The sequence below is a fragment of the Nocardia sp. NPDC057227 genome (genome assembly GCF_042669725.1).
GTDB classification, from domain to species: domain Bacteria; phylum Actinomycetota; class Actinomycetes; order Mycobacteriales; family Mycobacteriaceae; genus Nocardia; species Nocardia asteroides_A.
Genome location: NZ_JBHUXA010000022.1, coordinates 57,124 through 114,215 on the forward strand (window position 1 = coordinate 57,124; position 57,092 = coordinate 114,215).

46 protein-coding genes and 1 tRNA gene (2 of these 47 only partly in view) are annotated in these 57,092 nt (G+C 71.0%); 18 read left to right on the forward strand and 29 right to left on the reverse strand.

Annotated elements, in window-relative coordinates; translation table 11 throughout:
• The 10 genes from ACFUJ1_RS26030 to ACFUJ1_RS26075 all read right to left on the reverse strand — a co-directional run.
• Positions 1-593, reverse strand: partial view of a VWA domain-containing protein gene (locus ACFUJ1_RS26030; RefSeq protein WP_378649652.1) — the 5' end (the start) only. 622 nt of this gene lie to the left of the window's left edge; only the first 593 of its 1,215 coding nucleotides appear in the window; its start codon is at positions 591-593; its stop codon lies beyond the left edge, outside the window.
• A 37-nt stretch (positions 594-630) separates the two neighbouring features.
• On the reverse strand, positions 631-1,326 hold the full coding sequence (locus ACFUJ1_RS26035) for an ESX secretion-associated protein EspG (protein ID WP_378649653.1): 696 nt from the start codon (positions 1,324-1,326) through the stop codon (positions 631-633).
• Positions 1,323-2,123: an ESX secretion-associated protein EspG gene (locus ACFUJ1_RS26040; RefSeq protein WP_378649654.1), complete on the reverse strand. Its 801-nt coding sequence runs from the start codon at positions 2,121-2,123 to the stop codon at positions 1,323-1,325. Before ACFUJ1_RS26040 ends, ACFUJ1_RS26035 begins: the two co-directional genes overlap by 4 nt.
• Entirely contained in the window at positions 2,120-4,735 is a 2,616-nt protein-coding gene (locus ACFUJ1_RS26045) for a hypothetical protein (RefSeq protein ID WP_378649656.1), read from the reverse strand. Before ACFUJ1_RS26045 ends, ACFUJ1_RS26040 begins: the two co-directional genes overlap by 4 nt.
• Before the next feature lie 44 nt (positions 4,736-4,779).
• Positions 4,780-5,571 carry an ESX secretion-associated protein EspG gene (locus ACFUJ1_RS26050; RefSeq protein ID WP_378649658.1) on the reverse strand — a complete coding sequence of 264 codons (792 nt, stop codon included), beginning with the start codon at positions 5,569-5,571 and terminating at the stop codon, positions 4,780-4,782.
• Complete coding sequence (locus tag ACFUJ1_RS26055; RefSeq protein WP_378649659.1) at positions 5,568-8,156, reverse strand: hypothetical protein; 2,589 nt, start codon at positions 8,154-8,156, stop codon at positions 5,568-5,570. The genes ACFUJ1_RS26050 and ACFUJ1_RS26055 overlap by 4 nt, the downstream gene beginning before the upstream one ends.
• A gap of 46 nt (positions 8,157-8,202) precedes the next feature.
• Positions 8,203-8,682, reverse strand: a complete 480-nt coding sequence (locus ACFUJ1_RS26060; RefSeq protein ID WP_378649661.1) for a YbaB/EbfC family nucleoid-associated protein — start codon at positions 8,680-8,682, stop codon at positions 8,203-8,205.
• Between the two features lie 147 nt (positions 8,683-8,829).
• Positions 8,830-9,153 (reverse strand): hypothetical protein, encoded by a 324-nt coding sequence (locus tag ACFUJ1_RS26065; protein ID WP_378649663.1) that lies wholly within the window; start codon positions 9,151-9,153, stop codon positions 8,830-8,832.
• Positions 9,154-9,375: 222 nt separating this feature from the next.
• On the reverse strand, positions 9,376-12,912 hold the full coding sequence (locus ACFUJ1_RS26070; protein ID WP_378649665.1) for a hypothetical protein: 3,537 nt from the start codon (positions 12,910-12,912) through the stop codon (positions 9,376-9,378).
• 128 nt (positions 12,913-13,040) lie between these two features.
• Positions 13,041-20,687 carry a toxin glutamine deamidase domain-containing protein gene (locus ACFUJ1_RS26075; RefSeq protein ID WP_378649667.1) on the reverse strand — a complete coding sequence of 2,549 codons (7,647 nt, stop codon included), beginning with the start codon at positions 20,685-20,687 and terminating at the stop codon, positions 13,041-13,043.
• A 274-nt stretch (positions 20,688-20,961) separates the two neighbouring features.
• Here ACFUJ1_RS26075 and ACFUJ1_RS26080 point away from each other — a divergent pair, with 274 nt between their 5' ends.
• Entirely contained in the window at positions 20,962-21,510 is a 549-nt protein-coding gene (locus tag ACFUJ1_RS26080; protein ID WP_378649669.1) for a hypothetical protein, read from the forward strand.
• A gap of 4 nt (positions 21,511-21,514) precedes the next feature.
• Here ACFUJ1_RS26080 and narI read toward each other — a convergent pair whose 3' ends face one another.
• From narI to ACFUJ1_RS26100, 4 genes are read right to left on the reverse strand one after another with little or no spacing between them, the layout of a single operon-like run.
• Complete coding sequence (gene narI, locus ACFUJ1_RS26085; protein ID WP_378649671.1) at positions 21,515-22,243, reverse strand: respiratory nitrate reductase subunit gamma; 729 nt, start codon at positions 22,241-22,243, stop codon at positions 21,515-21,517.
• Positions 22,240-22,836, reverse strand: a complete 597-nt coding sequence (narJ, locus tag ACFUJ1_RS26090; protein ID WP_378649673.1) for a nitrate reductase molybdenum cofactor assembly chaperone — start codon at positions 22,834-22,836, stop codon at positions 22,240-22,242. The genes narI and narJ overlap by 4 nt, the downstream gene beginning before the upstream one ends.
• Positions 22,833-24,425: a nitrate reductase subunit beta gene (narH, locus tag ACFUJ1_RS26095; RefSeq protein WP_378649675.1), complete on the reverse strand. Its 1,593-nt coding sequence runs from the start codon at positions 24,423-24,425 to the stop codon at positions 22,833-22,835. Before narH ends, narJ begins: the two co-directional genes overlap by 4 nt.
• Positions 24,425-28,060, reverse strand: coding sequence for a nitrate reductase subunit alpha (locus tag ACFUJ1_RS26100; RefSeq protein WP_378649676.1), 3,636 nt, complete (start codon positions 28,058-28,060; stop codon positions 24,425-24,427). The genes narH and ACFUJ1_RS26100 overlap by 1 nt, the downstream gene beginning before the upstream one ends.
• Positions 28,061-28,163: 103 nt before the next feature.
• Here ACFUJ1_RS26100 and ACFUJ1_RS26105 point away from each other — a divergent pair, with 103 nt between their 5' ends.
• A complete protein-coding gene (locus ACFUJ1_RS26105) occupies positions 28,164-29,066 on the forward strand; it encodes a tellurite resistance/C4-dicarboxylate transporter family protein (RefSeq protein ID WP_378649678.1) in 903 nt (300 codons plus the stop codon).
• 95 nt (positions 29,067-29,161) lie between these two features.
• Positions 29,162-29,923: a class I SAM-dependent methyltransferase gene (locus ACFUJ1_RS26110; RefSeq protein ID WP_378649680.1), complete on the forward strand. Its 762-nt coding sequence runs from the start codon at positions 29,162-29,164 to the stop codon at positions 29,921-29,923.
• 5 nt (positions 29,924-29,928) lie between these two features.
• Here ACFUJ1_RS26110 and ACFUJ1_RS26115 read toward each other — a convergent pair whose 3' ends face one another.
• Both ACFUJ1_RS26115 and ACFUJ1_RS26120 read right to left on the reverse strand, forming a co-directional pair.
• Positions 29,929-30,738, reverse strand: a complete 810-nt coding sequence (locus ACFUJ1_RS26115; protein WP_378649682.1) for a pentapeptide repeat-containing protein — start codon at positions 30,736-30,738, stop codon at positions 29,929-29,931.
• Between the two features lie 1,018 nt (positions 30,739-31,756).
• Positions 31,757-31,830: transfer RNA gene (locus ACFUJ1_RS26120), tRNA-Ile, on the reverse strand.
• 113 nt (positions 31,831-31,943) lie between these two features.
• Between ACFUJ1_RS26120 and ACFUJ1_RS26125 the strand changes: the two genes are divergently transcribed.
• A complete protein-coding gene (locus tag ACFUJ1_RS26125; protein WP_378649684.1) occupies positions 31,944-32,381 on the forward strand; it encodes a nitroreductase/quinone reductase family protein in 438 nt (145 codons plus the stop codon).
• Between the two features lie 45 nt (positions 32,382-32,426).
• On the opposite strand, the gene ACFUJ1_RS26130 is transcribed toward ACFUJ1_RS26125, so the two are convergent.
• A complete protein-coding gene (locus tag ACFUJ1_RS26130; RefSeq protein WP_378649685.1) occupies positions 32,427-32,576 on the reverse strand; it encodes a hypothetical protein in 150 nt (49 codons plus the stop codon).
• 298 nt (positions 32,577-32,874) lie between these two features.
• Entirely contained in the window at positions 32,875-33,201 is a 327-nt protein-coding gene (locus ACFUJ1_RS26135) for a hypothetical protein (RefSeq protein ID WP_378649687.1), read from the reverse strand.
• A 67-nt stretch (positions 33,202-33,268) separates the two neighbouring features.
• Here ACFUJ1_RS26135 and ACFUJ1_RS26140 point away from each other — a divergent pair, with 67 nt between their 5' ends.
• The gene (locus ACFUJ1_RS26140) at positions 33,269-33,784 is read left to right on the forward strand and encodes a hypothetical protein (protein ID WP_378649688.1); all 516 of its coding nucleotides are present in this window, start codon (positions 33,269-33,271) and stop codon (positions 33,782-33,784) included.
• A 4-nt stretch (positions 33,785-33,788) separates the two neighbouring features.
• On the opposite strand, the gene ACFUJ1_RS26145 is transcribed toward ACFUJ1_RS26140, so the two are convergent.
• Both ACFUJ1_RS26145 and ACFUJ1_RS26150 read right to left on the reverse strand, forming a co-directional pair.
• Complete coding sequence (locus ACFUJ1_RS26145) at positions 33,789-34,883, reverse strand: PDR/VanB family oxidoreductase (protein WP_378649689.1); 1,095 nt, start codon at positions 34,881-34,883, stop codon at positions 33,789-33,791.
• Positions 34,880-35,773, reverse strand: coding sequence for a metal-dependent hydrolase (locus tag ACFUJ1_RS26150; RefSeq protein ID WP_378649690.1), 894 nt, complete (start codon positions 35,771-35,773; stop codon positions 34,880-34,882). Before ACFUJ1_RS26150 ends, ACFUJ1_RS26145 begins: the two co-directional genes overlap by 4 nt.
• A gap of 118 nt (positions 35,774-35,891) precedes the next feature.
• Between ACFUJ1_RS26150 and ACFUJ1_RS26155 the strand changes: the two genes are divergently transcribed.
• Positions 35,892-36,629, forward strand: a complete 738-nt coding sequence (locus tag ACFUJ1_RS26155; RefSeq protein ID WP_378649691.1) for a glucose 1-dehydrogenase — start codon at positions 35,892-35,894, stop codon at positions 36,627-36,629.
• 1 nt (position 36,630) lies between these two features.
• Here ACFUJ1_RS26155 and ACFUJ1_RS26160 read toward each other — a convergent pair whose 3' ends face one another.
• The gene (locus ACFUJ1_RS26160) at positions 36,631-37,344 is read right to left on the reverse strand and encodes a LysE/ArgO family amino acid transporter (RefSeq protein WP_378649692.1); all 714 of its coding nucleotides are present in this window, start codon (positions 37,342-37,344) and stop codon (positions 36,631-36,633) included.
• A gap of 71 nt (positions 37,345-37,415) precedes the next feature.
• On the opposite strand from ACFUJ1_RS26160, the gene ACFUJ1_RS26165 reads away from it, so the two are divergent.
• Complete coding sequence (locus ACFUJ1_RS26165) at positions 37,416-38,300, forward strand: LysR family transcriptional regulator ArgP (protein WP_378649693.1); 885 nt, start codon at positions 37,416-37,418, stop codon at positions 38,298-38,300.
• A 57-nt stretch (positions 38,301-38,357) separates the two neighbouring features.
• On the opposite strand, the gene ACFUJ1_RS26170 is transcribed toward ACFUJ1_RS26165, so the two are convergent.
• Complete coding sequence (locus ACFUJ1_RS26170) at positions 38,358-39,890, reverse strand: aldehyde dehydrogenase family protein (RefSeq protein ID WP_378649694.1); 1,533 nt, start codon at positions 39,888-39,890, stop codon at positions 38,358-38,360.
• Between the two features lie 175 nt (positions 39,891-40,065).
• On the opposite strand from ACFUJ1_RS26170, the gene ACFUJ1_RS26175 reads away from it, so the two are divergent.
• From ACFUJ1_RS26175 to ACFUJ1_RS26195, 5 genes are read left to right on the forward strand one after another with little or no spacing between them, the layout of a single operon-like run.
• Complete coding sequence (locus tag ACFUJ1_RS26175) at positions 40,066-40,527, forward strand: Zn-ribbon domain-containing OB-fold protein (protein ID WP_233016609.1); 462 nt, start codon at positions 40,066-40,068, stop codon at positions 40,525-40,527.
• Positions 40,521-40,994, forward strand: a complete 474-nt coding sequence (locus ACFUJ1_RS26180) for a Zn-ribbon domain-containing OB-fold protein (protein ID WP_378649736.1) — start codon at positions 40,521-40,523, stop codon at positions 40,992-40,994. The genes ACFUJ1_RS26175 and ACFUJ1_RS26180 overlap by 7 nt, the downstream gene beginning before the upstream one ends.
• Complete coding sequence (locus ACFUJ1_RS26185; protein WP_378649695.1) at positions 40,987-42,057, forward strand: lipid-transfer protein; 1,071 nt, start codon at positions 40,987-40,989, stop codon at positions 42,055-42,057. The genes ACFUJ1_RS26180 and ACFUJ1_RS26185 overlap by 8 nt, the downstream gene beginning before the upstream one ends.
• Entirely contained in the window at positions 42,054-43,202 is a 1,149-nt protein-coding gene (locus ACFUJ1_RS26190; protein WP_378649696.1) for a thiolase domain-containing protein, read from the forward strand. Before ACFUJ1_RS26185 ends, ACFUJ1_RS26190 begins: the two co-directional genes overlap by 4 nt.
• A 14-nt stretch (positions 43,203-43,216) precedes the next feature.
• The gene (locus tag ACFUJ1_RS26195) at positions 43,217-44,413 is read left to right on the forward strand and encodes a beta-ketoacyl synthase N-terminal-like domain-containing protein (RefSeq protein ID WP_378649697.1); all 1,197 of its coding nucleotides are present in this window, start codon (positions 43,217-43,219) and stop codon (positions 44,411-44,413) included.
• A 37-nt stretch (positions 44,414-44,450) separates the two neighbouring features.
• Here the strand turns inward: ACFUJ1_RS26195 and ACFUJ1_RS26200 are convergent, their stop codons facing one another.
• Entirely contained in the window at positions 44,451-45,533 is a 1,083-nt protein-coding gene (locus tag ACFUJ1_RS26200) for a diacylglycerol kinase (protein ID WP_378649698.1), read from the reverse strand.
• An 85-nt stretch (positions 45,534-45,618) separates the two neighbouring features.
• Between ACFUJ1_RS26200 and ACFUJ1_RS26205 the strand changes: the two genes are divergently transcribed.
• Positions 45,619-46,359, forward strand: coding sequence for a glucose 1-dehydrogenase (locus ACFUJ1_RS26205; RefSeq protein WP_378649699.1), 741 nt, complete (start codon positions 45,619-45,621; stop codon positions 46,357-46,359).
• A gap of 84 nt (positions 46,360-46,443) precedes the next feature.
• Complete coding sequence (locus ACFUJ1_RS26210) at positions 46,444-47,103, forward strand: TetR/AcrR family transcriptional regulator (RefSeq protein ID WP_378649700.1); 660 nt, start codon at positions 46,444-46,446, stop codon at positions 47,101-47,103.
• Between the two features lie 102 nt (positions 47,104-47,205).
• Here ACFUJ1_RS26210 and ACFUJ1_RS26215 read toward each other — a convergent pair whose 3' ends face one another.
• Together ACFUJ1_RS26215 and ACFUJ1_RS26220 are read right to left on the reverse strand one after the other, a co-directional pair.
• Complete coding sequence (locus ACFUJ1_RS26215) at positions 47,206-48,798, reverse strand: AMP-binding protein (RefSeq protein WP_378649701.1); 1,593 nt, start codon at positions 48,796-48,798, stop codon at positions 47,206-47,208.
• 142 nt (positions 48,799-48,940) lie between these two features.
• Positions 48,941-51,517 (reverse strand): hypothetical protein, encoded by a 2,577-nt coding sequence (locus ACFUJ1_RS26220; RefSeq protein WP_378649702.1) that lies wholly within the window; start codon positions 51,515-51,517, stop codon positions 48,941-48,943.
• A 130-nt stretch (positions 51,518-51,647) separates the two neighbouring features.
• On the opposite strand from ACFUJ1_RS26220, the gene ACFUJ1_RS26225 reads away from it, so the two are divergent.
• Positions 51,648-52,736 (forward strand): phenylacetate--CoA ligase family protein, encoded by a 1,089-nt coding sequence (locus ACFUJ1_RS26225; RefSeq protein WP_378649703.1) that lies wholly within the window; start codon positions 51,648-51,650, stop codon positions 52,734-52,736.
• Between the two features lie 39 nt (positions 52,737-52,775).
• Here ACFUJ1_RS26225 and ACFUJ1_RS26230 read toward each other — a convergent pair whose 3' ends face one another.
• On the reverse strand, positions 52,776-54,038 hold the full coding sequence (locus ACFUJ1_RS26230; RefSeq protein WP_378649704.1) for a hypothetical protein: 1,263 nt from the start codon (positions 54,036-54,038) through the stop codon (positions 52,776-52,778).
• Positions 54,039-54,237: 199 nt separating this feature from the next.
• On the opposite strand from ACFUJ1_RS26230, the gene ACFUJ1_RS26235 reads away from it, so the two are divergent.
• Positions 54,238-54,510 (forward strand): LuxR C-terminal-related transcriptional regulator, encoded by a 273-nt coding sequence (locus ACFUJ1_RS26235; RefSeq protein WP_378649705.1) that lies wholly within the window; start codon positions 54,238-54,240, stop codon positions 54,508-54,510.
• A 9-nt stretch (positions 54,511-54,519) separates the two neighbouring features.
• Here the strand turns inward: ACFUJ1_RS26235 and ACFUJ1_RS26240 are convergent, their stop codons facing one another.
• Positions 54,520-54,912 carry a hypothetical protein gene (locus tag ACFUJ1_RS26240; protein ID WP_378649706.1) on the reverse strand — a complete coding sequence of 131 codons (393 nt, stop codon included), beginning with the start codon at positions 54,910-54,912 and terminating at the stop codon, positions 54,520-54,522.
• Positions 54,913-55,261: 349 nt separating this feature from the next.
• Between ACFUJ1_RS26240 and ACFUJ1_RS26245 the strand changes: the two genes are divergently transcribed.
• Entirely contained in the window at positions 55,262-55,561 is a 300-nt protein-coding gene (locus ACFUJ1_RS26245) for a DUF1540 domain-containing protein (protein ID WP_378649707.1), read from the forward strand.
• Between the two features lie 60 nt (positions 55,562-55,621).
• On the opposite strand, the gene ACFUJ1_RS26250 is transcribed toward ACFUJ1_RS26245, so the two are convergent.
• Positions 55,622-55,879 (reverse strand): hypothetical protein, encoded by a 258-nt coding sequence (locus ACFUJ1_RS26250; protein ID WP_378649708.1) that lies wholly within the window; start codon positions 55,877-55,879, stop codon positions 55,622-55,624.
• Positions 55,876-56,079: a hypothetical protein gene (locus ACFUJ1_RS26255; protein ID WP_378649709.1), complete on the reverse strand. Its 204-nt coding sequence runs from the start codon at positions 56,077-56,079 to the stop codon at positions 55,876-55,878. The genes ACFUJ1_RS26250 and ACFUJ1_RS26255 overlap by 4 nt, the downstream gene beginning before the upstream one ends.
• Positions 56,080-56,484: 405 nt before the next feature.
• On the opposite strand from ACFUJ1_RS26255, the gene ACFUJ1_RS26260 reads away from it, so the two are divergent.
• Positions 56,485-57,092 carry the 5' portion of a type II toxin-antitoxin system Phd/YefM family antitoxin gene (locus ACFUJ1_RS26260; protein ID WP_378649711.1) on the forward strand. It continues 13 nt past the right edge of the window, so the window shows 608 of its 621 coding nt (coding positions 1-608); its start codon is at positions 56,485-56,487; the stop codon falls past the right edge of the window.

Below are 57,092 nucleotides of genomic sequence, written 5' to 3' on the forward strand. Positions count from 1 at the left end.
CCCGCCTGCCTGGTGTGCAGAACGGTGGCGACCTCCCGCTTGCGCAGGTCCAGCTTCTGCCGCTTCTCCAGGGAGAGCTTCGCCTCGCCCGGAACCGAGCGCACCACCGGCTGTGCGGTTTCCTCGTCGTCCACCGACACGCCGTGGTCGGTGACCAGGTCGGCGAAGCCGCCCGCGTACCCCTGGCCGACCGCGCGCACCTTCCAGTCCGCGCCGCGCCGGTACAGCTCCAGCGCGATCACCACCGATTCGCTGCTCAGCCCGTCCACCACGTACTCGTAGCCGGTCACGCTCGCCACCGGGGCCGGGTGGTCGCCGAAGCGGCCGCTCGAGTCATCGAGCGTGAGCACCACCCGCACCTGCGCGATCTCCGCGGGCACCCGCACCGGGTCGACGGTCAGCACGCCATCGGCCAGCGAAACGCCCGGTGCCTGCGGCTGATTGAAGAAGACGAAATCGGCGTCGGAGCGGACCTTCCCGCCCGCGGTCACCAGCAGGGCCGCGATGTCGGCCGCGACGGCCGAGCGGATCGCGACCGTCACCGGGCCGGCGGGCAATGCCCCGTTCTGCCCTTTCACCAGTGCCGTCGCCATGCCTGCGCCTCCCGATCATCGCCGAATCGGGTTCAGACTAGAGCGCGGGCAACACCGCCGCGATCTGTTCGGTGGTCCAGGCGGCGAGTTCCGCGGCGCCCATGGGCACGGCGAGCGGCGCGGCGCGGTGCAGCGGGAGGGCGTAGCGGCCGTCGCCGGGGAGGTCGCGCCACATCATGCCGACCTCGCCGCGGGTGCCGTCCGGCTCCCTGGCGCCGACGAGCACCTTGACGAATCCGGTGGCGAGCGCGGGCAGTTCCAGGTAGCGGGAGCGCTCGTTGCGGGCGGCCGGAATCCCGTCCCCCGACCCGGCTTCGACCGCGGGGAAGTGCGCGAACAGCGCGCCGACGACGCGCGCCCGGTCCAGCCCGAAGATGTCGAAACCCGCGCTGTGCATGACCGTCTCGCCGGGCAGCTGGCGGATCAGGTAGGCGCGGTCGCCGCGCAGCACGGCGTGCAGCCGGATGTGCCGGAGCGGGTCGTCGTAGGCGTCGTCGTCCCAGGAGCGGATCACCACGAAGGTGTCCGGGCGGGCGAGTACCGCCGTCATGGCCCGGAATTCGGCGTCGGTGGTGCCGCGGACCAGCGCGCGCAGCCGCGCGCGCTCCGCCTCGTACACCGCGGCCGATGAGATCCGGCTGACGAAGGTGAAGGGCGCTGGCATCCGGCCCCGGCGGAACTCGTCGCAGAGCACCTGGAACTCCAGGTCCGAGAGGTGCCAGCGCCCGGTCATTCCTCGTCTTCCCGGTGCCGCTCCAGCCGGTCCATGATCTCCGCGATCTGCTCGCCCACCCAGGCAGCCAGCTCCTCGGTGCCCATGCCGCGGGCCACCGGCGCTTCGCTCATGAACATCACGTACCGGCCGTCGCGGGGCACGTCGCGCCAGAGCAGCGCCGTCTCGATCTTGCCGCGCGCCCCGTACTTCGAGCGGCCCTGGAACACCCGCACCAGCCCGGAGCGGCTCGCCGGTGCGGCGAAGAATGCCTTGCTGCGGGCGGAGTCCTGCTCGTCGGGGTCGTCGTTGTCGGAGACCATGGAGCCGAAGAGGTCGTCGTCGGTGACCACCCGGACCGCGGTGTCCAGCACCGGCACCGGCGCCTCGCGCCCGGTCTCGGCGAACGGCAGGTGCGCGAGCACGCTGTCGCCGATGGCGTGCGGCCCGCACTCGACCACGTCGAAGCCGCCGCTGTGGCTCAGCGTCTCGCCCGGCTGCTGGGAGATGACGAAGCCGCGGGCCCGGCGGCGCAGCCCGAGCACCCTGGTCCGCTCCTTCGGATTCTCGAAGTCGGTGTCGTTCCATGCCTCCAGGGCGATCTGCACGTCGGGCTTGGAGAGGCAGTCGGCCAGATCCTCCAGGTCCGGGTCGGAGCGCTCCCGGAGCGCGCGCAGCACGCGGCTGGTCTCCGCGTCGAACTCCTCCGCGTACCGGATCGCGGTGGTGAAGGTGAACGGGTTGGGCAGCTCACCCGCGCGCAGGTGCTCGCACAGCACCTTGAACTCCAGTGCGGTGAACTCCCACCGGCGGCTCACGGCTCGATCACCGGGCGGACCCGGTCGGGCACCGCCTCGAACACCTCGTCGAGATTGGCCCTCGACTGCAGGAACTTGCCGGGCTTGTGGTCGTTCTGCCCGCCGCCCGCGGCACCGGCGCCCGCGCCCGGCGAGCCCATCATCGGCGCGCCGCCGCCGGGCATGCCGTTCGACCCGGCGGCGTTCATCGGCGTGCTCGCGCCCTCCAGGCTCGCCCGGGGGAACATCTGCGCCCCCGAGGCCCGCGCTTCCGCGTAGGACGGCAGCGGCCGCTGCTCGGCGGCCGGAATGCCGGCACCGCCGCCACCGGCCCCGGCCCCGCCGCCACCCGCGCCGCCGCCGAAGGCGTTCGCGAGCTCGTCCAATTTCCCCGGGCCGCCGAGCATGTCGTCCAGCCTGCTCTCGATCTGGGCCGGGTCGAACATGTCCCGCAGCCCCTCCATCCCGGGCAGGTCACCGAGCTGCCCGATCGCCTGGATGCCCTGCAGCACCGAATCGGCGAGCTTGCCGAAGATCTCGCCGATGCCGCCCGCCCCGTTCTGGCCGCCGAGCAGATTCGACAGCGGGGAGCCCGCGCCGAGCATCCCGCCCGGGTTGAGCACCTGGGAGAGCGGCTTCTTCAGCTCCTCCGGCAGTTGATCCACCGGGACCCCGGTGAGCTGGGAGATCGCATCCGCCAGGGTGGGCTCGGCCTGGCCGTCCGGGGTGTCGATCTTCATATTGCGCAGGCTCTCCGGGAGCTTGTCCGCCGGAACGCCGGTCAGCTTGCTGAGCACGTCGGCCATCGACGGCGGCTTCGACGGCGAGAAGGGCGAGGAGCCGGGGATTCCGGCGCCGAGCGACGGCGAACCTGGTGTGCGCGGGGTGCTGCCCCCCGAGCCGCTGCCGCTGCCGCTGCCCGACGGCATGGAGGCCGCGGGGATACTGCTGCTCGGCGAGCCACCCGAACCGGAACCCTGGCCCATCGCGTCCATGATCTCGCCCACCGACGGAATCCGCGGGGTCTGCGGGGACTGGCCGCCGCCCGACCCCGAGCCGCCCGAGCCGGAGCCGCGCTGCCCGCTCCCGCCGGAGCCCGAACCGGAGCCGCGCTGGCCGCTTCCCCCGCTGCCGCTGCCGCTGCCGGACGGCATGGAGGCCGCCGGAATGCTGCTGCCCGGCGAGCCACCCGAACCGGAACCCTGGCCCATCGCGTCCATGATCTCGCCCACCGACGGAATCCGCGGGGTCTGCTGACCGCCCGCGCCGTTGGCGGGGCTGGTCGGCGTCCGCGGCGTCTGCCCGCCCGAGCTGCTGCTGAGCGGCTCCGCGGGGATGCGCGCCGAGATCGGCATGCCCGGCTGCGACGCCTGGTAGGCGGCGATCTCCTCGGGCGTCGGGTAGCCGTTCTGCCCGTAGGGGCTGTTCTGGTTGTACGGGTTGTTCTGGTTGTACGGATTGTTCTGGCCGTAGGGGTCGTAGGGGTACTGACTGTTGTTGCCCGGCCCGTACTGGCCGGTGTAGCCGGGGCCGTACCCGTAGGGATACTGGTTGTTGTTGCCGGGGCCGTTGTTGTCGCCCGGGTCGGTCGCGGGGGGCGGCTGAAAGGTGGAGTTGCCGTACATGTCCGGTGCGCCGGGCAGCGCGGGCATGGACTCCACGCTGTTCTTCATGCCGTCGCCGTAGTGCTTCTGCCACTCGTTGCGGTAGTGGTTCACCTCGTCACCGCTGCAGCAGGCGTTCATCGGCTTCGAGCGGACGGGCATGGAGAGCTTGCAGTACAGCACCCACTGCGCGGAGTACTGCAGGTTCCTGGCCAGCGCGACCATGGCCTCGGTGAACGGCTTGACCGTCGCGCTGTAGTCGGTGATCGCCTGCTGCGCCTGCTGCCCGCCCGCGCCGATCCAGGACTGGCTCAGCGGCTCGATGGTGTCGACCAGCGTGTTCAGGAACGTGGTCAGGCTCAGCGACATGGAGTGCCAGTTGCGCGCGGCGTCGATCAGCGGCTTCGGGTCGAGATGCAGAAACAGCTGATGCATCTCACCGAAATCGAGGCTGTCCTTTGCCTCGATGTCGACCCGCACGCTCTTGTCCTTGGCGCCGAACGACTTCAGATCCTCGTACTGGGCGAAGGCGTCGTACTTCGGCGAGAACGGATTGTCGATATTGGGCTTGGTGAGATCCGCGCTCGGCATGCCGTAGCCGTCGTATTTGGGCTGCCACTTGGTGCCGGCGGTCGGCATGGTGACGCCGTCGAGCTTCGAGATCGACGAGGCGCTGTTCGAGTCGGTGCCGACGTAGTTCCGGCCCGCCTCCACGAAGGTCTTGCCGAGCAGCCCGAGGATCTTGACGTTGTCGTTGAGCACCATCGACAGATGGTTCGCCTTGACGCTGTACACGGTCGCGAGCGCGGCGCCGGAGTTCAGGATCTGCTTGCCGCCACCACTGGCGATCGGCGGGATCTTGTCCATCCCGAGGTCGCTGATCGCCTTCTGCATGCCGATCAGGTCGTCGATCAGCTCCGCACAGGCGTTGGCACCGGTCAGCGCGTCCGCCGGGTCGAACTGCAGCAGGTTGTCGGTGGCCTGCCGGTTCAACTGCTGCCAGGTGGTGATCTGCGGATTCTGGGCCATCGCGACTACCTAACCTCTCGAGGCGCTGCGGGAGCGGTACGCCGTCATTCCTCGTTCTCCATGTGCCGATCCAGCCGGAGCAGGATCTCGGCGATCTGCTCGTTCACCCACTCGACCATGCCCTTCGTCCCCATCCCGGTGGCCATGCGGCCGGCCGGCTCGGTCCGGATGACGTAGCGACCGTCCTCCGGGAGATCCCGCCAGTCCAGCGCCATGCCGACCCGGCCACGCGGCCCGAACTTGGAGCGCCCCTGGTAGACCACCAGATCCCCGGTGCGGGTGGCCGGGGTGGCCAGGAAGACCGGACCACGGTCGTCCTCCTCGACCTCGTCGCCGATGCCGGGGACGGAGTCGAAGCGCTCGGCGCCCGCGCCGGTGTCGGCGCCGGGCAGCGGGATCGCGGCGGAGCGGCCCGCGGTGGCGTACGGCAGGCAGCCGAGCGCCTCGTCCGCGACGGCGTGCGGATCGCACTCGACCACGTCGAAACCGCCGCTGTGGAAGACGGTTTCGCCGGGCCGCTGGGTGATCACGTACCCGCGGGCGCGGCTGCGCACGGCGTGCACGCGGATCTGGTGCTCGGGGTCGGCGTAGTCCTTTTCGTCCCAGGAGCGGATGGCGAGGCTGACATCGGGCCGGGCGACAGCATCGGCCAGCGCCCGCAGCTCCGGGTCGTCCCGGTCGCGCAGCTCGGCCAGCACCCGTTTGCGCTCCGCCTCGTACTCCTCGGCCAGCGCGATCCGGCTGGTGAAGGTGAACGGGTCTGGGATATTGGCCCTGCCGGTGCTGTCGCAGAGCAGGACGAACTCCAGATCGGTGAAGAACCAGCGCAGGGTCACTGCTCGATCACCGGCTTCACCCGGCCGAGCGAGCCTTCGAACACCTCGTCCAGATTGTCCTTGGAGTTCAGGAACTCCGCGGGCTTGTGCCCGTTCTGCGAGCCACCGCCGCTCGGCGCACCGCCACCCGGGCTGCCCATCATGGGGGCACCGGGCATGCCGCCGGGCGCGGACGGGCCCGCCGAGCTCGCCGCGCCCTGGAACGAGACCGGCTGCAGCCCCGGCCCCGCCACCGATGCCCGCGGGAACGCCGAGGCGCGGGCCTCGTGATAGGGCGGCAACGGCTGCTGCGCGGAGTCGAGCCCGCCGCCGAATCCGGGCAGGCCACCGCCACCGCCACCGCCCGCACCGGCGCCGGCCAGGCTCAGCGCACCCTCGTCCAGCATGCCCTGCAGGTGCTGCCCGACCTGCTCCGGCGACCACACACCGGAGAGCCCGCCGCCCGCGTCCAGCGCCGGTCCGGCGCCGAACTCGAGGAAGGCCTCGATGCCGCTGGTCAGCGACTCGACCAGCTGGTCGATGAACTGCAGGATCGGCGGCTGCTGCCCCGGCGTACCCGCGGCGCCGCCGAGCAGGTCGGCGAGCCGGCCCGGCTGGGACGCGCCACCCGTCGCCTCGGCCGGGTCGCCGAGCGCGCCCTGGCCTGCCCCCGCCTGCTCGAAGAGCTGGGCGAGCGGCATGTCCCGCAGCTCCTGCGGCATCTGGTCGACCGGCGTTCCGGTGATCTGCGCCAGCGCGTCGGCCAGTGACGGCGCCTCCGCGCCCTCGGGCGTTTCGATCGGCAGGTTCCGCAGCGACTCCGGCAGATCTTCGGCCGAGACACCGGTCAGCGCGCCGAGCACGTCGGCGACGGTCGGCTTCTTCGGCACGGCCGACTTCGGTTTCGGCTTGGGCAGCACCGGCATTCCCGGCGCGCCCGCGGTATCCCCGGCCCCGCCGGAGGTGACCCCGCCCGGGATACCGCCGCCCGGCGCGCCGCCGGAGCCGGGAATCGCGCTCTGCGGCAGCTCGGTCGCGGGTACCCCGGCGGAGGTCGGGAGCGGCTGCCCCTGCTCGCCGCCCAGCCCCTGCTCGCCGCCCTGCCCCTGCTGACCGCCCTGGCCGTACTGATCCTGCTGGCCCGGCTGGCCGTACTGGCCGCCCTGGCCCTCCTCGCCGCCCTGGCCGTACTGGCCGCCCTGGCCCGGCTGGCCGTACTGCCCGGGCTGGCCGTACTGCCCCTCCTCGCCACCTTGGCCGTACTGCCCGCCCTGCCCCGGCTGGCCGTACTGCCCCGGCTCGCCGTACTGCCCGGGCTGGCCGCCCTGCTGCTGCCCGGCCTGGAAGCCGGCGTCGTAGGCCTGCTGTTCGGTTTGGTACTGCGGCAGATCGCCGTTGCCGTAGCCGCCGTTGATCCCGGGGTACTGCTGCCCGTGCGGGTCCAGCGGGTGCTGCCCGGAATACTGCGGCTGCTGCTGCCCGTCGTGCCAGCGCGCGGAGGACGGCTTCGGCTTCGCGATCGGGTTCTCCACGATCGGCAGGAAGGCGGCGCTGTTCACGATGCCGTCGGCGTAGTGCTTCTGCCACTCGTTCCGATAGTGGTTCACCACCGCCTGGCTGTTCGCGGAGGTCAGCTGGGAGGCGACGTCGTGCAGCGGCATCGAGACGGCGGTGCGCACCAGCCACTGCGCCGTGTACTGCTGGTTCGAGGCGAGGATGTACATCGCCCCCGGCAGCGGCTTGATCGACTCCACCCAGTTGTCGCCCGCGGTGCGCGCCGCGGTGGAGCCCTGCCCCTCCCAGTCCCGCCCGAGCGCCTTGATGCCGGTCTTGAAGGTGTTCAGCTGCCGCATGAGATCGATCGTCAGAATCGCCCACGCTTCCGCGGCATTGTGCATGCGCAGGGAGTCGTCGAAAAGTACCTGGCCGAGCAGGTAGAAGTGATAGAAGCCGAGCTGTTCCCGATTCTCCACGGTGACCGCGCCCGCCGCGGCGGTGTCCATGTCCGGAATGGTCGGATCATCCTGGAACTGCGGATCGTTCACGAAGGCATTGGGATTGTCGTAGGCGGCGACGCTGTAGTAGTTGTCCTTGGTGCCGTCCAGCCCGGCGTCCATGTACTCCGCGTCGACGAAGAGGGAGAAATTCACCGGATTCTCCAACCACTCGGTCTGGGTGGTGTCGAACTCGTAATCCCCCGGCGTCGTCGGCATGCTCATGCCGTTCAGCTGGTCCCGAAGGCGCTCACCGTTCTCGGTATCGGTGGTGATGTAGGTCTTGCCGGCCCAGATGTAGGTATCGCCCATGTCCGAGACGATGTCGATATGCGACTGCAGCGCCGCGATCATGTCCTTCGCCTTGGCCTCGTAGAGCTGGGTGAGCTGCCCACCGGAGGTGAGGACGAGGTTGCCGAGTTCGTCGACGCCGGTGATGGCAGGCAACTCGTCGAGCTTGGCATCGGAGATCGCCTTCTTCATCCCGAGCAGCCGCGACACCGTGTCGATGCACAGCTGCGCGCCCTTGATGGCCGCCTCCGGCTCGAACTTCAGCGAACCCCTGGCTGCGCTCTGGCGCACGTTGTCCCACGCTGTGACTACATCGGCCATGCGGACGTCTCTCTGTCTCGGTGGTACTCGGCGGCCGGGCGCACCGCTAGTCCCGGTCGGCGACGATGGACTGCGGGCCCGAGCCGCCGTTCTCGTCGTCCCGCCGCCCCGGCCAGTCCGGAGAGCTCGGCGGAACCTTCGGGGTTTCGGGGGCGGACGGGATGAGGCCGCTCAGATCCGGCGCGCCGTCGACGATGGTGGCGAGCGAGGGCAGCGCGTCCCGCTGCTCGCGCAGTGGAGTCATCAGCTCCGCCGCCTTCTTCGCGACCTCGGCCGCCGCGGATTGCACGGCGGCCGTGATGTTCAGCGCGATCTCGTCCATCTCCAGGTCGAGGATGTCGTCGGCGAACGTCGTCTCGACGAGCAGCCCGTCCGCGTTCACCGTGACCGCGATGCGCTTCTCGCAGGCGGTGACCGTCGCCGTGAGCAGCGAGCGCTTACGCTGCACCTCCGCGATTCCCTGCATCTGGTCGCGCAGGCCGTTCAGCATGACCGCCATGTCTTCCTGCAGACGGCGATTCGACATGTCTACCTCCGGTTCGGCGGTGCGCGAACTCCGAGCCCCGAAATGCGCAACGGTTCGCTCCGGCATTACATCCCAGCGCGATTAACTTCCGGTGGCGCACAGCCTAATTCGATATGCGCCGCGGCGCATCCGCTGTCCGCGCCCGGATCAGAGGGCCGGCTGGTCAGCGGTGGTCAGCGCGGTGACCGCCTCCCGCTGGCCCGCCGCGAACTCCTCCAGGGTGCCCGCCATACCCTCCAGCCCCTGCAGGAGATTGTCCCGAGAGGCCTGGTAGCCGTTGTTCGCGTCGCCCTGGATGAACTTCTTGCCCATCTTGTCGCTGCCCCACGGCTGGTCCGGCCCGGCCGACTCGTAGGTGACCAGCTCCTGTTCCAGCGTCGTCAGCACGGAGCGGACGCCGAGGGCGACCTCCTCGGTGAGCCCAGCCGCGCCGGCGAGCGCGTCCGGATCGACCTCGATCCTCTCGGCCATGATCTCGTCCCCTTCTCCGATTCGTGGCTGGCGGCGCGACGCCGGGATCGACCGCGCGCTCCCGGTGCAACAGTACACAGTATGACTCTTAACTTATGGTGGCGCACAGACCAATTCGAATCTCCCGAACCCGTCGGTCCGGCATTCTCGCACGGCGTTCAGCTGCGGCAATCGCTCGTCTTCCACTCGCATCGCGCAAGCCGGAACCGGAAGTACGGAGCCTCACAGGGTGAAAGCGACGTCCACATCACTCGCGGCTCCCGCGCGCTGCTCGGCGGTCGGTGGCGGCTGGGTGTCGCCGTCCGGGTCCGCGGTTCCCGGCGTCGCTTCCGGCGGCTGCGGCGAATCCACCGGCCCCTCCGCTTCGGCATCCGGGGCGGCGACGGCGCCATCGGGGAGCCACGGCTCGTCGGTGCCGTCCGCCGGGGTGAACGGCTGCGGCATGTGCGGCCACTTCGGCCACCGCTGCGGGCGGGCCTTGCCGCGCACGTCCTTGCCCTCACCGACGAAGCCGTACTTCTCGTCGGTGTGCTGTGCGGCAAGCCCGGCCTGGGTGCTGCCGCCGCCGACGGTCGCGGTCCCCTCGACGATCGAGTGCCCGCTGCTGTTGCTTCCGATGCTGGCCTGGCTGCCGATCGTCGGGTGCTCGGTGAGCGGCCAGCCGAAGACGCTCGCCCCGTCGGAATCGGTCGTGGTAGCGGAATCGGCGCCGTACGACAGGCCGGAGCCGTCGATCGGGGTGAACGGGGAGCCGTCGAAGAGCAGGTTGCCCTGACCGGTCTGCGTGATCACGAAGGGCTGCGTGCCGTCCACCGGGCCGGCGACGAAATCCGACTCGGACATGCCGTCCGGGATCACCGGGGCGATCGTCGGGCCCGGCCGCACCGGCCCGGCGACGAAATCCGACTCCGACATCCCCTCCGGGATCACCGGCGCTCCGGGCCGGGCCGGGGCGGCGGCCGGTTCCCGGCTCGGCGGCACCACCGGGTTGATCTCGGTATTCAGCCTCGGCAACCCCAACCGGCGGGCCCGGTTGGCCGGTGACTCGGTTCCCGTTGCCGGCGGGCTCTGCTGCGAGGACGTCGAATCCCCGCCGTAGCCCGGATTCGGAAGGCCCTGGAAACCGTTCACCTGGCCGATCGGCGGGAAGGAATCGCTCGGCGACGGCAGTCCGTAGCCGCCGCCGTGCTGCGACGAGTCACCGCCGCCGAACTGGAAGTCGAAACCGGAGAAATCGCCCTGCCTGGCCGGGAATTGCGGTGCGGGTGAATCCGACAGCGGGCTGATGGGCGGTTCGGCGGCGTAGTCGATTCTGCCGATCGGGCTGCTCGGCGGGCTGATGTCCACGCTGTCGTTCCGGCCCAGCTGGGTGTTGGTCTCGGAGCGGTCGTACCGCGAGTCGGACTCGGTGTCGCGCTGCATCGGCGTGTTCGATTGGTCTCCGCCGGTCTGCGATTGCTGGGTACCGGAGTGCTCGCCGCCGAGGACATTGCCCTGCTGCACCGCATTGCCCGGCGCCGCCTGGACGGTGTCGCCCCGGATCGGGGTGCCGTTGTCGTCGGCCAGGCCGCCCTGCTGTCCGTTGCCGCCCTGCTGACTCTGGACGCTGTCGACGCTCTGGTTGCCGATCGTGCCAAGGTTGCCCTCGCCGCCCTGGTTGCCGAGGCCGCCGAGATTCGTCTCCGCACTCTGGTTCCCGAGGCCGCCCTCGTTGCCTAGGCCACCCTCGTTACCTAGGCCACCCTGGTTACCTAGGCCGGTCTGATTGCCGAGGCTGGTCTGGCTGCTCTGGCTGCTCTGGCTGCTCTGGCTGCTCTGGCTGGATTGGCTGCCCTGGTTGGTCTGCGCGCCCGAGTTGGTCTGCACGGCCGAGTTCGTCTGCACGGCCTGGTTGCCGCCACCCTGGACGCCCTGGTTCCCCAGCCCACCGCCCTGGTTGGTCTGAATCGTCGGCGAGAACTGGGGGCTCTGGTTTCCGTCGACACTCGGGCTTACCGGCGCACCCTGGTATCCGCCGCCCTGGTTCCCCTGGACGATCTGCGCGCCGTCGACGCTCTGGTTCCCCTGGAAACTCTGATTGCCGCCCCCCTCGACGCTCTGAATTCCCTGATAGCCCTGGTTCCCACCACCCAGATCACCCTGCGTGGTCCGAGTTCCGTCGACGCTCTGAGTTCCCTGGAAGAATCCCTGGTTCCCAACGTCCTGATTCCTTTGGAATCCCTGGTTCCCAACGTCCTGATTCCCTTGGAATCCCTGGTTCCCACCACCCTGGTTCCCCTGAAAGCCCTGGTTCCCGTCACCGCCCACCGGCGTGCCGGTCGTCGTACCGGCGACGACCGGGCTGTGCTGACCGCCACTCGGTGCTTCACCACCGGTGAGCCCGCCGCTCATCAGCGGCGCGCCGCCCACGATCGGGCGGCCGGTGCCCGAGCCGTCGATACTGCCGAAGTCGAACCCGTGCTGCCCCAGCGGTCCACCGTTCGGCCTGGCATGGCCCTGCGGGCCGACCGGCGTGCCGTCGCCGAGCCCGGCCCCGGGGCTGCTCGGCGCCGAACTGGTCGCACCGCCGGTGTTCCCCCCGCCGACGGTGCCGAGCTCGATATTCGTACCCGCCGGTTTCGTGGAGTTGCCGAAACCCTTCCCCCAGCTCTCGTCGAACCACCAGCCGTAACCACGCCAGTTCTCCCGGCGGAACTGCGCGGTGCTGACGCCGTCGCCCACCTTCGGAATATTGCCGGTGTACGCGGAGGCACCGCGCCCGCCGCCGACCAGCGCACCCTGGATGAAGCCACCCGCCCAGCCCTCGCCGGAGGTGAAGGAATCCGCGAAGTTGCCACCGAGCATCGCGTTGACGCTGCCGACCGCGATATTGCCGACGGCGGCGCCCATACCGTCCGCGATCGAGCCGATCGCGGCGCCGCGGAAGGTCCGGTAGGCCCCGTTGTCCAGATTCCAGCCCTTGGCGGTGAACTTCTTGCCCGCCTTGTCGGCGTAGTGGCCGAGCACGCGGCCGAATTCGCGGGCGGGCAGCGCACCGGCGACGCTGCCGAGGATCGAGAAGCCGAGTTCCTTGCCGTTGACCCCGCCGCGGCGCTTGTGGTCGGCGATCTGGCCGACCTGCACCGACAGGTTGATCCCGCCGCCGATGGCCGCGGCCTCCAGCGCGCGGGCCCCGTAGACGCCCCAGCCCTTCGCGGTCGGGGCGACGGGCCGCAGATGAATCCATTCCTTCAGGAAGTGGCGTTTCGCCACGGTCGGCGCGCCCATCCTGGCCGCGAGATTGGCGATCGTCTTCTGCACGCTGTCCTGGAACACCTTCAGGAACGAGCGGGTGGTGAGGATCAGGGCGCCCTCGGTCGCCGGCGCCGTCGGCGGGAAGAGCCAGGCCCAGGCGATCTCGGCGGCCAGCCAGCACAGCGTCACGATGATGGTGAGCTTGGTGGCCTGGAGCTCGGTGCCCATATCGAAGGCGCTGTCCGAGATCATCTTCATGGCCTCGGCGAGCGCCTCGAGGGACTGGTCGCCGGTGCGGATCTCGGTGTAGCGGCCGCCCATCTCCTCGGCCGTCACGCCCTGCGGGTAGGCCGCCATGGTAGCCAGCCTGGCCTCGTCGACCTTGGCGAGCAGCGCGGTGATCGCCGTGCTCGCCTCCTCCCACGCCTTGGAGGTGGCCCACGCCTCGTCTTCCATTCCGTCCGGCCACGCCGCGCCCGCGACCCAGCCGAGCCAGCGCAGCTCCTCCGGCAGGTAGAGGCTCATCGCGCGAGGTTTCGGTCGGGCTCCGCGGGCCGGGGCATCGCTCTCCTCCTCGGGACGGGTCCCCGGATTCGAGCATGTCAGGGTGAACGGCGAGTGCCCGGCGCGCAACGACGAAGGGGCGCGGCGGATCAGGTGTCGAAAGTGCCGAGGGTGAAGGGGATGTCGACCTCGGGGAGGGCGTCGTCGGTGGCGAGCCGAGTCACCACGGCCTCGGCGCGGTCCGCAGCCGCGATGTGTGCCGTGCGCCGGGCCGCTTCCTCGAGCTCGCTGTCACCCGCGGGCTCGGCTCCGGCACCCGGCTCGGCCTCGTTTTCGGGCTCCTCGCTGAGATCCTGTGCTTCCGGCTCGACGGGCCGACGAATCACCTCCGACTGCTCGGCCGGACGGTGCACGCCCCGCGGCGAGGGCCGATCGTCGAGTGGGTACGGCTCGGGGGGCACCGGCTCGTGCGCGGCACGGCGGACGAACAAGGGGGCCTGCTCCTCGGCTGCCGGGGGCTCCCGATACAACCTACGCACGGATTGCCGCATCGGCGCTCCGGGCAGCGGCGGCGGAACGGGCTGCACCTCGTCCTCGGCGGTGCGCGGGTCGGCGTCGCCGGGCAGCCAGTCGACGGGTGGCCCGTCCGGCGCCTGGAAGTCCGGGATGTCTTCCCACTCCTCCGGCCGGACCCGTTGCGGGCGGGCGCGTCCCGCGCGCAGCAGGCGGGGCCCGTGCGGCGCACCCGGAGTTGTGCCGTCCTGATCGTCGTCCGGGGCAGGTTCCTGGTCGGCGTCCGGATCGGCGGGTGCGTGCTGGTCCGCCGGATCGGCCGCCTCGGTGCCGAGTTCATCCGGAGCCGGATCGGACGGCTCCTGCTCCGCCGATGCCGGAACCGGCAGCGGCCGCTCCTCGCCGACCGGCGACACCGGACGCTCGGGCACCCCATCGGCGTCGACCGGCGACACCGGACGCGCGAACGGCGCGTCGGGCTCGAGCTCCAACGGGGAGATCGGCCGCGACGGCGGCCCCAGCGGGCCGGAGAGCGGCGTCGTCAGCGGCGAGATCGGCGGGGAGGGCGGCGTGGAGCGGGGACCGTCGGCACCGGGCTCCGGCGACGCGGGCCGCCCGAGCAGCAGCGCGAACTCGCGCCGCGCCTCCTCCGAGATCGAATCCGGCTCGGATGTCCGCGATTCCCCGTGCGGCCCGCCCCCGGAGTCCACCGCCTGCTCGAAGAAGGTGGCGGCGTGTGCCAGCTGCGCGGCGGTGACCGGGATGAACGTCACCACATCGGACCGGTCGACGATGGTGCCGGTCACCGTCGGCGAGGTGTAGTTGCTCTGCGCGTCCCACCAGAGCGGCGCCCCGCGCTGCTCGGGAAACACGATCTGCCGGACGTGGTCCCGCTCGTTCACGAATCGTCCGTCGGGGCCGGTGCGGAACCCGCCCTGCCCGTCCCTCGCCAGCGTGGAGGTGAACACCACCGTCGCCCAGCGCGGACCGCGCCGCGCCATACCCCGCTGGATCGCCTCCAGGTGCTGCCGCGGGGTCGCCGGGTCGAAGTACCGGCGCTGCCTGCTGCCGAGGTACTGCGCCAGCCGCTGCATCCCGTTCCGGTCGGCGGTCGTCGGGTGCCAGGTGGCGGCGGCGACCCCCGGGTTGCCGAACCAGGTGGAGAGGCCGTTCAGCACGGTCTCCGGGCAGTTGTGCGTGCGCCCCGGCTCGGTCGTGCCCGGCCCGTTGATCAGCCGCGCCGCCGGGAAGCTAGCCGGGTCGAAGTAGCGGATCGGGCCGTCCGGCCCGGTCGTCGCGCGCTCCAGCGCGCGCTGGTACTGCGGGTTCTCGGCCGGGCGGTAACCACCCGGCCCGATCGGCCTGCTCGCCGCCGGAGCGGGAATCGGCGGCGGCTCCGCTCCCTGGGTGGCGCCCGCGATCACCTGATCCCTGGTGGCCGGGATGAACCAGAGCTGATCCGCCTCCAGCAGCAGGCCGGGGGGCGGCTGCTCCGAGGTCTGCCCGGTCGCCGGATCGAACCACACCGTCTTCGACCGCGAATCCGTCTGCGCCGAGTGCGGATCCGGCACCGGGTGCAGCAGCACGGCCACCTTGCCGGTCACGTCCATGCCGGTGCCGTCCGGCTTGTCCCGGTAGGAGTGCGTCAGCACCAGCGCCGCCGATCCGGGCGGCATCCGCTCGACGCCCGCCTGGACCAGCGCCGCCTGCTGCGCCGGATCGCGGCCGTCGCCCGCCGCGCTCATGAAGCCGCAGTCGAGGTAGGTCTCGGCCCGGATGTAGGGATCCCAGCCGTTCGGGTCGGATTCCGCGCCGTCCGATGACACCCCCGGTGCCAGCGGCGCCGCCGTCTGCGGATCGCCCCAGAAGGTGGAGAGCGCCGACAGCGCGGTGTCCAGCTCGTTGCCGGTGCCATCCGGGTTGATCCACTCCGCCCAGGGGACGGCGTTCGGATTGCCCGGGTCGCCGGGGTTGGTCCGCGGGTCGGCGCCGATGACGGCGCTGCCGTCGACCGTCATCAGCCCCTCCAGCGCCCACTGGTCGAGGAGGTCCGGCTCGGAGTAGAGCCAGGGGCGGTCCGCGCGGCCCGCGGTCACATCGGGGAGCACGCGCGCACCCGGTGCGGCCGGGTGCGGGATCGGATCGTGCTGCGGCGGAGCCGGAATCGACGACGGGGCGGGCCGCTCGGCCGAGGCGGTCGATTCGTCGTCCGACTCCGGCTCGGATTCGTCGGTGGTGAGGAAGGCGTCGGTGTAGCCGTCCGAGACGTCCTGATCGTCGCCGTACTCCTCGTTCTGCCGCACGGCGTCGTCCTCGGCACCTGCCTCGGACTCGGCGTCCGGATCGGCGCCGCGCTGACGCTTCGGGGCGGGAGCATCGGTGGCCCCGTCGTCGTCGGGGCTACTCCGTTTGCCGGTCGTCGGCGCGGGAGGTGGCTGCCGCCGGGGCGCCGGCCCGAGGACGGTTGGCGTCGGCTCGGTGGAGATCGGGTCCGCCACCGCGGGGCCGTGCGGCGCGGAGGGACCGGGCGGGTGCGCGACGACCGGCGCCGTCGGCAGGTGTTTCGCCAGCGCGGCGGCGAGCCGTGGATCGTGCACCGGGGTGGTGATGGCCCGGTGCAGCGCGTGTGCGTCGGTGATCACCCGGCGCACAACCAGGTCGGGGCCCCCGCCCGGTGGTGGCCGGTCGATGCAGGCGCCGGTGATCGGATTCCACCACACCGGGCCGGTCGCACCGGGCTCGTTCGGGTACACCACCAGCACCGGCTGGTTGCCCGGGCCCATCATCACCGCCGCGATCGTGCCCCTGCCCCGCCGCAGGACTTCCTGGTGCACCTCCGCCAGGCGCTGCGCGACCGTCTGGCCGGGCACCCCGACATCGACCGGTGCCGAGCCGAAGAGATGCTCCAGCGGCAGCCTGCCGCCGAGATTCTGCAGCGAGGCCTTCTCGGCACTGCTGCCCGGCGGGAAAGCGGCGCGCAGCGGAACGGCGAAGCGGGGAATGCCGACGAAGGTCGATGCCGCCGCCCGGATCACCTCGGTGAAGTTGTAGCGGGACGGAACGCCGGGCGGTCGCCACACCACGCGGGAGCCGTAGGGCGGTCCTCCGTCCGCGGCGAAGGTGCCCGGATGCCGCAGGGTCGCGAACCGGCCGGTGGCCGGATCGCGCACCGCGTCCTCGAGGCTGTGGTCGTGCTCGGCAGCCGCGGCCACCTGCTGCGCCGACGACGGGATATAGGTGACCTCGCCTGCGTCGTTCCGGTACTCGACGGGCAGATCGGCGCTGATCCATCCGGCCTGCGGGTCGCTCCACAGCGGGCGGTTGCCCGGCGACCCGGGCGGCAGGAGGGCGGCGGTCGGGTCCGGCTCGGGGTAGACGATCGCGATCGCGTGCGCCCCCGCGGTGACGGGCGTGACGTTGTCGGCGTGATAGCGCTTCTGCTTGGTCTTCGGATCCCGGTCGTGCCAGTTGATTCCGACGTAGGCGAACGAGCCGGGCCCGCCGTCGAGTACCGCCTGGTACGCGGCATCCAGCGCCGCGGACCCGTCACGTCGCGAACCGTCCGGCGCCCAGTGCGCCGAGACCTTCGACGCGCCGAGCCACTGCTGCACCTGAGCCAGCTGCCAGACGCCGCCGCCCGCCGGCCCCGGATTCAGCATCGGGCCCGCGACGTCCGGCTTGCCGATCATCGTGGAGAGCAGCGCGAGCACGGACAGGTTGCAGTTGGTGTTGCCGCCGTAGCCCTTCAGCCCGGGGCCGTTGATGCTCCGCACGAACGGCGGTTGTCCCGGTGGGTACCGCCCCGGGTCGCGGTTCGCGGCGAAACCGTCCTCCACCTGCATCAGGTCCTGTATGCGGCCGAGCGCGTTCAGGTCGGTCGCCGGATGGCTGCCGGTGAACTGGACGGTGGACGGCCGCCGGATCCGCGCCAGCTGCCGCGGAGTCAGGGTGGGCAGGCCGCTTCCCGGGGCGGCCACGGTCCCCGGGGCGACGAGTGCGCGGCCGCGGCCCGTGGTGGCGGAGACGACCATCATCGCGGGGCCGAGCAGTTCGACCGGTGGTCTCGGATACAGCTGCCTGCCGATCGGATCGCACCACAGCGGCTCGGTCGCACCCGGCGGGAAGATCACCGAGAAGGCCGTCATGGCCGGCGGCACCCGGATGCCGTTCACCACCGTCGAGTCGCCGGGGATCGCGGCGCGCAGGCTCACCATGGCGGCACCGCCGGGCCCCATCGCCCGGACCCGCCGGTCGATGTCGTTCAGGTGCTGCGCGAGGGTCGCCGTGCTTCCGGTCCGGATGCGCGGGGCACCCAACCACTCCTCCAGCCGCACCAGGCCGCCGTGCCGCGGGTCGGCGGTGGGGCGCGCGGTGACAGCACTCGGATGCCCGAGGAACATCGCGAGGTGCGCGTAGGCGGCGTCGTCCGGGTCGATACCGGGGTCGGGGGCCGCGGACTCGCCGGTGATCAGGGTGAACGCGTCCCGGGCCGCGGGGTCGGTGGACGGGTCGGCACCCACCATGAGCCCGTTGGCGTCGGTGAGCACCCCGGTCATCCGCCGCGTCCGGTCCGCGTGCTGGGCGGCGAGCGGCGGCGGGATCGGGACCGGGTTCTGCTGCGGGTCGATCCGGATCGCGACGGGTTGGGGTGCCGCCGCGCCCTGGTCGGTGCCGGAGGCATCGGGGCGCTGGCGTTTCGGGTCGTGCTCGGGCGAGGCACCCTGACGTTTGGGACCGGTGAAGAGATCCTGGGGCCGCCCGTCGGGCAGCCCGGTGACCAGGGCGGGCACGGTGTCGACCGGGACGGGGGTGGTGGTGGCCGTCCGATCCCGCCCGGCACCGGCCTGCAGCGGGGGCGGCGGATCGCCGACCGCGACCTCCTGCCGCGGCAGCCCGGCGGCGGGCGGGGCCGGAGCGAGCGGGATCACCGTCTGCAGCGGGCGAAGGGAACGCGGGACGGCGCCCTCGGTGGTCCGGGGAGCCGTGTTGCGGTCGGCCTGGGGGTTCGGCGCGGCGGTGGAGCCGTCGTGCCCGGTGCGGATCGACGCCGACGGCTGCGCGGGCCGGGGTTCGGATCGGAGTTGCTCACCAGGCGCCGGGTTGCCCTGCTGGGCCGGGGCGAGCGGCTGAGCGCCGATCTCGGTGCGGATCTGCGGTGGCCCGGTGATGAGGTTCGTGCTCGGCGGCGGTTGCTCGATCGATTCGGAGCGGCCGGAGTCGCCCGCCTGCTCGATGCGGTCGCGGTCGCCGATCACGTCCCGCTCGACCGCACCGGGCGCACGGTGCTCGTTCTGCTCGGGGGTACCGGATTGCTCGGAACCCTGCTCCACCGCAGCGGGGTCACGGTGCTCGTTCTGTTCGGGGGTGCCAGGCTGCTCGGAACTCTGCTCGACCGCGCCCCGCTCCCGGCTCTCGCTTTCCTCGGGAGTTCCGTTCTGCTCTACAGCACCCGGATCCCGGACATCGCTCTGCTGGACCGCGCCCGGCCGCTCGTCGCTCTCGTGCTGCTCGGCCGAGCCGGGCTGCTCGGAGGTCAGGTTCTCGACCGCTGCGGACTGCTGCGCCGCCTCCCGCTGCTCGACCACGGCGGGGTTCTCCGCGGTGGTGACGGTCTCGGCGCCGTCGATCCGCCCCTGCCCGATCGGTTCGGTACGGTCGAGTTGCCCGGTCGGGGAGGTCGCGCGGTCCGCTGTGACCTCGCTCGTGCGCGTGGAACTCTCCCCGCGCTCGGGCACAGCGGCCTGCGTCGCCCGGTCCCCCTGCGTGGCGCTCTCAACCGGCATGCGGCGCTCGGACTGCTCCGGCGTCTCGACCCGCTCGGCTCCGTTCCGCACGGGGGACGCCGGCCGCTCGACGCTCGTCTCCCCGTCGACGCGGCCTGGCTGCGGTACCGCGCGCTCGGTCACCTCGGCCGCGGGCCCCCCGGTCTCGGAGACCTGCCCGGGACGCTGCGCCCCTTCCGATTCCCGCTGCTGCACAGCGGCTTCCGTACTCGCCGCGGCGAGGCCGTCCTGCTGCGTGAACGGGCTCCCGCCGAGACGCTCGGGCGCCACTTCGCCCCGTGCTGCCGCCCCCGGCTCCTGCGGCACCGGCCCGCCGGTGCGCGAATTCACCGTGGCGACATCGTTCGTGCCGACCGGCCCACCCCGCGGCTGTGACCCGTCGACCCTCGGCACGGCCGGAGCGGGCTCCCCGTTCCCCTCGGTGATCGCGGCCGGACCCGGCACCGCACCCGCGGCCTGTTCCGCGTCGTCACCGAGCCAGTCCTCCGCCTGCGCTCCGCCCGCCGCGCCGAAATCTCCGTCCAGCGGGACGAATCCGCGCACCCCGCCGACCCCGCCGACCAGCCCACCCTGCACGAACCCGCCGACGATCGATTCCGGGGTGAGCGCGTCCCCGATGGACTGCCCGGCGGCCAGCGTGGCGACGATGCTGCCCGCGATACCGCCGATCCCGTCGCCGAAGGCCCCGACGCCCGCACCGCGGGCACCGCTGCTCCACACGCTGCCCGCACCGCCGAGCCAGCCGTCGAGCTTGTTGCCGAGCCACTTGGACGCGGCGTCGCCGACCACCTCACCCGCCGCACCGCCGAGCATCGAGAGCCCGAACTCCTGGCCGTCGAACTCCTTCCTGGTGCCCGCCGCCATCTGGCTCAACTGGACCAAGCCGTTGAAGAACGCCTCCTCGCCCGCGCCCTTGATGGCGGTGGCGCCGATGACGCCCCAGCCCTTCGCGGTGGGGAGGACCCGGATCCCCTTGTAGATGTACTTCTTCGAGGCGGATGCGCCGAGCCGGGCGGCGATCGCGGCGATCGCCTTCACCATCGCCTGCTCGGCGCCCATCATCACCGCCCGCGCGGTGGCGAGCGCCGCCGCCTCGTTGGCCGGAGCGGTGGGCGGGAAGAGCCAGGCCAGGGCGATCTCGATGACCAGCCAGCAGAGCGTGACGATGATGGTGATCTTCTGCGCCTGGATCTCGGTGCCCATGTCGAACGCCATGTCCGACACCGAGCGCATGTGCTTCGCGAGCTCCTCCAGCGACTGCTCGCCGGTGCGGATCTGGTCGAAGCGGGCACCGATCTCCTCGGCGCCGCCGCCGGTGCGGTAAGCCGCCATGGTGGCCTGTTTGGCCCGGTCGACGCCGGGCAGCAGGGCGTCGATCCGGTCGGCCGCGGTCTTCCAGGCGGCGGAGACCGCGAAGGCGGCGTCCTCGTCCCCCTCGGGCCACGGCGCACCGGCGATCCAGCCGATCCAGTGCAGCTCCGGGGGCAGTTCGAGGCTCATGGCTGCGCGGCACCGATTCGCGCGGGCGGGGCCACCGCTACCTCCCTCACGAACTGGAACGTCGCTCGACCGTGGTCTGTCAGCCGCCCAAGCGTAGAGCGCCGCCGCCGGAAGCGCACCCCTGCGGCGACGTGGGCCGAGTTGCGGCAGTGCGCAATTGGTGCCGCCGACACCCCGGGTTCGTCCGGCGTTCCCGCTTCGGCGACACTCTGAACGCGCATCCCGCCCGTGGCACCGAGGGCGGCACCGCGGACATCGGAGGAACGAGAACGCCATGATCCCAGCCGCACCGGGGAACGACGACGAGGTCCCGCGCTACCTCGCCGAGGTCTTCGGCACCGACCGCCCGTTCGCGATCCACCCCTGCGAGTACGGCTGGGTCTGCCAGCAGCAGCTCACCGACGAGGAGCTCGCCGCCGACCTGGGCATGGGCCTCGGCAACTACGTCGTGAACCGGCGCACCGGCGCGATCACCGCGCACGCCAGTCTGCACCCGCTGACCATCGGCGAGCAGTACGACGATGACCTCCGCGCCGGGAACCCGGTGCGCGGCTACCAGCTCCACCCCCCGCTGTGGGAAATCGGCCTGCGGCGCGTCGCCGAGACCCCGGCCGAGATCCGCTACCTGGTGACCGCCCGCTCACTCTTGGAGCCGCCCGCCGAGGAGCCGAGCGAGCACCTGCTGACCATCGACAAGCTGAATTTCCACTACTTCACCGACAGCGAAGAAACCCACACCGCGTGCGGCCACGCGGTGGTCTGGGCCGAGCAGCAGGGCAGGCCGAGCGGGGTGTGGCCGGAGTCCGGCACCTTCCGCGCCTGACCGGTCAGCGCCGCTCGATCGGCTCCCACCCGCGCCGGGGCCGCCGCTCCCCCAGCACCCTCGGGTCCCGCGAGCGGTAGACGATGTACGGGCGGAACAGGTACCGAACCGGCGCGCTGAACATGTGCACGAGCCGGGTGAACGGGACCAGCGCGATGAGCGCCATCCCGGCGACCGCGTGAATCTGATAGGTGAGCGGCACGCCCTCCATGAGCGCCGGATCGGGCCGCAGCGTCAGCACCCCGCGGGACCACGGCGCGATGGTCTGCCGGTAGTCGTAGCCCGACGAGATCCTGGACTCGCTGAGCTTGGCCCACATGCCGAGCAGGATGGCGGCGACCAGGAACAGGTACATGGCCTTGTCGTTGCGGGTGGTGGCGCGCAGCACCGGGTCGCGGGTGCGGCGGCGGTAGATCAGCACGGCGATGCCGGCGACGGTGAGCACCCCGGCGGCGGTGCCGCCGAACAGGGAGAGCAGGTGGTAGGCGTGCTCGGTGAAGCCGACGGCGTCGGTCCAGCTCTCCGGGATCAGCAACCCCATGAGGTGCCCGACGAAGACGAACAGGATGCCGTAGTGGAACATCGGCGAGGCGATGTTCAGCAGCTTCGACTCGTACGCCTGCGAGGAGCGGGTGGTCCAGCCGTAGCGGTCGTAGCGGTACCGCCAGATCAGCCCCGCGACCAGCGAGACGATCGCGATGTAGGGCAGCCCGGCCCAGAGGAAGGTGCTCACGGCCGCCCTCCGCTGACCGGGGTCAACGGCAGCAGATCCCGGCCGCCGTACGGTGTCAGCCCGACGTCCTCGCCGCGCGGCCCGGCCGCGGCCAGCGCCCTGGCCGCCGCCCGATCCCGTGGCGACGGGCCGGGCAGCGCCGCGCAGAGCGCGTTCAGCACCGCCGAGTACGCCGTCCCGGACTCGTCCAGCGCGAACCGCAGCAGCTCCAGCCCCGGCCGGTGCTCGAGCAGCGGGGCGCGGTCGCCGGTCGCGGCGACGTACTCGAGCATCAGCGGCAGGTAGTCCGGCAGCTCGGACCCGGCCTGCTCCAGCCCCGCGCGCCGGTACACCTCTTTCAACCGGAGCAGCGCTTCCCCGCGGCGCCGGGTGTCGCCGTCGGTCCACCAGGTCAGGTGCAGGCAGTGCCGATTGTGGAAGTCGAAGACCCGCACGTACTCCTCGGCCAGCGCCCCGAGCGGCATCGACGCCACCTGCGCGAGAAACGACCGCAGCGCGGGCGCGCACTCCACGAGCAGCGGAATCCGCTCGTACAGCAGCAGATCCGGATAGTCGAGGCAGTGCGCGACCGCCTGATAGAACGCGGCTTTCATCCCTGCGCCTCGTCCCCGGTCTGCCTGGCGCGCAGCACGTGGAAGCTTTCGACCGTCGCCAGCGGCACGAAGGTCCGCCCGGATTCGTCGCCGAATGGCCCCGGCTCCGCCATTCCCGGCCCGTCGTCGTAGTCGAGGCTGCAGCCGTCCGGCAGCACGGACTCCTCCAGCGCATCGGCATCGCCCGCGGCGGCGGTCGGAATCACGTACCGCTCCTCGTATTTCGCGATGGCGAGCAGCCGGTGCATCTCGTACAGCTCGGCCCCCGACATGCCGACCGCCGTCGCGATGTCCTCGTCCGGCATCTCGTTGAGGTTGATGTCGCGCAGGTAGGAGCGCATGGCGGCGAGCCGGGCGAGGCTGTCCCGCACCGGTTTCGGGTCACCGGCGGTGAAGAGCTCGGCCAGGTACTCGAGCGGGATGCGCAGGCTGTCGATGGCGCCGAACAGGTTGTGCGCGTCCTCGCCGTCGAACCCGGTCGCGGTGAGCGCGTCGACCACCGGCGAGAGCGGCGGGATGTACCAGACCATCGGCATGGTGCGGAACTCCGGGTGCAGCGGGAGCGCCACCCGGTAGTCGCAGATCAGCCTGCGCACCGGGGAGCGGCGGGCCGCATCGATCCAGTCCGGCGCGATCCCGGCGCGCTCGGCCTCGCGCCGCACCACCGGGTCCTCCGGATCAAGGAAGAGGTCGAGTTGCGCTTCGTACAGCGCCTTCTCGTCCTGCACCGACGCCGCCGCGACCACCTTGTCCGCGTCGTAGAGCAGCACGCCGATATAGCGCAGCCGCCCGACGCAGGTCTCCGAACAGACCGTCGGCAGCCCCACCTCCACCCGCGGATAGCAGAACGTGCACTTCTCCGCCTTGCCGGTGCGGTGGTTGAAGTACACCTTCTTGTACGGGCAGCCGGTGACGCACTTGCGCCACCCCCGGCAGCTGTCCTGATCCACCAGCACGATGCCGTCCTCTTCGCGCTTGTACATCGCCCCCGACGGACACGCGGCCACGCAGGACGGGTTCAGGCAGTGCTCGCAGATCCGCGGCAGGTAGAACATGAAGCTCTGCTCGAACTCGAAACGCACCGCGTCGGCGGCCTTCTCGCGGGTCTTGCGGACCATCGGGTCCTCGTCGCCGAACTCCGTCGCGCCGCCGAGGTTGTCGTCCCAGTTGGCGCTCCACTCGATCGCCATGTGCTTGCCGGAGAGCAGCGAGCGCGGCCGCGCCACCGGGTAGTCGTCGCCGAGCGGCGCCTCGTGCAGGGTGCGGTAGTCGTAGGTCCACGGCTCGTAGTAGTCCTTGACCAGCGGCAATACCGGGTTCGAGAAGATGCTCAGCAGCGTGCGCAGCCTGCCGCCGCTCTTCAGCGCGAGCCTGCCGCGCCGGTCGAGCGTCCAGCCGCCGCGCCAGCGCTCCTGGTCCTCGTAGCCACGCGGGTAGCCGAGCCCGGGCTTGGTCTCCACATTGTTGAACCAGACGTATTCGACGCCCGCCCGGTTGGTCCAGGTCTGCTTGCAGGTGACCGAGCAGGTGTGGCACCCGATGCACTTGTCCAGGTTCATCACCATCGCCAGCTGTGCCATGACGCGCATCAGTACCGCACCTCCTGGGATCGGCGGCGGAGCACCGTCACCTCGTCGCGTTGATTGCCGGTCGGGCCGAGATAGTTGAAGCCCCAGCACAGCTGGGCGTAGCCGCCGATCAGGTGGGTCGGTTTGAGCAGCACCCGGGTGAGCGAGTTGTGGATGCCGCCGCGCTTGCCGGTGCGCTCGGCGCGCGGCACGTTCACCGTGCGCTCCTGGGCGTGGTGCATGTAGACGGTGCCCGCGGGCATCCGGTGCGAGACGACCGCGCGGGCGACGACGACGCCGTTGCGGTTCACCGCCTCGATCCAGTCGTTGTCGCGCACCCCGATCGCCGCCGCGTCCCCCGGCGACAGCCAGATCACCTGCCCGCCGCGGGATAGCGAGAGCATGAGCAGGTTGTCCTGGTACTCGCTGTGGATGGACCACTTGTTGTGCGGCGTCAGGTAGCGCACCGTCACCTGGGTGTTGCCGTCCGGGCCGAACTCGGGCTCGCCGAAGAGCCGCTGCATGTTCAGCGGCGGCCGATACACCGGCAGCGCCTCGCCGAACTCGTGCATCCAGTCGTGGTCGACGAAGAACTGCTGCCTGCCGGTGAGCGTGTGCCAGGGCCGCAGCTGCTCGGTGTTCTGGGTGAAGGCGGTGTAGCGGCGCCCGCCGGTCTCGCTGCCCGACCACTCCGGCGAGGTGATCACCGGAACCGGCGCGTGCTGGGTGTCGGCGTAGGTGATCCTGGCGCCCTCGTGCTCGGCGGCCAGCTGCGCCATCGGCTGCCCGGTGCGTTCCTCCAGCGTGCGGAACCCCTGGGTGGCGAGCCGGCCGTTGGTGGTGCCGGAGAGCGCGAGGATGGTGTCCGCCCAGCGCACCGCGGTATCCAGCCGCGGCCTGCCCGCGGCCGGGCCGTCCCGCACCACGCCACCGGCTTTCAGCGCCGCCACCTCGACATCCGGCCGCAGCACCAGCCCCTTGACCGGCAGCCCGCGCTCCTCGGCCAGCGGGCCGAGCGCGGCGAACTTCGCTCCCACCGCGGTGTAGTCCCGTTCGACCACGGTGAGCGTCGGCATGGTCCTGCCGGGAATCGGCGGGCACTCGCCGCGCCGCCAGTCCAGCGCCACACCGCCGGGCTGTGCCGTCTCACCGATAGTGGCGTGTTGCAGCGCGGTCGCCACCAGGTCGCGCCGCACCCCGAGGTGGTCCCGCGCGAGCTCGGAGAAACGCTCCGCGATGGCCCGGAAGGCGTCGAAATCGGTGCGCGCCTGCCACGGCGGGTCGATGGCCGGGCTGAACGAGTGCACGAACGGGTGCATGTCGGTGGAGGAGAGATCGTGCTTCTCGTACCAGGTGGCGGCGGGCAGCGTGATGTCGGAGAGCAGGGTGGAGGAGGTCATCCGGAAATCCAGCGAGACCAGCAGGTCCAGCTTCCCCTCCGGCGCGTCGTCGTGCCAGGCGACATCGCGCGGCCGTGCCTCCGGCGGCGCCTCGTCCGCGGCGAGCGCGGAGTGCGTGCCGAGCAGGTGCCTGGTGAAGTACTCCGCGCCCTTGGCGGACGAGCCGAGCAGGTTGGAGCGCCAGAGCGTGAGCACCCGCGGCCAGTTGCGCGGCTCGTCCGGGTCCTCGCAGGCGAATTTCAGCTCGCCCGAGCGCAATTGCTCGACCGCGCGGCCGACCGGATCGTCGCCGTCGCCGAGGTCGAGCGGGTTGCGGTCGAAGGTCGGGTAGCTCGGCATCCAGCCGGAGCGCACCGACTGCGCGAGGCAGTCCACCGCCGCCAGGTCCGCGAAGCGCCCGTCGCTGAGCGGGGAGGCCAGCGCGTCGGCGCGGAAGGTGTCGTAGCGCCACTGGTCGGTGTGCAGGAAGAACCAGCCGGTGCCGATCATCTGCCTGGCCGGGCGGGCCCAGTCGATGGCGCCCGCCAGCGTCGACCAGCCGGTGAACGGCCGCACCTTCTCCTGCCCGACATAGTGCGCCCAGCCGCCGCCATTGCGGCCCTGGCAGCCGGTGAGCTGGAGCAGCGCGAGGAAGGTCCGGTAGATCGTTTCCGAGTGGAACCAGTGGTTGGTGCCCGCGCCCATCAGGATCATGCACCGGCCGCGCGATTTCTCGGCGGTGTCGGCGAATTCGCGGGCCAGCCGCGCGCAGGCCGCCGCGGGCACCGAGGTGTGCGTCTGCTGCCAGGCGGGGGTACCCGGCTGCTCGGGGTCGTCGTAGGACGTCGGCCAGTCGCCGGGCAGCCCCGGCCTGCCGACCCCGTATTGCGCGAGCACCAGGTCGAACACCGTGGTCACCAGCGGGCCGTCCGGGCCGAGCCTGCGCGCGGGCACGCCGCGGGTCAGGATCTCGCCATCGACGTCGAAGCGCGGCAGCGCGACCGGCACCGGCTCGCCGGTCTCGACGAGCGAGAGCACCGGTTCGACGCCGTCCAGGTCCAGATTCCAGCGGCCCTTTCCCGACTCGGTCCAGCGGAAGCCGAGCGAGCCGCCGGGCACCGCGGGCGCGCCGGTGCGGGCGTCGAGCACGACGGTCTTCCACTCCGCACCTTCGGCGTCGTCGCCGAGATCGGCCGCGCGCAGGAACTTGCCAGGCAGGTAGCGGCCGTCCCGCTCGGTGAGCGTCACCAGGAACGGCAGGTCGGTGAAGCGGCGCACGTAGTCGGCGAAGAACGGGGTCTCGCGGTCCACGAAGTACTCGCGCAGGATCACGTGGCCCATCGCGAGCGCCAGCGCGCCGTCGGTGCCCGGATGCGGGTGCAGCCACTCGTCGGCGAACTTGGCATTGTCGGCGTAGTCGGGGGCGACCACGACGACCTTCTGGCCGCGGTAGCGCGCCTCCGCCATCCAGTGCGCGTCCGGGGTGCGGGTCACCGGGACGTTCGAGCCCCACATGATCAGGTAGGCGGCGTCCCACCAGTCGCCGGACTCCGGCACATCGGTCTGATCCCCGAAGACCTGCGGCGATGCCACCGGCAGATCCGCGTACCAGTCGTAGAACGAGAGCATGGGCGCCCCGATCAGCGCCATGAACCGGGCCCCAGCCGCATGCGACACCATCGACATGGCCGGGATCGGCGAGAACCCCGCCACCCGGTCCGGCCCGTGCGCTTTCACCGTGTGCACGTGCGCCGCGGCGACGATCTCCACCGCCTCGTCCCAGGTTGCCCGCACCAGCCCGCCTTTGCCACGCGCTTGCTGGTAGCGCCTGCGGCGGTCAGGATCGGCCTGGATCTCCGCCCAGGCCAGCACCGGATCACCGAGCCTGCGGCGCGCCTCCCGATACTGCTCGAGCAGCACGCCGCGCACATACGGGTACCGCACCCGGGTCGGCGAGTAGGTGTACCAGGAGAAGGCGGCGCCGCGCGGGCAGCCGCGCGGCTCGTACTCCGGGCGGTCCGGCCCGACCGATGGGTAGTCGGTGGCCTGGGTCTCCCAGGTGATGATCCCGTCCTTGACGTACACCTTCCAGCGGCAGGACCCCGTGCAGTTCACCCCGTGCGTGGTGTGCACGACCTTGTCGTGGCTCCAGCGGTCGCGATAGAAGGTGTCGCCGTCGCGGCCGCCGCGGTAGCGCACCTCGTGCAGGTCGGGCGAGGTCTGCGCGCGGGAGAAGAATTTGCCGGTGCGCAGCAGCAGTGCGTCGGGTTCGCTCATCGGTCCCTCACCTCGTGCCGGTGGAGCCTGTGCCGTTCCCATGAAAACACGGTTAGCTGTCCGATTGCTTGACCTTGGCTCGAGTTGCCGCTGTGATAGCCGGGTGGCACAGCGATGGTGGCGGGAGCTGCCCCCGGCGGCGGGCTCGTTCGTCATGGCGACCGAGATCGTCTCCACCGGGCTGCATCTCACCGGCTTCCCGGTGCTCTCCTGGATCTGGTTCGCGCTCGGCGCAGCGCTGTGGGTGCTGCTCGCCGTCGATTTCCTCGCGCGGCTGTTCCGTGAGCGCGATCGGTGGCGGACCGAGGCCGATACACCGCCCGCGCTGACCGCCGTCGCCGCCACCACCGTGCTCGGCACCCGCATCGCGCTCGGGGGTTTCTCGTGGCTCGCCTTCGTGTTGCTGGCGGTGGCCGTACTGGTCTGGCCGGTGCTGCTGACCACCGTGATCCGGCACTGGGGCACTCGGATGCCCGGCGCCGCGTTCCTGGTCTGCGTGGCCACGCAGGGGCTCGCCGTGCTCGGCGCCACCCTCGGCGGGTGGCTGGTGTGGCCCGCGCTCGCCTGCTTCGGCGGCGGGCTCCTGCTCTACGTCGTGGCGTTCCTGCACTTCGACCTCGGCCAGGTGCTCGAGGGCCGGGGCGACCAGTGGGTCGCCACCGGCGCGCTCGCCATCTCCGCCCTGGCCTGCGCCAAACTGCTGGTGTGGTTCGCCTGGTTGCGGCCCGTCGTGCTCGCGCTGCTCGCGCTCGCCCTGGCCGGCTACCTGGTGCTGATGATCGCCGAGGTCGTCCGGCCGCGCCCCGGCTACGACATCCGGCGCTGGGCCACGGTGTTCCCGCTCGGCATGACCGCCGTCGCCTGCTCGACCGCGGGAACCGTGATCGGCGCGGCCGTCCTCCGCACCATCGGCGCCGTGCTGCTGGCCGTCGCCGTCGGGGCGTGGCTGCTCACCGTCATCGCGCTGCTCCGGGACCGGCTGCTGCCGCGTGCCGGTCGGCCGTAGCCCTCCGAGGCAGACGCCGACGACGCCAGCCCCCTAGACTCGGGGCAGGCAGCATCGGCCGCAAGGGGGAACCGGTGGAGAACAGGGCTAGGGGTATGACGCGGCGATTGAAGAGGCGCGGGCGCGAGGCGCTCGACCGGATCGGGCCGAGACGGTCCGAGGATCGGGTCATCGCCGAGGCGGCGCAGTACTGGACCAGCCCCGCCGAGCCCGCGTGGGCCGGGAACTCGCACTGGCGAACGGGGATTCCCGGGCAGTGGGAGAAGGTGGGGCAGGATCACCTTGCGCTCTTCGACAAGCTCGCCCGGGTGCTCGATGCCCCGCCGTCGTTCGGAACGGTACTCGAGTGGGGGTGCGGCGGTGGCGCCAACGCCGTCGCCTTCGCCCCCCGCGCGGAGCGGTTCGTCGCGGTGGACGTCGTGCAGGCCAGCCTGGACGAATGCCGTGCGCACACCCTCGCCGCGTGCGACGTCGACTTCGAGCCGCTGCTCGTCGAGGTCGAGAAGCCCGAAGCGGCTGTGACGGCGATCGGGCGCGCGAGCTGCGACGTGTTCCTCTGCCTCTACGTCGTGGAGCTGTTGCCCTCCGCGGAGTACGCCACCCGCATTCTTCGAATCGCCCGCGAGGTGCTCGCCCCGGGCGGGGTCGCCTTCATCCAGGTCAAGTACCGCGACAGCGACGGCAGGACCGCCCCGAGGCGCAACTACGCCAGGAACCTCGCCTCACAGACGATTTTCCCGATCGATCACTTCTGGCAGGTGGCGGAGGAGAACGGCTTCCGGCCGGAAGCGGTTCACCTGGTCCCGGAGAACGAACTCGACCGGAACTACGCGTATTTCCTGCTGAGCGCGGCCTGAACCATTCAGCGGCCGGGCGGCGGCAGAAAACCCGCCGGCCAGACAGTTCTGTCGTCGTACTGCACGCCGGCGACAGCGACTCCGGTCAAATCGACCCCGGTCAGATCGGCACCGCTCAGATCGACGTGCTCCAGTGACGTGGACCTGAAGCTCGCCCCGCCCATGTCGGCATTCTGGAAGCCGACCTCGTTCAGCTCACAGCCATCGAACCTCGCGCCGGAGAGATCGGCGCCCCGGAACGTACTCCGCCACACCTCGGTGTCGTTCATCGCCGCTCCCCGAAGGTCGGCCGAGTCGAAATTCGTGTCGAAGACCTTCGACGAGTCGATGACGGAGCCACTCAGGTCGGAGTCCCGGAAATCCGTGTTCGTCAACGTCACGTCCACCATCAGCACGCCGGCCAGACACGCACCGCCCACATCGACGGCATGAATCTCCGCACCGCGCGTCTTCGCCTCCCCGTCCTCCTCGTACCCCCGGCGAGCGATCGCGGTCGAAGCGGCCTCGATATCCGGGGCGACCGCCGCACTCCCCCCGATCGAGTCACACGACCCGCCGACCGGCGCATGCGTCCGGACGAACGCCGAGAGGACCGAGAACACACCCCAGTGATCCCGAGGGGAATCGACCGCCAACCGCTCCAGCGAATAGATGGCACCCAGCCGACTGTCCAAATTCTCCGATCCGAGCTGTGACACCGCCCGGTAGTACCGGTCGTTGATCTGCGTCTCCCGCTGCGTCTCGACCTGCAGCCGGCTCGCCTCGAACGATCTGGCGGTGAAGAGCACCGCCCCGATCGCCGTCAACGCGGTCACGAGACCGGCGACCTCGGCGATGGTGATCCCCCGGAATCGCTCGGCTACGCCGCGAAGGAAATTCCTGAGCGCTCGAAACCTGACAGCGTGCGGAACATGGAGCCGCTGGGCGGCTGTGCTGCGCCGCAACCTGCCCCGCCGCGGCGGAGGGAGGTGGCGGCGTGCTCGGCTCGGAGCCGGTCGGCGCAAGCCGGTGCCCGCGACTCGGCGAGGGGTCGAAGAGCTCGGTCGGCGCGGCGAACCGGGGGGCATCTCGCGATCATGCCGAACCGTCGATCGATAAGCATTCACCGCGCGCTGGCGTTTCTCCCGGCAACCGGTTCGTGGTTCCGGCGTCCGGGTGCGGCCCTGACCTGTCGGTGGCGATGGATAGTGCTCGGCACAGTAGGTTTCGGGCTCGAAGGGGAGAGTGTGGCGGTGCGGGTATTCCGGGCGACAGCGCGCGCGGGCGCCGGATGGTGTGGTCGAAGGTCGGGATGCTGCGTCCGAGCTGGCCGGACGTCCTGCTCCCGCAGCTCCCGCTCGGATGAGCACCCGATCGAGCACGGCCCCGCCACCACTCGTAAATTCCGGCATCCGCTGGGGTGAACTCGCGGGCCCGAATGCGTGCAATTGCACGGAAATGGCGGCTGAGCATCCGGGATAGCGCGTCGCAGGTGAACAGGAAATCGAGCGGTCCGCCCCGAAAATCACGACGTGCGGAAAGTGGCATTCCCGGGATGGCTTGCGAAGCCACTGCGTGCACAGGGCGACGCCCTCGTGTCCCCCTCCAGGACAGGAAGGCCGCACCGCAATTCCGCGTGGGCGAAGCGCCTCTTCAAGCCCGCCGGCGAACCTGGACGCCATTGCAGCCGCACTCGGCGAGTCGATGCGTGGCCGAGCCAGCGTCGGATCGTCTTCACGCTCGCCCACGAGTAGCGACGGGGCGCAGGCAACGCGGCCGCTCGGGTACTGCTGCCCCGAGGGCGTCCGCTATCCCGCACCGAGCGATAAAATTGCCCTGAGCTGCCTATATATGTGGGGCGGGCGGGGCTCGAACCCGCGACCAATGGATTATGAGTCCACGGCTCTAACCGACTGAGCTACCGCCCCCGACCTCGTGATCACGAGTGCCACCGGATGCTACCGGCTCACGTGATCCGGACACCAGTTGCGAGCTCGGCACTAGGGTGACAGGACGTACCCACGAGGTTCCGGAGGCCGTGATGGCGAGTGTGTTCGTGCGGCTGTTGCAGGCGCATCAGTGGGTGTACGAGCGCAGTGACGGGCGGTTGGGGCATCGGGTGCTGCTCGGGAATCCGACGTTGCTGCTGCGGACCGTGGGGCGGAAGACCGGGGAGCCGCGGGTGGCGGCGCTGACGTACGGCCGGGATGGGGATGATTTCCTGGTGACGGCGTCGAACGGCGGGGCGGACCGGGCTCCGGGGTGGCTGGCGAATGTGAAGGCGCGGCCGGAGTGTGCGATCCAGGTCGGGCGGGAGAGGATCGCGGTGACGGCGAAGCCGACGTATCCGGGGGATCCGGAGTACCTGCGTCGGTGGACGATCGTGGACGGGGTGAATCAGGGGCGGTACACCGACTATCAGAAGCTGACCGCGCGGCCGCTGGCCGTGGTGGTGCTGACGCCGACGAAGCGGGCGTGATCCGTCGCGTCCGATGCGCGAACGCACCGGACGCGGGAACGGGGGTTAGCGGGGACCGCTGTCGATGCGCGCCTCCCTGGGCTCGGCGTTATCCCAGCGACTGCGATCCAGCGGGGGACGGCTGGCGATTTGCACGACTCCGATGACCATGAACAGAACGACTGCTACGACCGCGACCACGATCAGAATTTCCACGGACGGCACAGTAGCCCCGCAATCGAGCTACCGCACCGGGTAGCCGGTCTGTACTTCCAAGTTCCCCGAACTTGCGGTCACTCAAACCATTCGGGATGGATTGTTATTCGGCATCGGCCCTGCTTGTGCGGAATCACAGCTCTCGGCCGGGCCGAAATTGTGATTTCCGACAAATTTCGGACGCAGCCAAGGGATGACCCCGACCGAGGGAAGCGGGACACATCATGGGTATGTCCGGATCGATCGGACTAGTTAACGGTCAGCAACGCCTGATGGCACCGGGTTCTGGCGGAAACGGTCAGGAACCCCCGCCGCAGCTGCTGCTACTCCCGCTGCTGCACGAGGAACCACTGCTGCACGAGCTACCGCTGGAGCAGGAGGAACCGTGTGAGTGGGGGTCGTGCGAGTGGTGGTGCGTGGAGTCGCCGCCGGAGAAGCCCGAGCCGCTGTCCGACCAGGACGTACCGGAGTCGGCGGCGCTCCACGGCGAGGAGCCGCTGCCGATCGACGAGGTGACATTGCCGATCTGGTCGTGCGCGCTCGCGACCAGGCGCCACACCAGGAAGCCGATGGCTCCGAAGACCAGTACCAGCAGCACCAGCGCGACGACGAGAACGGCGATCATGGCCGAATGGTAGCGCCGAAACCGGCTCCGAGCAGCGCGAATCGGTGCCGCTGGCTACAGTGGGGCGGTGGCCATCCTCCGCTCCCGCGCGGCCGCGCGGCCCGCGATCGACCTGGGCCGCGTCGAAAGTGCCGTCGCCGCACTGGAACTCGTCGAGCCGGTCTTCAAGACCTGTCCGTGGCAGCCGCGCGACCTGGTGATCACCGGGCTGCGGCAGTGGCTGCGCTGCTGCGGGGCGGCGCTGCGCGACGGCCGGATGATCGGCATGCCCTCGCACGCGGTGGACGAGGCCTGGCACGGGCTCATCCTCTGCACCGAGCGGTACGCGGACTTCTGCGCGGCCGCGTACGGCCGCTTCCTGCACCACTACCCCGAAGGCGCCGGGCCGCGGCACGGCACGCCGGAGCCGGTGCAGCGGCAACTCGGGCGGACGGTGGTGGCCTGGTCGCTGGTGGCGCAGCCGGGTGAGCGGTGCGTGCTCTGGGATCTGGACACGGTGGTCGGGGTGCAGCGGCCGTGGGGCGTGTGCGCGGACCAGGTGGCGGCGGTGGAGTCGGAGCTGGCGCGGCTCGCCGCCGGGTGAGCGCTCAGACGTCGAGGACGAGGCGGCCGCCGTCGGCTCGGGAGACGCACGGGAGCAGGTCGCCCGCCGCGCGCTCGGCCGGGGTGAGCGCGCCGTCGCGGTGGTCGGGGTCGCCGGCCAGGACCCGGGTGACGCAGGTGCGGCAGAAGCCCTGCCTGCACGAGTAGAGCCGGTCGGGACGCGCCGTGAGCAGGACGTCGAGGGCGGAGCGGTCGGCGGGAACGGTGAGTACCTCGCCGGTGCGGGCGAGCTCCAGTTCGAACGGGACGCCGTCGCGCACCGGGGCCGGGCCGAAGCGCTCGAAGTGCACCTCGACGCCGGGCAGGGTGCGGGTGGCGGCGAGCACGGTGTCGGTCAGGCCGGTGGGGCCGCAGCAGTAGACGGCGGTGCCGGGGGCGAGGCCGGGGAGCACGGCGGCGGCGTCCGGCAGGCCGTCGCGGTCGTCGGTGCGGATGCGGACGCGGCGGCCGTAGCGGGCGAGTTCGGTGCGGAACGGGAGGGATGCGCGGGAGCGGCCGGTGTAGGTCAGGGACCAGTCGGCGCCGAGCCGGTCGGCGAGGCGGAGCATGGGCAGGATCGGGGTGATGCCGATGCCGCCCGCCACGAAAAGCAGCCGATGCGCGGGTGATCCGAAGCCGGGGACCGCGAACGGGAAGGCATTGCGCGGGCCGCGAGCAACCAGCGAGCTTCCGGTGCGGACGGAGCCGTGGAGCTCCAGGGAGCCGCCCGCGCCGCCGTCGATGCGGCGGACGGCGATGCGGTAGGCGTTGCGGTCGTCCGGGTCGCCGCAGAGCGAGTACTGGCGGAAGCGGCCGGATGGCAGTTCCAGGTCCAGGTGGGCGCCGGGGTGCCAGCGGGGTAGACGGCCGCCGTCGGGGGCGCGGAAGGTCAGGGCGACGACGTCGTCGGCGACCTGTTCGCGGCGCGCGACGATGAGCGGCAACCGGTCGGCGTGCACCGCGGTGACCGGGGCGCGGCGGTGGGTCAGCGCGGACCAGCGCAGGCGGGCCGAGGCGAGCGCGTGCACCACGCGGAGGGCCCGGTCCGGGCGTCCGGCGCCGAAGAGGTCGGCGGGCAGCGTGGGGTCGGCCCCGGTCACGAGGCCGCCGCCCGCGCGGCCGGGGACTGCGCGAGATACGCCACCGCCTGCGCCGTCGACCCGACCCCGCCCGGGTCGTAACCCGGCACGAAAGTACTGGCGGCACTGCGCAGCAGCGACGGCACGCCCGGGAGCGCCCCACGCCACATGGCAGCGCCGATCCGCAGCATGAGCAGCGGATACCGGTGATCCGGCAGCGCCGGATCCTGCCGCACCAGGAAGCGCGTCCCGCGCAGCAGGAGCAGCAGGAACACCGGGAAGGTCAGCGACATCACCGCGGAGCGCCGCAGGTAACCCGCCCCGAAGTACACCGCGACGTCGTGCGCCACGTGCCGGTGCTCCACCTCCTCCGCGCCGTGCCAGCGGTACAGGTCGGCCATCCGCGGATCGGCCCCGAACCCCTCCAGATCCGCATTGAGCACCCAGTCGCCGAGGTAGGCGAAGAAGTGCTCCAGGCAGGCGATGAAGGTGAGCCGCTCGACCAGCATCTGCGCCGAGCCGTCCGCCCGCGGCCCCAGCGTCCGCCGGAACAGGAACTCGGCCTGCCGCAGGTACGGCCCCGGGTCGATGCCTGCCGCCGCGAGCACCTCGCGCAGCACCCGCTCGTGCGTGTCGGCGTGCACCGCCTCCTGGCCGACGAAGCCGAGCAGGGCGGCGCGCAGCCGCTCGTCGCGGACCAGCGGCAGCGCCTCGCCGTAGGCGGCGCAGAACATCCGCTCCCCCTCGGGGAGCAGCAGGTTCAGCGCGTTGATCAGGTGCGAGGCGATGGGCTCGCCCGGCATCCAGTGCAGGGGCGTCGCCGCCCAGTCGAAGCGCACCGCGCGGGCCTGCAGCGCGACCGTGCCTGGGTCGGGGTCGGCACGCCGGGCGAGCCGTCGAAGCAGCGTCATCGGTACTCCTTCAGTCGTGAATACCGTAACCGCGGATATGGAGTATCTGCAACACCCGGTCACAGCAAAAATGCGGCGTAAGTTCGGTGCCGACGCTCGACCTACGTGAGGAGATCCGGTGAGCCGACTCAGCGGCAAAGTGGCACTGATCAGCGGCGCGGCCCGCGGCATGGGCGCCGCGCACGCCAGGGCGGTGGTGGCGCACGGCGGGCGGGTGGTGCTCGGCGACATCCTGGACGAGCAGGGCGTGGCGCTGGCCGACGAGCTCGGCGACGCGGCGGTCTACGTCCCGCTCGACGTCCGCGACCCGGAGGCGTGGAGCGCCGCGGTGCGCACCGCCGAGGAGCGCTTCGGCGGGCTGCACGTGCTGGTCAACAATGCCGGGATCGCGAACGGGAACCTGCTGCCCGACTTCGAGCTGAGCGAGTGGCAGAAGATCATCGATATCAACCTGACCGGCACCTTCCTCGGGATGCGCGCCTCGGTGCCGCTGCTGCGGAGGTCGGGCGGCGGGTCGATCGTGAACATCTCGTCGGTGGAGGGGCTGCGCGGCAGCGCGGGGCTGCACGGGTACGTGGCGACCAAGTTCGCGGTGCGCGGGCTCACCAAGTCGGCGGCGCTGGAACTGGCGCCGCAGGGGATTCGGGTGAACTCGGTGCACCCCGGACTGATCCGCACGCCGATGACCGAGGGGATCCCGGAGGATTTCCTGCAGATCCCGCTCGGCCGCGGCGCGGAGCCGGAGGAGGTGTCGGCGCTGGTGGTCTTCCTGGCCTCGGACGAGTCGTCGTACTCGACCGGCGCGGAGTTCGTGGTGGACGGCGGGCTCACCGTCGGGGTGCCGCACAAGTCCTGAGTCAGCCGAGCAGCAGCCCGGCGCCGAGCGCGACCATGATCAGCGCGATGGCGGCGTCCAGGACCCGCCAGGCGCCGGGGCGGGCGAAGAGCGGGCCGAGCAGGCGGGCGCCGTAGCCGAGCGCGACGAACCACAGGACGCTCGCGGTCATGGCGCCCGCCGCGAGGTACCACCTGTCCGCGCCCGCGTGCGCCGAGGCGAAGGCGCCGAGCAGGACGACGGTGTCCAGGTAGACGTGCGGGTTGAGCCAGGTCAGAGCGAGGGTTGTCGCGATGGTCGCGCCCAACGCCGGTGCGGTCCGGCCCCGAGCGGGGCGGGCGGGCCGAGCGGCGCCGCGCGGGGTCGAATCACTCCCGTTCACGCTGCTCGACACCGCGCCGACCGGCACCGGTACGGCGGCATCGCCCGGCGGATCGGCGGCGGGAACGAGAGCCGCCGGCCGCCACGCCCGCCGCAGCGCCAGCGCCGCGTACCCGAACAGGAACGCCGCCCCGGCCCAGCGCGCCACCACCAGCACCTCGGGCGCCGAGCGCAGCACCGCGCCGAACCCCCCGACCCCCGCCGCGATGAGCAGCACGTCCGACACCGCGCAGACCCCGACCACCGCCGCCACGTGCGTGCGGGTGATCCCCTGCCGCAGCACATACGCGTTCTGCGCACCGATCGCCACGATGAGCGAGAGTCCGAAGCCGAAACCGGCGAGGATCGAGGTCATCCCGTCAAACTAGGAACGCGCCACCGAACAGTCCAACTGAAGATTTTCACGCACCATTAGAATCGCTGAACATGGACCTGCAGCTCGACCAGCTGCGCGCACTGAGCGCGGCGGTCACCGAGGGCACCTTCGAGGCCGCCGCCCGCCGCCTGCACATCACCCCGTCGGCGCTGAGCCAGCGCATCAAGGCCCTGGAGGACGCGGCGGGTCGCATCCTGGTCCAGCGCGTGAAACCGGTGCGCCCCACCGAATCCGGGACCGCCGTGCTCCGGCTGGCCAGGCAACTGGAGCTGCTCGTCGGTGAGACCGCCCGCGAGCTCGGCGCGGAGGACGGCACCGGCCCGGTGCGGCTGCCGTTCGCGGTGAACGCCGACTCGCTCGACACCTGGGTGATGCCCGCGCTCGCCCGCACCCCGCCGGGGCTGAGCTTCGAGATCCACCGGGAGGACGAGGAGCACACCACCGCGCTGCTGCGCGACGGCACCGTGGTCGCCGCCGTCACCGCGACCCGCCGCGCGGTGCAGGGCTGCTCGGTGCGGCCGCTCGGGATCATGCGGTACCGGCCGATGGCCGCGCCGGAGTTCGCGGCGACCTGGTTCCCGGACGGCGCCGACGCCGAATCACTGGCCCGCGCCCCGGTGGTGAACTTCGACCGCAAGGACAACCTGCAGGAGGAGTACCTGCGCAGGCGGACAAGGCGCCCGGTGACGGCGCCGCGGCACTTCGTCCCGACCCCGCACGCCTACGTCGCCGCGATCCGGCTCGGCCTCGGCTGGGGCATGGTCGCCGAACCGCAGCTCACGGCGGCCACGGAGCTGGCGCGGATCGACGGCGACGCCACCGTCGACGTGCCGCTGTACTGGCAGCAGTGGAAGGTGGAGTCGCCCGCCCTGGAAGCGCTGGCCGCCGCCATCGCCATCGCGGCGGCCGGCACCCTCCGTCCGGTCGGCCCCTGAACCGGAGCCGCCCCTCCGCAAGTCGCGGTGCACCCGGGGCACCGCCCCGGGCGCGGCTCAGCGCATGAGTTTGCGCGCTATCTTGCTCCCGAAGCCGAGCCGGATGGTGCGGTCCAGCGTCTGCACCATCTCGTCGGCGTACGGGTACCAGATGCTCTCCTTCTTCGGCCCCCAGCGGTCGATCAGCACCGGCTGCGCGTGCGTGAACCCGCGCAGCGCGTCGATGCCGTTGACCTGCCCGAGCCCGCTGTTCTTGCGCCCGCCGAACGGCGCCTCCGGCACCCCGTAGATGACCGAGGCGTCGTTGTGCACCACCGACCCGGTGTGCAGCTCGCGCGCCAGCCGGACCGCCTTGGCGCGGTCCCTGGTGAAGACGCTGCCGCTCAGCCCGTACGCGCAGTCGTTGGCGAGCCGGACGGCCTCGTCCTCGTCGGCGACCCGCATGATCGAGACGATCGGGCCGAAGGTCTCCTCGCGCATGAGCTCCATGTCGTGCGTGACGTCGACGACCAGCGTCGGCTGGAAGTAGACGCCGTCCGCGGTGTCCTGCTCGCCGCCGAGCAGCACGGTGGCGCCCTTGTCCCTGGCGTCCTGCACGTGCTTGCTGACGATGTCGAGCTGGCGATCCCAGAAGAGCGGGCCGACGTCCTTGCCCGCGCCGTAGGTGACCGCCGCGGCCTTCTCCCGCACCTTGGCGACGAACTCGTCGGCCACGCTCTCCACCACGTAGATCCGCTCGACCCCGACGCACACCTGCCCGCTGTTGAACATCGACAGGTACACCGCGCCCGCCGAGGCCCGCTCCAGATCCGCGTCGGCGCAGACGATCATGGCGTCCTTGCCGCCGAGCTCGAGCGTGCACGGGATGAGCCGCTCGGCGCAGGCCGCCGCGATCCGCTTGCCTGTCGGCACGCTCCCGGTGAACGAGATCTTGTCGATATCGCCGTTGACCAGGGCCGCGCCGGTCTCCCCGTCGCCGTGCAGCACCTGGAGCACGTCCTCGGGAACCCCGGCCTCGTGCAGCACCTTCACGGCCCACTCGCCGGAGTGCGGGGTGACCTCGGACGGCTTGAGCAGCACCGCGTTCCCGGCGAGCAGCGCCTGCGCCACCGGGTTGATCGAGAGCACGAACGGCCCGTTCCACGGCGTGATCACGCCGACGACGCCGAGCGGCCGGTAGCTCACCACCAGCTTCTTCAGCGGCGCGAGATAGCCGTGCAGCCGCCGCTTCTCGTCGGCGAGGTCCTTGACCGCGCGGCCGCTCCAGTAGTTCAGGAAGTCGCAGGAGGGCAGAATCTCCACCGCTAGCGCCTCGACCAGTGGCTTGCCGGTCTCCCCGCGCACGGTGGCGGCGATCTCCGCGCGGCGATCCACCAGCACCTGCACGGCCCGGCGGATGATCGCGGCGCGCTCCTTGACCGGCCGCGCGGCCCAGCCCGGCTGGGCGGCGCGGGCCGTCGCGATCGCGGCGGCGACCTCCTCCGGGGTGCGCACCACGATCTCGCCGACGTCCGCCCCGTCCGCGGGCGAGCGCAGGCCGAGCCTGCGGTGCCCGTCGGCGGTCGGCGGCAGCGTTTCGACGATGGCCATGCGATCTCCTCACACCGAGTGGTGTAACAGGTTCTAATTATGCTCGAGCTTACGACACCGGCGCACACCTGTACACCTGTCCGAGCAGACCGGTCGGCGGCGGTTCAATCAGTTGATTGACATCGCCGCGGTCCCGGTCCACGATCGGTGGGCGATCCCCACCCGAGGAGGCTCCGTGCCGAGCGAACCCGCTGATTCCAGCCTCACCGCGCCCTACAGCGTCGAGTTCCCGTTCACCCGCACGGTGGGGCCGACGCTCGGCGTGTTCTTCGGCGGGCTCCGCGAGGCGCGGCTCTTCGGCGCCCGTACCGACCGCGGCACCGTGCTCTGCCCGCCGCTGGAGATCGACCCGGACACCGCGCGCCCCACCGGCGAACTCGTTCCACTCCCCGACGTCGGCACGGTGCTCGGCTGGACCGGGGTGCCGAGCCGCGAGCACGACGAACTCGGCCCCGGCCACTTCGCCTGGGCGCTGATCCGGATCGACGGCACCGAGGGGGCGCTCTTCCACGCGGTCGACGTCGGCGGGGAGCTGGATTCGATCGGCGTCGGGCTGCGGGTCAGGGTGCGCTGGCGTGCGGAGCGGGAGGGGAGCATCCGCGACATCGTCTGCTTCGAGCCCCTGGAGGAATCGTGACCCTGCCCGCCCCGGTGACCACGTTCACCAGCCCGTTCAAGATGGACTACACCTACGTGGCGGGCGGCGGGCGCTCGCTCTTCCTGCGCGGCCTCGCCCGGCGCGAGCTGCTGGCCAGGCGCTGCCCCGGCTGTGCGCAGGTGTACCTGCCGCCGCCGGAGTTCTGTTCGCGCTGCCTCACCGAGCTCGGCGCGCCCTTCCCGCTGGCGGGCACCGGAACCGTGCGCACCTTCTGCGTGGTCAACTTCCCCTTCCCCGGGCAGCGGTTCGACCCGCCGTACGCGGTCGCGCAGATCCAGGTGCACGGCGCCGACACCAGGCTCATGCACCTGGTGCGCGAGATCGATTCGGCCGCACTGGAGATCGGCATGGAGGTGGAGCCGGTGTGGGCCGAGGCGGCCGAGCTGACGCACTCCCTGGACAGCATCCGGTACTTCCGGCCGACGGCGGGGGGTTCCGATGCGTGATGTCGCGGTGGTGGCGTACGAGCGGTCACCGGGGAAGGCCGCCGACCGCGAGGTCGACATGGCCGAGATCCTGCTCCCGGTCATGCGCCGCGCGCTGACCGCGGCCGGGATCACCCGCGACCGGGTCGACTTCTGGGCCTCCGGCAGCCACGACTTCTTCGAGGGCCGCACCTTCGCCTACATCGACTCGCTGGACGCGGTCGGCGCCTGGCCGCCGATCTCCGAGTCGCACGTCGAGATGGACGCGGCCTGGGCGCTGCACGAGGCGTGGACCTGGCTGCAGCTCGGCGAGGGCGAGATCGCGGTGGTGTACGGGATCGGCCGCGCCGCGCTCCCCAGCGACCTGGACCAGGTCATGGCCGCCCAGCTCGACCCCTACTTCCTCGCCCCGCTGCGCCCGCACCGCGACGCCGCCGCCGGGTTGCAGGCCGCCGCGCTGCTCGCCGCGGGCGCGCTGGACGAGAAGCAGCTGGCCGAGGTGGTCGCGCGCAGCCTCGCCGCCGCCGTGGACGAGCCGGGCGCGCAGGTCAGCGGGGTGGTGACGGTGGAGGAGCTGCTGGCGGCGCCGTACGTCGCCAGCCCGCTGCGCGCGCACGACTGCGGCCCCGCCGGCGACGCCGCCGCCGTGCTGGTGCTCGCCGCGGGCGACGCCGCGCGGGCGCTGACCGAACGCCCGGCGTGGCTGCGCGGCATCGACCACCGGATGGACACGCACTACCTCGGCGCGCGGGATCTGACCAGGTGCGACACCGTGACCCGCGCGGCGGCGAAGGCGGCCGAGTTCGCCGGGTTCGGCGCCGCCGACGTCGACATCGCCGAGCTGCACACCGAGTACAGCTATCAGGAGCCGTTTCTCGCCGCCGCGCTCGGCCTCGGCGCCACCCCGATCAACCCGGGCGGCGGCCCGCTCACCGGCCGGCCTGCCACCGCGACCGGGCTCATCCGGATCGGCGAGGCGGCGGCGCACATCCTGCGCGGCCGGGCCGGGCGGACGCTGGCGCATGCCACCAACGGCCCTGCGCTGCAACAGAACATGATCTGCCTGCTGGAGGGTGACCGATGAGAACCGCTGTGGTCGGGATCGGGCAGAGCAGGCAGGCCAAGCGGCGCGAGGTCACCATCGGCGCGCTGGTGCGCGAGTCGGTGGACGCCGCGCTCACCGATGCCAGGCTGGAGTTCGCCGACATCGACGCGGTGGTGCTCTCCAAGACCCCCGACCTGTTCGACGGCGTGATGAACCCCGAGCTCTACCTCGCCGACGCCATGGGCGCCCGCGGCCTGCCGGTGACCAGGGTCTTCACCGGCGGCAGCGTCGGCGGGCACGCCGCCATCTACGGCGCGCACCTGGTGCAGGCCGGGCTGGCGAAGCGGGTGCTGGTGGTCGCCTACTCCAAGGAGTCCGAGGGCGACTTCACCTGGGCGCTCTCCCGCGGCCTCCCGTTCAGCGCGCACCTCGGCGCGGGCGCGGGCGCGCACTTCGCCCCGATCATCCGCGAGTACATCCGCCGCTCCGGCGCGCCCGAGCACATCGGCTGGCAGGTCGCGGTGAACCACCGGCTGAACGCCACCCGCAACCCGTACGCGCACATCCAGCGCCCGGACATCACCGTCGAGGAGGTGCGCGCCTCGCGCATGCTCTGGGACCCCATCCGCTACCTGGAGTCCTGCCCCTCCTCGGACGGCTCCTGCGCCATCGTGGTCACCGGCGCGGACGACACCGGCGGCGGCACGCACCCGCCCGCCTGGATCCACGGCATGTCCTGGCGCACCGAGACCGGCCACTTCGCCGGCCGCGACGAGGTGAACCCGGAGGCGGGCCGCCAGTGCGCCGCCGACGCCTACCGCCAGGCCGGGATCACCGACCCCGCCCGCGAGATCGACACCGCCGAGCTGTACATCCCGTACAGCTGGTACGAGCCCATGTGGCTGGAGAACATCGGGCTGGCCGAGGAGGGCCGCGCCTGGGAACTCGTCGACGACGGCAGCACCGCCTTCGGCGGCAGGCTGCCGGTGAACCCCTCCGGCGGCGTGCTCTCCGGCAACCCCACCGGCGCCACCGGGCTGCTCCGCTTCGCCGAGGCCGCGCTGCAGGTGCGCGGCACCGCGGGTGCACACCAGGTGGACGGCGCGCGCCTGGCCGTCGGGCACGCCATGGGCGGCGCCTCCCAGTTCCACGCCCTGTGGGTCGTCGGCAGCGACCGGCCCTGATCCGAGGAGTACGAATGAGCAACCGGGCCTACGTCGTCGGCGTCGGGATGACCAAGTTCGAGAAGATCCAGAGCCGCGACTGGACCTACCCGCAGATGGTGGCCGAGGCGGTGAGCGGCGCGCTCGGCGATGCGGGCATCGGCTACGACCGGGTCAAGCGGGCGGCCGTCGGCTACGTGTTCCAGCCCTCCACCGCGGGCCAGCGCGCGCTCTACGAGGTGGGGCTGACCGGGATTCCCGCGGTGAACGTCAACAACAACTGCGCCACCGGCACCTCCGCGCTGCTGCTCGCCCAGGAGTGGGTGCGGTTCGGCGCCGCCGACGTGACCCTCGCCGTCGGCTTCGAGCAGATGACCAGGGAGGCCATGGCCGGGTCGGGGGCGCGGCCCGCGGTGACCACCATCGACCGGCACCTGGCGGCACTGAAGGCCGCGGCCGGGTTCGGCACCGCGCCGCTCACCACACAGTTCTTCGGCGCCGCAGCGGCCGAGCACATGCGCGTGCACGGCACGACGCGGGAGCAGCTGGCCGCGGTCGCGGTGAAGAACCACGAGCACTCGACGCGCAACCCGTACGCCCAGTTCCAGAACGCCTACACCGTCGAGCAGGTGCTCGCCGACAAGCCGGTGCACGACCCGCTCACCCGCTCGCAGTGCTCCCCCATGTCCGACGGCGCCGCCGCCGCGGTGATCGCGAGCGAGCGGTTCGTCGAGGAGCACGGGCTCGGCGGGCAGGCGGTGGAGATCGCGGCGCAGGCGCTCGTCACCGACGACGCCGAATCCTTCGCGAGCGGGTCGATGATCGACGTGGTCGGCACGCCCATGACGCGGCGGGCCGGGCGGCAGGTCTTCGAGGCGGCCGGGGTCGGTATCGAGGAGGTCGACGTGCTCGAGGTGCACGACTGCTTCTCGATCAACGAGCTGCTCACCTACGAGGCGCTCGGGTTGTGCGCGCCGGGCGAGTCCGGGGCGCTGGTGGAGTCCGGGGCGACCACGTACGGCGGGCGGTGGGTGGTGAACCCGTCCGGGGGGTTGATCTCCAAGGGGCATCCGCTCGGCGCGACCGGGCTGGCGCAGTGCGCCGAGTTGTCCTGGCAGTTGCGCGGATTGGCGGAGAGGCGGCAGGTCGCGGGCGCCCGGATCGGGCTGGCGCACAACCTCGGGCTCGGCGGGGCCTGCGCGGTGACGCTGTACCGCGGTCCGCGGGGGTAGGGGCCGGGCCGGTCGGATTCCGACCGGCCCGGAGACCTCACTTCGCGGGAACCGCGAAGACTCCCCTGCCGGTACCCAGCGGCAGGTCCGCGGTGGTCCGCAGCCCCGGCTCCGCCGCGACGACATCGGGGATCGCGTTCACGATCCGCCCCGCCGCCGCCACGATCGCGGCGTGGTTGTGATCGCCGAGTTCGCTGGTCGGGCAGATATCCACGGTGTACGACGGCTCCCCCGTGATCTCCACCCGGTACGACCCGCCCTCCTGCGCAGGCCGCGCCCAATCCGGCCGCAGGTCGTCGCGGAGCCGGGTCACGTGCTCCACCACGATCGCCGGATGCCCGTCGACCCGCCCGACGATCTCGAAGCGCAGCGCCGCCACCCCGCCCTTCGGCACGTGCCCGGCCGCGATGTCGAACGCCTCCGGCGCGGGCTCCCGCTCGTAGCTCTCGGTGATCTCGTCCAGCTCGATCCCGAACCCGGCCGCCAGCTGCCGCAGCGTCGACCCCCACGCGATGGTGAGCACCCCGGGCAGCAGGAGCAGCGGGACCTCGTCCAGCGGCTTGCCGAATCCCATGACGTCGAACATGACGGTCGCGCCGTCGTAGGTCGCGTAGTCCGCGATCTCCAGGCAGCGCACCTGCTCGATCCGCTGACAGGTGGAGGCGAGCGCGAACGGGATCAGGTCGTTCGCGAACCCCGGGTCCACCCCGGTGACGAAGAAGCTCGCCCCGCCGTCCACCGCCGTCTGCTGCACCCGGTCGATCACCTTCTGCGGCAGCACCTGCCACGGGTACTGGAACGACACCGGCGCCGAGCCGACCACGTTCACCCCCGCGGCCAGGAACTTCAGGCAGTCCTCCAGCGCCTCCATCGGCCTGGTGTCGCCCATGGCGCAGTAGACCGCGCAGTCCGGCTCCAGCGCGAGCAGCGCGTCCAGGTCGTCCACCGCGGTGATGCCGGTGACCACGTCGAGCCCGGCCAGCTCCCCCGCGTCCTTCCCGACCTTGCCCGGCGTCGAGACCGCGAGCCCGGCGAGCTCGAAGCGCGGGTCGGTGACGAGCTGGCGCAGCGCCAGCGCGCCCACGTTCCCGGTGGCGATGTGGACGACGCGGATGGGCATGGAATCTCCTCTGCCGGACGGTGACCGAGCACCTGTCCGGATATGTGTCTGGAACCTGTTCCAGATCCTATGATAACGTCGGCCCATGGGACGCGTTGACGGCAAAGTTGCACTCATCAGTGGCGGGTCGAGAGGCATGGGCGCGGCACACGCCCGGCTGCTGGTGGCCGAGGGCGCGCAGGTCGTCATCGGCGACATCCTGGACGACGAGGGCAAGGCGCTGGCCGAGGAGATCGGCCCGAGCGCGCGCTACGTGCACCTCGACGTGACGCAGCCCGAGGAGTGGGACGCGGCCGTCGCCGTCGCCGTGCAGGAGTTCGGCTCGCTCACCGTGCTGGTGAACAACGCGGGCATCGTGAACGGCGCGCCCATCCACAAGTTCGATCTGGACCAGTGGCGCCGCATCCTGGACGTCAACCTGACCGGCACCTTCCTCGGCCTGCGCGCCGCCGTGCCCGCCATGAAGAAGGCGGGCACCGGCTCGATCATCAACGTCTCCTCGATCGAGGGGCTGCGCGGGGCCCCCTGGGCGCACGGCTACGTCGCCACCAAGTGGGGCGTGCGCGGCCTGGCCAAGTCGGCCGCGCTGGAGCTGGCGCCGCTCGGCATCCGGGTGAACTCGCTGCACCCGGGGCTGATCCGCACCCCCATGACGGAGAACATCCCGGACGACATGGTCACCATTCCGATGGGCCGCCCGGCCGCGCCGGAGGAGGTCGCGACCTTCGTGCTCTTCCTGGCCAGCGACGAGTCGTCCTACGCCACCGGGGCCGAGTTCATCGTGGACGGCGGGCTCGTCGTCGGCGTGCCGCACAAGACCTCGTAGGCCGGGCACCGCGCCGGGGATGACGGCAGCGCCGTGCCCCGCGTCGGTCCCGCGGGCCGGGCGTGGGGCGCTAGGGTCGATTCCGTGACTGCAGGCCGGGAAACGGCGGGATCCGGCGCGCCACGCGCGGACGCCACGCTGTCCACCGACCGCAGGCTGGTGGCCGCCGCCGAGCGGCTCTTCGCCGAACGCGGCATCGACGCCGTCTCGCTGCGCGCCGTGATGGCCGCGGCAGGCGCGAATGTCGCGTCGGTGCACTACCACTTCGGTTCGAAGGATGCCCTGGTCCGGGCCGTGATCCGGGCGCGCGGCGGGGAGATCTCGGTGCGCCGCGCCGAGCTGCTCGACGCCGCCGGGGCAAGCGCCCCCTCCCCCCGCGCCCTGGCCGAGGCCTTCGTCCGCCCGGTCGCCGAGGCCATGGCCGCGGGCGGCGGCGACTGGGTCACCGTCGTCGCCGACGTGATCACCGTCAACCACGGTGCGCTCCGCCAGGTGACCGAGGAGTTCACCGCCCAGGCCGTGCGTTTCACCGAGCTGCTCACCCGGCTGCACCCGGAGCTCCCGCCCCGCACGGTGCGCTTCCGCCTCACCCAGGCGATGACCTTCACCTTCCAGACCCTCGGCGACCGGGACCGGCTGCGCGACATCCTCGCGCTCAGCGGCACCCACCTCACCGCCGACGAGGTGCTGGCGGAGCTGCTCGACACCGTCACCGCGATCCTCGCGGGTCCGCCGGACCGCTGAAGCGGGCCGTCGCACGCACTGCGCCCCACCCCCGCCGCCGGGCAGCACCCGGAACGCGGCTGCGCGCCGCGCCCGAATCGCACTGCCCGGCCGCATGATTCCTCAGTTCACCTGACGCGCCGACTCGCCCCAGTACTGCGCGCGCAGCGCCTTCTTGTCCGGCTTGCCGAGCGGGCTCACCGGAATACTCGCCGCGAAGTCGATCGACTTCGGCGTGTACACCGCCCCCTTGCGCTCCTTGACCAGCGCCTGCAGCTCCTCGACGGCGACCTGCTGCCCCTCGCGCAGCACCACCACCGCCTTGACCGCCTCGCCCCACTTGTCGTCCGGCACCCCGATCACCGCGGCGGCGCTCACCGCCGGATGCGCCGAGAGCACGTCCTCCACCTCGCGCGGGTACACATTGAAGCCGCCGGAGACGATCATGTCCTTCTTGCGGTCGACGATGTAGAGGAACCCCTCCGCGTCCTGCCGCGCGATATCGCCGGTGTGCAACCAGCCGAACTGGGTCGCCTCCGCCGTCTGCTCCGGCTTGTTCAGGTACCCCTGCATGACCAGCGGCCCGCGCACGCAGACCTCGCCCGGCTCGCCGTCGGGCACCGTATCGCCCTGGTCGTCGAGGAGCGCCACGTGCAGCCACGGCACCGGCTTGCCGCAGGAGGCCAGCCGCTCCGGCTTGTCCAGGTCGTGATCCTCCTTGCGCAGCACCGAGATCGTCATCGGGCTCTCGGCCTGGCCGTAGAACTGGAAGAAGATCGGGCCGAACTTCCGGATCGCCTCGGCCAGCCGGGTCGGCGAGATCGCCGAGGCGCCGTAGAAGACCGTCTCCAGGCTGGAGAGGTCGTACTTGTCCAGCTCCGGGTAGTCGAGCAGCGCGTAGAGCATGGTCGGGACCAGCATGGTCGAGGTGATCCGGTACTTCTCGATCGCCGCGAGCACCGCCGCCGGGCTGAACCCGGGCAGCACCACGATCGACCCGCCCTGCAGGCTGGTCGGATTCCAGAACGCGCCGCCCGCGTGGCTCAGCGGCGTGCAGACCAGGAAGCGGGTCTCCGCCGGCCACTGCCACTCCGCCATCTGGATGCGCAGCAGCGCCGCCGCACCCCGATAGCTGAGCATGACGCCCTTGGATTTGCCGGTGGTGCCGCCGGTGTAGGCCAGGCTCCCGGTGTCGTTCAGCGACACGTCCGGCGCCGTCAGCGGCACCGGCTCGAACCCGGCCGCGGTGGCGATCAGATCCGTCCCCGCCTCGGTCGGCCCGAGCGCGAGCAGGGTCTTCAGGCTCGGCACCGCCGCCGCCAGCTGCGCCGCCCGCTCCTCGTACTTGTCCGGGTCGTAGATCAGCGTCTCGATATCGCCGTCCGCCAGCGCGTACGAATGGTCGTCCAGCGACCCCATCGGATGCAGCGACACGAACCGCACCCCAACGACGCCGTTCGCCCCCTGCGTGAACAGCACCTCCGGCCGGTTCGCCGAGAGCAGCGCCACCCGGCTGCCGACGCCGAGGCCCAGCGCCCGATACGCCTGCGCGAAGGTGCTGATCCGATCCCGCACCTCGCGATAGGTCAGCGTCTCGTCGCCGATGTGCACGGCGGTCCGATCGGCGTAGCGGTCCAGCGAGCGGATCAGCAGATCGACCGGCAACGGCTCCCGGTGCAGCGGATCGGGCTCCCGGCTCGGCGCAGGTGTGTTCATCGTGCCCCTCTCGGCGCGTGCCGCAGTAGAAACTGAGACATGTTCTTCTCGGTTGCGCCGGACCACGGCCACGGCGCAACCCGGCCGGCGGACGGTCGAAACTATAACACGTTCTATTTGCTGGGAAAGGGGTTCGCGGGGATCACCAGGCGGCGATCTCGAACCCGGGGTCGATGCCTCCGTAGCGTTGTACCGCGCTGTCGATGTAGGCCGCGAGCGCGGTGCTGCCGCTCGGCATGCGCAGTCGCGGAGCGGGCCGCATCGGCAGATCAACCCCCGCGATCAGCGCTCCGGCAGGAGCGAAGAGCGGTGGCGTTTCGGAGCGGGTTCCGATGTCGCCCGCAGCGGGCGTGTCGGCGGTGGCGAGTGCGCGCTCGACCGAAGCCCGCGCCTCGGCGGCGTGCACTCCCGAATTCAGGGTGACCTCGACAAGCTCGGCCATCAGCTCAGAGTCTCCGCACTCGGCCACGGCACTGAATATCATCGCCTGAAGGTCGGCGTACAGCCTCGCCCAAGCCACTCGAGCGGATGCCTGCGGGAACTGCAGGCGCCGGTGGCCGATGTAGAGCATCGCGGGAAGCCCGAGGGCGATGACGTCGCGCAATCGATCGGGATATCGGTCGAACAGGTCCGCGGCGACGAGCAGATCACATTTCGCCACTTCGACCATCATGCCCTGTTCGACGAAACCTTCTCGCGCCCGGCCGATGTACTCCAGCCCCACCCCGTTTCTGCCCTCGACGGCATGCGCGAGCCCGAGGTTGAGTTCGCACCCGATCGCATTGCGGCGATAGCCGGGATCGGTCGCGAAGTGGGCGGCCGCGGACTCGAAGGCCGCGATCGCCGCCACAGCGTCGCCCTGGAGCAGCCGTACCGCCCCGAGATTATGCCTGCATTGCGCGATATCCAGCGCCTGCCCGCCCGCCGCCAGGTCCCGCTCGGCTTGCTCGATGGCCTGCGCGGCCTCGGGATAGCGCCGCTGCCGCAAGAGCGCAAGGCCGCGGTTCACTTCCAGGGCGGGAACTAGGTCATCGAGTTTCGCCCCGAGCAGCAGATCGCGCACGTGCGCGAAGGCTGCCGCCGATTCGTCGAACCGTCCGGACTCGAGGTAGACGAGGCCGAGGTGGATGTCGCCCATGGCGATCATCTCCGGCGTGCTGTGCCGGTAGAGACCACGCCTGGCTTCCGACAGCGCGTGCTCGGCGGCGGAATGGTCGCCGAGTGCGTTCCGGCACAACCCCTGGAACTGCCTGCACAGAGCAAGTTGCTGCGCCGCGTTCTCGGCTACGAAGGTCGGGTGGGCGGCATCGAGCAATTCGAGCGCCTCGGTGTACTCGGCCCTGAGCAGCGCCAGCCCTCCGAGCTGTAGCGCGCACCCCGCGGCCAGCGTCGTCAGGTCGAGAACAAGAGCTTCGACGCGGGTAGTGGTCAACAGATCGGTGGCACGTGTCAGATCCTGTCGCTTGAAATACACCCCACCGAGGTACATCCGACCGGTCAGGTAGTACTCCCGATTGACCGGAGCCAGAACGACGCCCGACCGATCGAGCAGCAGCTCGGCCTCTTCCGGCCGATCCATCATGAGGGCGCCAGCGGTCAGCGTTTCGCACCAAGCCTTCTCGACTTCATCGCCGAGCTGCTCGTAAAGACCGCGAGCAGAGCCGTACAGCTCGAACGCCTCCGCTCTCCGATTGCCGTTATTCGCTATCCGGCCGCGCAGCACGTACAGCGCCGCCACACGATCGAGCATGCCCGCGGCGCGGAAGTCCGCTTCGGCGGCGTGGAACAGCGCCATGCCTTCGTCGGTATCACCCTGGTCGAACAGGATGGCACCCAACCGGAGTCGGCAGTCCGCGCGCCGCCCCGCGTGCTCGTCGTCGTACCCCGCGACAGCGGCGGCGAGCGCGGCGGCGGCCTCCGCCATCCGCCCGCCGTCGCTGTACAGCTCGGCGAGCATGTCGTCGCAGTCGGCGATCGTGCCCACGTCATCCATCGCGACGGCACAACTCCGAGCCGCACCGAACTGCTGCTCGGCCGCTTCGTTGTCGTCGAGGCCGACGCTGATCGTGCCGAGCAGGAACCAACAGGTCCCGCGGTCGAGCAGCCGATCGACATCGAAGAGCTGAAGTGCCCGCCGCAGGTGCCCGCGCGCTGTTTCCAGCTCGTCGGCATCGAACGCCAACTCGGCACGCTCGAAGCGGGTCTCGGCAGCGTCGTTGCGCCTGCCCGCCACCAGATAGCCGTCCTCGGCCGCCGCGAAGGCGGCGACGGCGGCCGCGGCCTCGGTCCCGGCCTCCACCAGGGCGCGGCCCGCCCGGAACTCCAGCTCGGCTCCCTCCTCGAACTCGCTGAGCAACATGCACTGCTCGGCCGCGAATCGCAGGTACTCCGCCGCTTCGACCAGCCGGCCGAGATCGATGAAGACCTGGCCGGTCAGGCCCAGGAAGGTGATGGAGTGCTCATCGGGTTCGTAGTCGCGAAGCATGTCCAGCCCGTCGACGAGAACGGAAGCGGCGAGGCTGAATTCTTCGGCGTTGGCATGCGCGAGCCCCGCGAAATAGAGGCAGTCGATCACCGCTTCGGGATACTCAGCGACCGCGCCGGCGGTATCGGTGAAACAGCGCGCCGCCGCGCCATGCTCACTGTTCTCGAACAGCACCATCCCGTCGGTGTAGCGCGGATGCGGCCAGTTCGGTGGATACCCGTCGAAGTCACCCACCGGACCCAGACTGCCGAACCGAAGCCGTGCTGTCTGTCGGGTGAAGCATCGACAGGCCCCGGCGACTTCCGGGGAATCGGTATGTCCGATGCGAGCGCTTATCGGCGCCGCATCGACGACAGGAGTCCCGATGTCCCGAACCACCCGGCCCGGATTCGCCCGCGCACTGCGGGTGTTCCAGCTCGCCGCCACGCACGTACCCGCCTACGCCCCCTTCCTGGCCGAGCACGAGATCGACCCCCGCGATATCCGGACCCCGGCCGATTTCGCGCAGCTGCCGCCGATGACCGAGCCGGGCTACTTCGAGAAGTACCCCCGCCACGAACTGCTGGCCGACGGCGTGCCGACCGTGTTCTGGTCGCGCAGCTCCGGCCGCACCGGATACCGGCCGCTCGACGCCGAATCCCGCGCGCGGGACAGCACCCTGCACCGGCGAATCCTGCGCCCGCTCGGCGCGCACGAGCGCTCCACGCTGGTCGTGGTGACCTCCGCGATCGGCAGCTGGGTCGGCGACACCGTCTCCTGCCTGGAGGCGCTCGCCGCACAGGGCTTCCCCGTCTCGGTGGTGACACCGGAGCAGAATCCCGACGCCGTCCGCGCGGATATCGCCGCGCTCGGCCCCGCGTACGACCAGGTGGTGATCTTCGGCCACCCGCCGTTCGTGCGCGATGTCCTCGACGGCGCGGGCCCGGCGGTGCTGAACCAGGACCTGAAGATCGTGATGGCGGGCGAGAACATCAGCGAGCGTTGGCGGGACCTGCTGCTCGGGCTGCTCGGCAAGCCCGGCGCGCACGCCGACACCTGCCTGATCTACGGCACCGCCGGTGCGGGCTTGGTGGGACACGAGACCCCGACCACGATCGGTGTGCGCCGACTCGCGAAGACCGACCCGCGGCTGCGAAAGCAGGTCTTCGGCGCGGGCCCGGTGCTGCCGACCTTCGTCGAGTTCGATCCCCGCCACCGCTACCTCGAGACCGATGACGATGGCAGGCTGCTCGTCACCGTCGCGGGGCCGATGCCGCTGGTGCGCTACCGGACCGACGACGAGGGCCACCTGCTGTCCGCAGCCCGCCTCGCCGCCATACTCCGGTTGCGCGGCCACGACCTGCGGGTGCGGACCTGCTCGCCCGGCTCGGCGTTCCTGGTGCTGCACGGGCGCTCCGATATCGCCGCGACCTCCCACGCCGTGCGGTTGCCGATCCTGCGCAAGGCGAGCTGACCCGCGCCGGGCCGGATCCGCCGCGACGGCGGGTCCGGCTCAGCGCGCCCGCAGGCCGCCGAGCACCAGGGCCGAGATGATCGCCGCGTTCTGCGCGGAGGGTAGGTGCCGCCGGGTGAAGCAGCGCAGCATGATGGCGTTCGTGATCTCCGCGGCGATCTCCACCGGCTCGTCGACGGCGGCGAACGTGCCGTCCGCGACGCCTTTCGCGATGACCGGGGTGATGATCGCGGGCAGGTCGAGCTCCTTCTTGAGCGGCCGGACCCGATCCGATTCGCCGTAGGTGTCGTGCGCGAGCGCGAGCATGAGCGCGTCGGTGAACGGCAGGTACTCGGCGGCCATCAGGGCCAGGCGGTACAGGTACTTCTCCACGATCACCTCGACGGGCAGCTCGAAGAGCAGGCCGTCCTTGACGACCTGGTCGATCGCGTCGAGCTGGGGCCGGAGCGCGCCGATGATCATGTGCGCCTTCGTCGGATACAGCTGCACCAGCAGGTCCCGCGGCACCTGCGCCGCCGCCGCGATCGTCTCCACCTCGGCCAGGAAGTAGCCCCGCGCGGTGAACTCGTCCCTGGCGGCGGCGAGAACGGCGGCCCGCGGATCGACCGGAAGCACCGGAACGACCGCGGCGGCGGGGCCGGGAACCGCCGACGGGAGTTCGCTCAGATGCCCGGTTCCGGTGCCGTCGAGCAGGGCGACGAGCACCGCCTGCAGCGCGTCCGCGACCGACTGCGGCGTGACCGCGTCCGGCTCGCGGCGGTGGCGCAGCGCGAAGCCCTCCAGCAGCGCGTTGACCAGCACCGCGAAGGCAGCGGGTTTGATCGGCCGCGCCAGCGTCAGCCCGCGCTGGACGAAGACCTCGTCGTAGACCGCGAGCACCAGCTCGTCGCGGCGCCGGTAGTCGAGCCGGACACTGTGCGCGGCGGACTGATTCGATCCGGCGAAGGCGTGGGCGAGTACTCGGCGGGACACCTGCCTGTCGTCGGTGAACGCGGCGAAGAGCCGGGCGATCAGCGCGGTCAGACCGGCCGAGTCCATCCGGCCGGACCCGAGGGTGGCCAGCTCCACCTCGGCGAGCAGGGCAGGCACCGAGTACACCGGGCGGCCGACCAGTCCGCCGAGCAGATCGGCGATGTATTTCTTCTTGTGGTCGTAGCGGCGGTAGTAGGTGGCGTTCGAGACACCGGCGCTGTGGAAGACGGCATCGGCCGTGAGCCCCCGCACGAGCAACTGCTCGGGATGTTCGATCAGCTCGGACACTCCCGCCTCGACGAGCCGCTGCCCGATCTGATCCGCCGCCATATCCCCCGGCCCCCTCCGCCGTCGGCAATCCGGGCGCGAACGCGCCCGCACACAGCATCTCATCGCGAGAGCACTTCGTTACCGACAATGAGAGAGCGGTCTCTCATGGGAGAGCCGAAAGCCTCGTGAGGTGCGTTGGCACTCCGAATGTTTCGGATTTCAATGGTGGGAGACCCCCGCGCACCGAAGGAATCGCCGCATGCCCCCGGAACGAACCGCTCAGGCCGATCCAGTACTCAGCTACCCCGACCCCGGACTGACCGGCCGGGAGAAAGAAGTGCTTCTGGTCTGGATCCGGGCCGACAACAAGGCGCAGGTGGCCCGCACGCTGTTCATCACCGGCTCGACGATCAACACGCACCTCATCCGGATCCGGCGGAAGTACGCCTGCGTCGGCCGCGCGGCGACCACCAAGGCGGCGCTGGTCGCGCGGGCACTGCAGGACGGGCTCGTCGAACTCGACGATCTCTGACCGAGCCGGTCAAGCGGCGAGCCGGGTGAGGTCGGCCGCGACGCCGCGACCGAGCAGGTCGGCCATGGCGGCCATGGTCAGCGTGCGGGCGACCACCACCTGCCGGTGCGCGGCGAGCGCGTCCGGCCCCGGCGGCGCGGCGTGCAATCGGGCGATCGCGGTGGCGCCGGCCAGGCTGAACACCACATTCACGCGCAGCGCCGCACCCGCCCACACCGTGATCCCCGCGACGCTGCGCTCGTGCCCGCACGGTTCGCGATCCACGGCGAGATCGGCGACGGCGAGCCCCGGGTTGTGCTCCGCCGTCTCGGCGCAGCCCGCGACGGCCCGGTGCACCGCGTCGATGAGCTCACTCAGGCGAGTATCGGACACCGTGATCACGTAGCCCCGGTACTCGTTCACCCGCACAGTATCGACCCTCCCCCGGGCCGGGAAAAGTCACCTGTTCCACCGACCCGTGCCCGGGTGGCACGCCGCTGTCGATCGAACGACCGACCCCGGCGGCTCACCGAGCGCGGAGCGAGCTCGTCGGCAACGCCACTCCCGACCCTTCAGCAAATATGTGGCATCTGACCTGCGGGAGACGAACCGGACACCCTCGCAATCCATCGCCTTCCCTCGGCCGAGCCCATGACGAAACCCACCAAGGCTAGCCTGACCTGGCTTTTCACCACCTTCAAACCGTTCTACGATCGACTCGGAATCCCCGTGGGACAGCCCTCCCACGGGCCCCCGACGCTCGGAGGAATTCATGACCACGATGGAAATGCCTCACGTCAGCGAATGTACGGTGAGCGACTGCTCCTACAACCACGACGGCTGCCACGCCTTCGCGATCAATGTCGCGGGCGAGAACGGCTCCGCCGACTGCACCACCTTCATCCCGCTCTCCGGCAAGGGCGGCCTGGAGCGCGTCAACTCCATGGTCGGCGCCTGCCAGCGCGCCGACTGCCGGCACAACCAGAACCTGGAGTGCAGTGCGCCGAACATCCGGGTCGGCATCGGCTCGGGTGACCACTCGGCCAACTGCCTGACCTACTCCCCCGCCTGACCCTCGCTCCCCGACGGGCGGCCCTCACCGAGGCGCCGCCCGTTCACGCGTCGCCCCGGCTCACGACGCCACGTCGAGCACGGTCTCCAGAAAGTCGTCCACCTCGTCGCCGCCCGGCCCGAAACCCCAGATCTCCGGCCCGCCCTGCCTGCTGTCGATCTCGGCCCGCACCGCACCGTCTTCGACCCAGAACCGAAGTGTGCCGCCGGAGCCCAATTCGAGCTCGGCTTCCTCGGAGGCACACCGCCCGCCGGTGACCCGATCACCGAGCGCGGCGGCAACCCGCCCGCACAGTTCGCCGATCTCGAGCCTGCTCACAGGTACGAACATCCCGGCAGCGGGGAGATGCCGCCATCGTCCGCACTGATGGTGCCGTAGGTGAAAAGCTTGCTGAGCAGGCAAACCGGATTGCCCAGCCACCCGGCGGAACCGGTATCCGCGGCCGCCACCGACGAGGTGCCGAGCACCAGCCCCGCAGCCGCGACCATCACGAACGCACCCCGCAGAAGATCCTTCATCTCGCTTCCCTTCTCAGTCCGATACGGCTTTCGAAGAGAAACTTAGAAGATGCGGCCACCGCCGACCTGCCCCCAAAAACCGGTGCGGAAAGCGAAGAAGCCCCACACCGCTTACGCTGGTGCGAGGCTCCGTACTGCTCCCCCATCTGGACTCGAACCAGAAACCTGCCGGTCGTATTGAGTGTATGCCTGCGTCCGCCAGAGTGCGCTAAAACCGTTGCGTGACAATACCTCTTAAGTCTCGCTATCGCATGATGTCCGCCGCTGTCTTCTGTAGTTGGCGCACGTTTGTAGTCGAAAAGTAGCCGAGCGGACTTTGGCGGCAACCAGCGCCCACGCGCTCATGGGCGCACATGACCGCCGGGAGGCCCAAGCCTCATGTACAGAATCCTGTACAGTGGCATCATGAAGCCCGTATCGATCACCGAGGCACGTGCCAACCTGGCGTCGGTGCTCAGTAGTGCGACAGACGATCTTGATGAGGTTGTCATCACTCGCGCTGGGCACGAACCCGCAGTCGTGGTCGCCTTGAGCGAGTACGAGGCCCTGAAAGAGACAGCCTACTTACTGGGTACGCGCGCGAACGCTCGACGTCTTGAGCAGTCGATTGAGGAGCACCGTGGGGGGATGGCAACGCCGCAGGAGTTGATTGATCCCGACGAGGACAGTGGCCCCGCCTCCACGCGGAGCGAGGAAGAGAGGTTGGAAGTTCTGGGCCTCGCAGAGAGTGAATCCCCTTCCAATATCACAGTCGGCCGCCGGATGGGAGATCTCCGACCAGAGAATGTGCGCCCCGTGGTCTCAGAGGCGAAGCTTTACCGGGACGTGCGATTGGTCGACACGGACTTTTTGGCAGAGGGAATCTACACCGCAATACCCACCCATGACATCGAGCGCGCTCGCAAAATTTTTCGCGAGTTTTATGAGTCGAGCGAGAGTATGTCAGACGCCTTCTCGCAAGCCATTACTGACTTCAATAAAGCGCTAGAGAGCTTGCAGTCAGTACTTCGCGG

Excerpts from the sequence above, each read along its gene's own strand:
- ACFUJ1_RS26035 (WP_378649653.1), bottom strand. The coding sequence starts at position 1,326 with ATGACCGGGCGCTGGCACCTCTCGGACCTGGAGTTCCAGGTGCTCTGC.
- ACFUJ1_RS26045 (WP_378649656.1), bottom strand. The coding sequence starts at position 4,735 with ATGGCCCAGAATCCGCAGATCACCACCTGGCAGCAGTTGAACCGGCAG.
- ACFUJ1_RS26055 (WP_378649659.1), bottom strand. The coding sequence starts at position 8,156 with ATGGCCGATGTAGTCACAGCGTGGGACAACGTGCGCCAGAGCGCAGCC.
- ACFUJ1_RS26060 (WP_378649661.1), bottom strand. The coding sequence starts at position 8,682 with ATGTCGAATCGCCGTCTGCAGGAAGACATGGCGGTCATGCTGAACGGC.
- ACFUJ1_RS26065 (WP_378649663.1), bottom strand. The coding sequence starts at position 9,153 with ATGGCCGAGAGGATCGAGGTCGATCCGGACGCGCTCGCCGGCGCGGCT.
- ACFUJ1_RS26070 (WP_378649665.1), bottom strand. The coding sequence starts at position 12,912 with ATGAGCCTCTACCTGCCGGAGGAGCTGCGCTGGCTCGGCTGGGTCGCG.
- ACFUJ1_RS26075 (WP_378649667.1), bottom strand. The coding sequence starts at position 20,687 with ATGAGCCTCGAACTGCCCCCGGAGCTGCACTGGATCGGCTGGATCGCC.
- ACFUJ1_RS26080 (WP_378649669.1), top strand. The coding sequence starts at position 20,962 with ATGATCCCAGCCGCACCGGGGAACGACGACGAGGTCCCGCGCTACCTC.
- narJ (WP_378649673.1), bottom strand. The coding sequence starts at position 22,836 with ATGAAAGCCGCGTTCTATCAGGCGGTCGCGCACTGCCTCGACTATCCG.
- narH (WP_378649675.1), bottom strand. The coding sequence starts at position 24,425 with ATGCGCGTCATGGCACAGCTGGCGATGGTGATGAACCTGGACAAGTGC.
- ACFUJ1_RS26100 (WP_378649676.1), bottom strand. The coding sequence starts at position 28,060 with ATGAGCGAACCCGACGCACTGCTGCTGCGCACCGGCAAATTCTTCTCC.
- ACFUJ1_RS26110 (WP_378649680.1), top strand. The coding sequence starts at position 29,162 with ATGACGCGGCGATTGAAGAGGCGCGGGCGCGAGGCGCTCGACCGGATC.
- ACFUJ1_RS26125 (WP_378649684.1), top strand. The coding sequence starts at position 31,944 with ATGGCGAGTGTGTTCGTGCGGCTGTTGCAGGCGCATCAGTGGGTGTAC.
- ACFUJ1_RS26135 (WP_378649687.1), bottom strand. The coding sequence starts at position 33,201 with ATGATCGCCGTTCTCGTCGTCGCGCTGGTGCTGCTGGTACTGGTCTTC.
- ACFUJ1_RS26150 (WP_378649690.1), bottom strand. The coding sequence starts at position 35,773 with ATGACGCTGCTTCGACGGCTCGCCCGGCGTGCCGACCCCGACCCAGGC.
- ACFUJ1_RS26160 (WP_378649692.1), bottom strand. The coding sequence starts at position 37,344 with ATGACCTCGATCCTCGCCGGTTTCGGCTTCGGACTCTCGCTCATCGTG.
- ACFUJ1_RS26165 (WP_378649693.1), top strand. The coding sequence starts at position 37,416 with ATGGACCTGCAGCTCGACCAGCTGCGCGCACTGAGCGCGGCGGTCACC.
- ACFUJ1_RS26170 (WP_378649694.1), bottom strand. The coding sequence starts at position 39,890 with ATGGCCATCGTCGAAACGCTGCCGCCGACCGCCGACGGGCACCGCAGG.
- ACFUJ1_RS26185 (WP_378649695.1), top strand. The coding sequence starts at position 40,987 with ATGCGTGATGTCGCGGTGGTGGCGTACGAGCGGTCACCGGGGAAGGCC.
- ACFUJ1_RS26190 (WP_378649696.1), top strand. The coding sequence starts at position 42,054 with ATGAGAACCGCTGTGGTCGGGATCGGGCAGAGCAGGCAGGCCAAGCGG.
- ACFUJ1_RS26195 (WP_378649697.1), top strand. The coding sequence starts at position 43,217 with ATGAGCAACCGGGCCTACGTCGTCGGCGTCGGGATGACCAAGTTCGAG.
- ACFUJ1_RS26200 (WP_378649698.1), bottom strand. The coding sequence starts at position 45,533 with ATGCCCATCCGCGTCGTCCACATCGCCACCGGGAACGTGGGCGCGCTG.
- ACFUJ1_RS26205 (WP_378649699.1), top strand. The coding sequence starts at position 45,619 with ATGGGACGCGTTGACGGCAAAGTTGCACTCATCAGTGGCGGGTCGAGA.
- ACFUJ1_RS26215 (WP_378649701.1), bottom strand. The coding sequence starts at position 48,798 with ATGAACACACCTGCGCCGAGCCGGGAGCCCGATCCGCTGCACCGGGAG.
- ACFUJ1_RS26225 (WP_378649703.1), top strand. The coding sequence starts at position 51,648 with ATGTCCCGAACCACCCGGCCCGGATTCGCCCGCGCACTGCGGGTGTTC.
- ACFUJ1_RS26230 (WP_378649704.1), bottom strand. The coding sequence starts at position 54,038 with ATGGCGGCGGATCAGATCGGGCAGCGGCTCGTCGAGGCGGGAGTGTCC.
- ACFUJ1_RS26235 (WP_378649705.1), top strand. The coding sequence starts at position 54,238 with ATGCCCCCGGAACGAACCGCTCAGGCCGATCCAGTACTCAGCTACCCC.
- ACFUJ1_RS26245 (WP_378649707.1), top strand. The coding sequence starts at position 55,262 with ATGACCACGATGGAAATGCCTCACGTCAGCGAATGTACGGTGAGCGAC.
- ACFUJ1_RS26255 (WP_378649709.1), bottom strand. The coding sequence starts at position 56,079 with ATGAAGGATCTTCTGCGGGGTGCGTTCGTGATGGTCGCGGCTGCGGGG.